Source organism: Parapedobacter sp. GCM10030251 (assembly GCF_042666505.1).
Taxonomy (GTDB): Bacteria; Bacteroidota; Bacteroidia; order Sphingobacteriales; family Sphingobacteriaceae; genus Parapedobacter.
Genome location: NZ_JBHTDN010000001.1, coordinates 745,766 through 803,436, shown reverse-complemented (window position 1 = coordinate 803,436; position 57,671 = coordinate 745,766). Strand labels below are relative to the sequence as shown.

At 47.7% G+C, this 57,671-nt stretch carries 56 protein-coding genes and 3 tRNA genes (2 of these 59 running past the window's edge); 26 read left to right on the top strand and 33 right to left on the bottom strand.

The window, feature by feature from the left end:
- Positions 1–1,258: the 5' portion of a proline--tRNA ligase gene (proS, locus tag ACFQRK_RS03445; RefSeq protein ID WP_379003646.1), read on the bottom strand. 215 nt of this gene lie to the left of the window's left edge; the window shows 1,258 of its 1,473 coding nt (coding positions 1–1,258); the start codon lies at positions 1,256–1,258; the stop codon falls past the left edge of the window.
- Positions 1,259–1,491: 233 nt separating this feature from the next.
- Here proS and ACFQRK_RS03440 point away from each other — a divergent pair, with 233 nt between their 5' ends.
- The gene (locus ACFQRK_RS03440; RefSeq protein ID WP_379003645.1) at positions 1,492–2,628 is read left to right on the top strand and encodes a hypothetical protein; all 1,137 of its coding nucleotides are present in this window, start codon (positions 1,492–1,494) and stop codon (positions 2,626–2,628) included.
- 79 nt (positions 2,629–2,707) lie between these two features.
- Entirely contained in the window at positions 2,708–4,252 is a 1,545-nt protein-coding gene (locus tag ACFQRK_RS03435) for an OmpP1/FadL family transporter (RefSeq protein WP_379003644.1), read from the top strand.
- A gap of 113 nt (positions 4,253–4,365) precedes the next feature.
- On the opposite strand, the gene ACFQRK_RS03430 is transcribed toward ACFQRK_RS03435, so the two are convergent.
- Together ACFQRK_RS03430 and ACFQRK_RS03425 are read right to left on the bottom strand one after the other, a co-directional pair.
- Positions 4,366–4,845, bottom strand: coding sequence for a Dps family protein (locus ACFQRK_RS03430; protein ID WP_379003642.1), 480 nt, complete (start codon positions 4,843–4,845; stop codon positions 4,366–4,368).
- A gap of 60 nt (positions 4,846–4,905) precedes the next feature.
- The gene (locus ACFQRK_RS03425) at positions 4,906–6,264 is read right to left on the bottom strand and encodes a nodulation protein NfeD (RefSeq protein WP_379003640.1); all 1,359 of its coding nucleotides are present in this window, start codon (positions 6,262–6,264) and stop codon (positions 4,906–4,908) included.
- A gap of 59 nt (positions 6,265–6,323) precedes the next feature.
- On the opposite strand from ACFQRK_RS03425, the gene ACFQRK_RS03420 reads away from it, so the two are divergent.
- From ACFQRK_RS03420 to ACFQRK_RS03410, 3 genes are read left to right on the top strand one after another with little or no spacing between them, the layout of a single operon-like run.
- The gene (locus tag ACFQRK_RS03420; protein WP_379003639.1) at positions 6,324–7,079 is read left to right on the top strand and encodes a DUF4905 domain-containing protein; all 756 of its coding nucleotides are present in this window, start codon (positions 6,324–6,326) and stop codon (positions 7,077–7,079) included.
- An 18-nt stretch (positions 7,080–7,097) separates the two neighbouring features.
- Complete coding sequence (locus ACFQRK_RS03415; protein WP_379003637.1) at positions 7,098–7,991, top strand: LysM peptidoglycan-binding domain-containing protein; 894 nt, start codon at positions 7,098–7,100, stop codon at positions 7,989–7,991.
- A complete protein-coding gene (locus ACFQRK_RS03410; protein ID WP_379003635.1) occupies positions 7,978–8,631 on the top strand; it encodes a uridine kinase in 654 nt (217 codons plus the stop codon). The genes ACFQRK_RS03415 and ACFQRK_RS03410 overlap by 14 nt, the downstream gene beginning before the upstream one ends.
- On the opposite strand, the gene ACFQRK_RS03405 is transcribed toward ACFQRK_RS03410, so the two are convergent.
- The 3 genes from ACFQRK_RS03405 to ACFQRK_RS03395 all read right to left on the bottom strand — a co-directional run bounded on the left by ACFQRK_RS03405 (position 8,626) and on the right by ACFQRK_RS03395 (position 11,527).
- The gene (locus ACFQRK_RS03405; protein WP_379004641.1) at positions 8,626–9,285 is read right to left on the bottom strand and encodes a 3-oxoacid CoA-transferase subunit B; all 660 of its coding nucleotides are present in this window, start codon (positions 9,283–9,285) and stop codon (positions 8,626–8,628) included. The two genes, ACFQRK_RS03410 and ACFQRK_RS03405, sit on opposite strands and share 6 nt — an antisense overlap.
- Positions 9,275–10,012, bottom strand: coding sequence for a CoA transferase subunit A (locus ACFQRK_RS03400; RefSeq protein ID WP_379003633.1), 738 nt, complete (start codon positions 10,010–10,012; stop codon positions 9,275–9,277). Before ACFQRK_RS03400 ends, ACFQRK_RS03405 begins: the two co-directional genes overlap by 11 nt.
- Before the next feature lie 285 nt (positions 10,013–10,297).
- Positions 10,298–11,527, bottom strand: coding sequence for an MFS transporter (locus ACFQRK_RS03395; protein ID WP_379003631.1), 1,230 nt, complete (start codon positions 11,525–11,527; stop codon positions 10,298–10,300).
- Between the two features lie 151 nt (positions 11,528–11,678).
- Between ACFQRK_RS03395 and ACFQRK_RS03390 the strand changes: the two genes are divergently transcribed.
- The 5 genes from ACFQRK_RS03390 (at position 11,679) to ACFQRK_RS03370 (ending at position 14,429) form a co-directional block, all read left to right on the top strand.
- Positions 11,679–12,173, top strand: coding sequence for a DUF4442 domain-containing protein (locus tag ACFQRK_RS03390; RefSeq protein WP_379003630.1), 495 nt, complete (start codon positions 11,679–11,681; stop codon positions 12,171–12,173).
- A 14-nt stretch (positions 12,174–12,187) separates the two neighbouring features.
- Complete coding sequence (locus ACFQRK_RS03385) at positions 12,188–12,826, top strand: helix-turn-helix domain-containing protein (RefSeq protein ID WP_379003628.1); 639 nt, start codon at positions 12,188–12,190, stop codon at positions 12,824–12,826.
- An 84-nt stretch (positions 12,827–12,910) separates the two neighbouring features.
- Positions 12,911–13,354 carry a transposase gene (locus ACFQRK_RS03380; protein WP_379003627.1) on the top strand — a complete coding sequence of 148 codons (444 nt, stop codon included), beginning with the start codon at positions 12,911–12,913 and terminating at the stop codon, positions 13,352–13,354.
- 5 nt (positions 13,355–13,359) lie between these two features.
- Positions 13,360–14,004, top strand: a complete 645-nt coding sequence (locus ACFQRK_RS03375; RefSeq protein WP_379003625.1) for an SCO family protein — start codon at positions 13,360–13,362, stop codon at positions 14,002–14,004.
- The gene (locus ACFQRK_RS03370) at positions 14,004–14,429 is read left to right on the top strand and encodes a c-type cytochrome (protein ID WP_379003623.1); all 426 of its coding nucleotides are present in this window, start codon (positions 14,004–14,006) and stop codon (positions 14,427–14,429) included. Before ACFQRK_RS03375 ends, ACFQRK_RS03370 begins: the two co-directional genes overlap by 1 nt.
- 12 nt (positions 14,430–14,441) lie before the next feature.
- On the opposite strand, the gene ACFQRK_RS03365 is transcribed toward ACFQRK_RS03370, so the two are convergent.
- Both ACFQRK_RS03365 and ACFQRK_RS03360 read right to left on the bottom strand, forming a co-directional pair.
- A complete protein-coding gene (locus tag ACFQRK_RS03365; protein ID WP_379003621.1) occupies positions 14,442–14,825 on the bottom strand; it encodes a DUF3037 domain-containing protein in 384 nt (127 codons plus the stop codon).
- Positions 14,803–15,579 carry a HipA family kinase gene (locus ACFQRK_RS03360; RefSeq protein ID WP_379003619.1) on the bottom strand — a complete coding sequence of 259 codons (777 nt, stop codon included), beginning with the start codon at positions 15,577–15,579 and terminating at the stop codon, positions 14,803–14,805. The genes ACFQRK_RS03365 and ACFQRK_RS03360 overlap by 23 nt, the downstream gene beginning before the upstream one ends.
- A 546-nt stretch (positions 15,580–16,125) precedes the next feature.
- Here ACFQRK_RS03360 and ACFQRK_RS03355 point away from each other — a divergent pair.
- The 8 genes from ACFQRK_RS03355 to gldG all read left to right on the top strand — a co-directional run bounded on the left by ACFQRK_RS03355 (position 16,126) and on the right by gldG (position 23,892).
- A complete protein-coding gene (locus tag ACFQRK_RS03355; protein WP_379003617.1) occupies positions 16,126–16,668 on the top strand; it encodes a DUF1599 domain-containing protein in 543 nt (180 codons plus the stop codon).
- A 22-nt stretch (positions 16,669–16,690) separates the two neighbouring features.
- Complete coding sequence (locus ACFQRK_RS03350) at positions 16,691–17,881, top strand: BT_3928 family protein (protein ID WP_379003615.1); 1,191 nt, start codon at positions 16,691–16,693, stop codon at positions 17,879–17,881.
- Positions 17,874–18,386, top strand: coding sequence for a shikimate kinase (locus tag ACFQRK_RS03345; RefSeq protein ID WP_379003613.1), 513 nt, complete (start codon positions 17,874–17,876; stop codon positions 18,384–18,386). Before ACFQRK_RS03350 ends, ACFQRK_RS03345 begins: the two co-directional genes overlap by 8 nt.
- Before the next feature lie 59 nt (positions 18,387–18,445).
- Positions 18,446–19,387 (top strand): glycerophosphodiester phosphodiesterase family protein, encoded by a 942-nt coding sequence (locus ACFQRK_RS03340; protein ID WP_379003611.1) that lies wholly within the window; start codon positions 18,446–18,448, stop codon positions 19,385–19,387.
- A gap of 4 nt (positions 19,388–19,391) precedes the next feature.
- A complete protein-coding gene (locus ACFQRK_RS03335; RefSeq protein ID WP_379003610.1) occupies positions 19,392–20,117 on the top strand; it encodes an ATP-binding cassette domain-containing protein in 726 nt (241 codons plus the stop codon).
- 81 nt (positions 20,118–20,198) lie between these two features.
- Entirely contained in the window at positions 20,199–20,774 is a 576-nt protein-coding gene (locus ACFQRK_RS03330; protein ID WP_379003608.1) for a hypothetical protein, read from the top strand.
- Positions 20,775–20,931: 157 nt separating this feature from the next.
- Positions 20,932–21,300, top strand: coding sequence for a YkvA family protein (locus ACFQRK_RS03325; RefSeq protein ID WP_379003606.1), 369 nt, complete (start codon positions 20,932–20,934; stop codon positions 21,298–21,300).
- Positions 21,301–21,483: 183 nt separating this feature from the next.
- Positions 21,484–23,892, top strand: coding sequence for a gliding motility-associated ABC transporter substrate-binding protein GldG (gene gldG / locus ACFQRK_RS03320; protein ID WP_379003604.1), 2,409 nt, complete (start codon positions 21,484–21,486; stop codon positions 23,890–23,892).
- A gap of 48 nt (positions 23,893–23,940) precedes the next feature.
- Here the strand turns inward: gldG and ACFQRK_RS03315 are convergent.
- From ACFQRK_RS03315 to ACFQRK_RS03305, 3 genes are all read right to left on the bottom strand, one after another.
- Positions 23,941–24,026: transfer RNA gene (locus tag ACFQRK_RS03315), tRNA-Leu, on the bottom strand.
- A 57-nt stretch (positions 24,027–24,083) separates the two neighbouring features.
- A tRNA-Gly gene (locus ACFQRK_RS03310) sits at positions 24,084–24,159 on the bottom strand.
- Between the two features lie 64 nt (positions 24,160–24,223).
- On the bottom strand, positions 24,224–24,679 hold the full coding sequence (locus ACFQRK_RS03305) for a regulatory protein RecX (RefSeq protein ID WP_379003602.1): 456 nt from the start codon (positions 24,677–24,679) through the stop codon (positions 24,224–24,226).
- A gap of 56 nt (positions 24,680–24,735) precedes the next feature.
- Between ACFQRK_RS03305 and ACFQRK_RS03300 the strand changes: the two genes are divergently transcribed.
- The gene (locus tag ACFQRK_RS03300; protein WP_379003600.1) at positions 24,736–27,201 is read left to right on the top strand and encodes a bifunctional UDP-N-acetylmuramoyl-tripeptide:D-alanyl-D-alanine ligase/alanine racemase; all 2,466 of its coding nucleotides are present in this window, start codon (positions 24,736–24,738) and stop codon (positions 27,199–27,201) included.
- 14 nt (positions 27,202–27,215) lie between these two features.
- Positions 27,216–27,812, top strand: a complete 597-nt coding sequence (locus ACFQRK_RS03295; RefSeq protein WP_379003599.1) for a DUF502 domain-containing protein — start codon at positions 27,216–27,218, stop codon at positions 27,810–27,812.
- A 5-nt stretch (positions 27,813–27,817) separates the two neighbouring features.
- On the opposite strand, the gene ACFQRK_RS03290 is transcribed toward ACFQRK_RS03295, so the two are convergent.
- The 4 genes from ACFQRK_RS03290 to ACFQRK_RS03275 are packed head-to-tail and all read right to left on the bottom strand — an operon-like array spanning position 27,818 to position 32,471.
- Positions 27,818–28,810 (bottom strand): LLM class flavin-dependent oxidoreductase, encoded by a 993-nt coding sequence (locus ACFQRK_RS03290; RefSeq protein ID WP_379003597.1) that lies wholly within the window; start codon positions 28,808–28,810, stop codon positions 27,818–27,820.
- Between the two features lie 43 nt (positions 28,811–28,853).
- Positions 28,854–30,035 carry a hypothetical protein gene (locus ACFQRK_RS03285; RefSeq protein WP_379003594.1) on the bottom strand — a complete coding sequence of 394 codons (1,182 nt, stop codon included), beginning with the start codon at positions 30,033–30,035 and terminating at the stop codon, positions 28,854–28,856.
- 9 nt (positions 30,036–30,044) lie between these two features.
- A complete protein-coding gene (locus ACFQRK_RS03280; protein ID WP_379003591.1) occupies positions 30,045–31,250 on the bottom strand; it encodes a polysaccharide pyruvyl transferase family protein in 1,206 nt (401 codons plus the stop codon).
- 33 nt (positions 31,251–31,283) lie between these two features.
- A complete protein-coding gene (locus ACFQRK_RS03275; protein WP_379003590.1) occupies positions 31,284–32,471 on the bottom strand; it encodes a cysteine desulfurase family protein in 1,188 nt (395 codons plus the stop codon).
- 99 nt (positions 32,472–32,570) lie between these two features.
- On the opposite strand from ACFQRK_RS03275, the gene ACFQRK_RS03270 reads away from it, so the two are divergent.
- Together ACFQRK_RS03270 and ACFQRK_RS03265 are read left to right on the top strand one after the other, a co-directional pair.
- Positions 32,571–32,987: an OsmC family protein gene (locus ACFQRK_RS03270; protein ID WP_379003588.1), complete on the top strand. Its 417-nt coding sequence runs from the start codon at positions 32,571–32,573 to the stop codon at positions 32,985–32,987.
- An 89-nt stretch (positions 32,988–33,076) separates the two neighbouring features.
- Positions 33,077–33,149: transfer RNA gene (locus ACFQRK_RS03265), tRNA-Thr, on the top strand.
- Between the two features lie 226 nt (positions 33,150–33,375).
- On the opposite strand, the gene ACFQRK_RS03260 is transcribed toward ACFQRK_RS03265, so the two are convergent.
- From ACFQRK_RS03260 to ACFQRK_RS03220, 9 genes are all read right to left on the bottom strand, one after another.
- Positions 33,376–34,131, bottom strand: a complete 756-nt coding sequence (locus ACFQRK_RS03260; protein ID WP_379003586.1) for a Ku protein — start codon at positions 34,129–34,131, stop codon at positions 33,376–33,378.
- Positions 34,132–34,198: 67 nt separating this feature from the next.
- Complete coding sequence (locus ACFQRK_RS03255; RefSeq protein WP_379003584.1) at positions 34,199–35,104, bottom strand: sugar phosphate isomerase/epimerase family protein; 906 nt, start codon at positions 35,102–35,104, stop codon at positions 34,199–34,201.
- Between the two features lie 49 nt (positions 35,105–35,153).
- On the bottom strand, positions 35,154–35,882 hold the full coding sequence (locus ACFQRK_RS03250; protein ID WP_379003582.1) for a (Fe-S)-binding protein: 729 nt from the start codon (positions 35,880–35,882) through the stop codon (positions 35,154–35,156).
- A 46-nt stretch (positions 35,883–35,928) separates the two neighbouring features.
- Complete coding sequence (locus ACFQRK_RS03245; protein ID WP_379003580.1) at positions 35,929–37,236, bottom strand: MFS transporter; 1,308 nt, start codon at positions 37,234–37,236, stop codon at positions 35,929–35,931.
- A gap of 125 nt (positions 37,237–37,361) precedes the next feature.
- Positions 37,362–38,363, bottom strand: coding sequence for a sugar phosphate isomerase/epimerase family protein (locus ACFQRK_RS03240; protein ID WP_379003578.1), 1,002 nt, complete (start codon positions 38,361–38,363; stop codon positions 37,362–37,364).
- A gap of 3 nt (positions 38,364–38,366) precedes the next feature.
- On the bottom strand, positions 38,367–40,088 hold the full coding sequence (locus ACFQRK_RS03235) for a RagB/SusD family nutrient uptake outer membrane protein (RefSeq protein WP_379003576.1): 1,722 nt from the start codon (positions 40,086–40,088) through the stop codon (positions 38,367–38,369).
- A 123-nt stretch (positions 40,089–40,211) separates the two neighbouring features.
- Entirely contained in the window at positions 40,212–43,715 is a 3,504-nt protein-coding gene (locus ACFQRK_RS03230; protein WP_379003574.1) for a SusC/RagA family TonB-linked outer membrane protein, read from the bottom strand.
- A gap of 400 nt (positions 43,716–44,115) precedes the next feature.
- The gene (locus tag ACFQRK_RS03225; RefSeq protein WP_379003572.1) at positions 44,116–45,150 is read right to left on the bottom strand and encodes a FecR family protein; all 1,035 of its coding nucleotides are present in this window, start codon (positions 45,148–45,150) and stop codon (positions 44,116–44,118) included.
- A 64-nt stretch (positions 45,151–45,214) separates the two neighbouring features.
- Positions 45,215–45,805: an RNA polymerase sigma-70 factor gene (locus ACFQRK_RS03220; RefSeq protein WP_379003570.1), complete on the bottom strand. Its 591-nt coding sequence runs from the start codon at positions 45,803–45,805 to the stop codon at positions 45,215–45,217.
- A gap of 105 nt (positions 45,806–45,910) precedes the next feature.
- Here ACFQRK_RS03220 and ACFQRK_RS03215 point away from each other — a divergent pair, with 105 nt between their 5' ends.
- From ACFQRK_RS03215 to ACFQRK_RS03200, 4 genes are all read left to right on the top strand, one after another.
- Positions 45,911–47,059 (top strand): PQQ-dependent sugar dehydrogenase, encoded by a 1,149-nt coding sequence (locus ACFQRK_RS03215; RefSeq protein WP_379003568.1) that lies wholly within the window; start codon positions 45,911–45,913, stop codon positions 47,057–47,059.
- Between the two features lie 42 nt (positions 47,060–47,101).
- Complete coding sequence (gene mqnC, locus ACFQRK_RS03210; protein ID WP_379003566.1) at positions 47,102–48,226, top strand: cyclic dehypoxanthinyl futalosine synthase; 1,125 nt, start codon at positions 47,102–47,104, stop codon at positions 48,224–48,226.
- 26 nt (positions 48,227–48,252) lie between these two features.
- A complete protein-coding gene (gene scpB / locus ACFQRK_RS03205; RefSeq protein ID WP_379003564.1) occupies positions 48,253–48,816 on the top strand; it encodes an SMC-Scp complex subunit ScpB in 564 nt (187 codons plus the stop codon).
- Positions 48,817–48,907: 91 nt separating this feature from the next.
- On the top strand, positions 48,908–49,099 hold the full coding sequence (locus ACFQRK_RS03200) for a hypothetical protein (protein WP_379003562.1): 192 nt from the start codon (positions 48,908–48,910) through the stop codon (positions 49,097–49,099).
- A gap of 148 nt (positions 49,100–49,247) precedes the next feature.
- Here the strand turns inward: ACFQRK_RS03200 and ACFQRK_RS03195 are convergent, their stop codons facing one another.
- The 9 genes from ACFQRK_RS03195 to pckA all read right to left on the bottom strand — a co-directional run.
- Positions 49,248–49,583, bottom strand: coding sequence for a helix-turn-helix domain-containing protein (locus ACFQRK_RS03195; RefSeq protein WP_379003560.1), 336 nt, complete (start codon positions 49,581–49,583; stop codon positions 49,248–49,250).
- Between the two features lie 80 nt (positions 49,584–49,663).
- The gene (murC, locus tag ACFQRK_RS03190) at positions 49,664–51,022 is read right to left on the bottom strand and encodes a UDP-N-acetylmuramate--L-alanine ligase (RefSeq protein WP_379003558.1); all 1,359 of its coding nucleotides are present in this window, start codon (positions 51,020–51,022) and stop codon (positions 49,664–49,666) included.
- Positions 51,023–51,024: 2 nt separating this feature from the next.
- Positions 51,025–51,867 carry a 50S ribosomal protein L11 methyltransferase gene (prmA, locus tag ACFQRK_RS03185; protein ID WP_379003556.1) on the bottom strand — a complete coding sequence of 281 codons (843 nt, stop codon included), beginning with the start codon at positions 51,865–51,867 and terminating at the stop codon, positions 51,025–51,027.
- 18 nt (positions 51,868–51,885) lie between these two features.
- The gene (gene tpiA / locus ACFQRK_RS03180; RefSeq protein WP_379003554.1) at positions 51,886–52,653 is read right to left on the bottom strand and encodes a triose-phosphate isomerase; all 768 of its coding nucleotides are present in this window, start codon (positions 52,651–52,653) and stop codon (positions 51,886–51,888) included.
- 30 nt (positions 52,654–52,683) lie between these two features.
- Entirely contained in the window at positions 52,684–53,889 is a 1,206-nt protein-coding gene (locus ACFQRK_RS03175; protein ID WP_379003553.1) for a putative sugar nucleotidyl transferase, read from the bottom strand.
- A 78-nt stretch (positions 53,890–53,967) separates the two neighbouring features.
- Positions 53,968–54,213, bottom strand: a complete 246-nt coding sequence (locus ACFQRK_RS03170) for a type B 50S ribosomal protein L31 (protein ID WP_379003551.1) — start codon at positions 54,211–54,213, stop codon at positions 53,968–53,970.
- A gap of 97 nt (positions 54,214–54,310) precedes the next feature.
- Entirely contained in the window at positions 54,311–54,964 is a 654-nt protein-coding gene (locus ACFQRK_RS03165) for a carbohydrate-binding family 9-like protein (protein ID WP_379003549.1), read from the bottom strand.
- 4 nt (positions 54,965–54,968) lie between these two features.
- Positions 54,969–56,105, bottom strand: a complete 1,137-nt coding sequence (locus tag ACFQRK_RS03160) for a phosphotransferase enzyme family protein (protein WP_379003547.1) — start codon at positions 56,103–56,105, stop codon at positions 54,969–54,971.
- Positions 56,106–56,255: 150 nt separating this feature from the next.
- A protein-coding gene (pckA, locus tag ACFQRK_RS03155; protein ID WP_379003545.1) for a phosphoenolpyruvate carboxykinase (ATP) crosses the window boundary here: on the bottom strand, positions 56,256–57,671 show its 3' portion. It continues 201 nt past the right edge of the window; the window shows 1,416 of its 1,617 coding nt (coding positions 202–1,617); the start codon falls outside the window, past its right edge; the stop codon is at positions 56,256–56,258.

Genomic DNA, 57,671 nt, shown 5'->3' with positions numbered 1-57,671 from the left:
CCGCTATTGTATTGGCCTCCCGGAATGTCATTGCCTTATTATATATCTGTTGTTGGATATCCATCAACAGCTGCTCAACCCGATCTGCCAATCCGGCTTGCGCGACCGTCTCTTTGGTTTGGGTATCACGACGGGCGATTTCCACCGTTCCGTTTTGCAGGTCACGGGTTCCTACAGCGATACGTACGGGTACGCCCTTCAGTTCCCATTCAGCAAATTTAAATCCGGGCCGATGGGTATCTCGATCATCATACTTGACCGATATGCCTTTCGATTTCAGTTCGACGATCAAGGTATCGGTCAATCCAACAATGGCGGTGCGCTCCTCTTCGGTCTTAAAAATCGGCACAATGACGACCTGAATCGGCGCCAATTTAGGTGGCAGCACCAATCCCTGATCATCGGAGTGCGCCATGATTAAAGCGCCCATCAAACGCGTGGATACGCCCCATGAGGTTGCCCATACGTAATCGAGCTTACCGTCTTTTGCGGTGAACTTCACATCGAAGGCTTTCGCAAAATTCTGCCCAAGGAAGTGCGACGTACCCGCCTGCAATGCCTTACCATCTTGCATAAGTGCCTCGATACACAAGGTATCTAACGCACCCGCAAACCGCTCATTCTCAGTCTTGCGACCACGTATCACCGGCAACGCTAACCAATTCTCAGCAAAGTCGGCGTATACTCCCAGCATTTGTTCGGCTTCTGCGATGGCCTCTTCTTTCGTGGCATGAGCCGTATGCCCCTCCTGCCATAAAAACTCCGCTGTACGGAGGAATAAACGCGTACGCATTTCCCATCGCACTACGTTGGCCCACTGATTTACCAAAATCGGCAAATCCCGATAGGATTCGATCCATCCTTTGTAGGTATTCCAGATAATCGTTTCCGACGTGGGTCTTACGATGAGTTCTTCTTCCAGTTTCGCCTCTTCGTCGACCACAATATTGCCTGTTCCGTCATTTTTTAGCCGGTAATGGGTAACTACCGCACATTCGGTGGCGAAACCTTCCACATGCGATGCTTCTTTTGAAAAGAAAGACTTCGGAATAAACAAAGGGAAATACGCGTTGCTGTGCCCCGTGTCCTTGAACATCTTATCCAAGGAAGCCTGCATTTTCTCCCAGATGGCATATCCGTATGGTTTGATGACCATGCACCCCCGGACAGCGGAATGCTCGGCAAGGTCCGCCTTTACCACCAATTCATTGTACCACTGGGAATAATCTGTTTCGCGGCTCGTAATTCCTTTACTCATAGTTGACTTTCACTAAAATTATTATAAGATTTGCGTATTGATTTCTGCCCAGCAAAGGTAGGGGGTTTTACGAAATTACCGAACAAAAAATTACGCCGCTGGCAAAGGAGCTTTGGTCTATCGAAATCACCGGGCAGGGTGCAAAAAAATTATCTATATTCATTAAACCAAACAAGCAAAAATACGTCTATACCATAAAACGTTGGTTTTAACCAAACGAAAGGACAGTTAAGATGAAAAGCAATAGATTAATAGTCAGTACAGTAGCTGGAGCAAGCATCTTATTATTGGGGTCGTGCGCCACCTCAAGGCAAGCTGCGTTCCGCGACGATGTCTATAATAACCAGGCTCGGGCGGTTGAAGAGAGCTACCAAAGCCCGGATTATTATTATGACGAGGAGACGGCACCTGACGAGCAGTACGCAGAGGACGGCTATTACGCCGATGCATATACAGACGAGGCCTATGCGAACGACTATTATGCGGATGAATATAGCGACAGCGAATATGCCAACCGGATAAACCGTTTCTACTACAACTCACCTGGCATGAGTTATTACGATCCTTGGTTTGACCCGTGGTATGGATTTAATTCATGGTATAGTCCCGGTTGGGGCTGGGGCAGCGCCTGGAGTCTTGGTTTCGGCTGGGGTTGGGGCGGCGGCTGGGGCCTCGGTTGGGGCAGCAGTTGGTATAATCCCTATTACGGTGGCTACTGGGGTTGGGGATCTCCCTATTATGGCCGTGGCTATTGGGGACCCTACGCATACAACCGTTGGGGTTGGGGCGGATGGGGCGGCTACTACCCAGGCACCATTATCGTAGATAACCGTACGAGGGGCATTCGATCTGCGTCTCGGTCTCGGATGGATGTAAGAACCGGCCGTTCAAGCCGATCGGCAGGAACTACTACACGTACCGCGTCTCGGACTGCCATAAGTCGGGATGCAAACGGACGCATTTCCACCCGGCCCGTGGCGACCCGCGGTAGCGCAGGCAGCACTCGTACTTCTGTAACTCGCGGCACAACCGGTACCCGGTCAAGGGAAGCGGTACGTCCGGGCAGTACTTCCCGGAGGCCGTCCGGCGAAGCCGTAAGACCGGGCAGCTCCAGGAGACCTTCGAGCGGTGTAAGGCCATCATCCACACAACGCCCGTCGGGTAGCAGCGCACGTCCGGCACGTCCGTCAAGCTCCCGTCCAAGTGCAGCGCCTTCACGCCCTTCTAGGCCGAGCAGCGTAGCTCCCCGTTCGTCGGGAGGCAGCTCCGGGGGTTCGGTATCCCCTCCATCGCGATCCTCTGGGGGATCTGCAGGAAGTAGCCGCGGAAGCAGCGGAGGAAGTAGCCGGAGCGGAGGCAGAGGCAGATAACAAGATTCAGATGACAGGTCAGCTTCAATCTGCATGGCAGATGGGCTGACCTTTTTCGTAAACTACACTTCAACTACATATGACAAAATCAACGTATATTCCCTTATCCTTGTTATTATTAAGCTGTTCGTTTACAAGGGTAAACGCCCAGTCACTTGACGAATTTCTGCGATTTTCCCAACCGGAACAAGGGGCATCTGCCCGCTTCAAAGCATTAGGCAATGCGCAGACCGCCTTAGGAGGTGATTTAAGTTCGGTTTCAGGGAATCCGGCCGGCCTTGGTTTTTTCGGCCAGTCAGACATTGGTCTCTCGTTTGATTTCAGCAATGATGTCAATAAAGCGTTGTACTTCGGTACAAATAGCAAAAATAACGTCGATAAATTTGGGATCAACCAAGCCGCCGCGGTCTTCCATATTCCGGTACGCAAGGCACGCGGCAGTAATCTTTCTTCCGGGTGGTTGAACTTTAACATCGGTATTGGTTACCATCGGACGGGCAACTTCAATTCTACCATGGGCTTCACGGGCGTAAATAACGAAAGCAGTTATAGCGATTTTATGGTACTTGAAGACGGCTTTCTGGCGGGAGACATCGGTTGGCAATTTGGCATGGTCGACGAAGACGCCTCTGGCAATCTTGTTCCGATGACGACGCTCAACAGTGTACAAACCGCATACTATCGTGAAGAAGGACACCAATCCGAGACGAACCTTTCCTTTGGTACCAATTACGCGAATAAATTCTACATCGGGGCCAGTGTCGGTTTCTCGCGAATCAACTACCGCATGAACCGATTGTTTATGGAAGATGGCTCAATTGAAAACTATGGGTATATCTACGCCATGAACCCGAACAGTCGATTTGTCAACCCCGCTGCCGAGGACTACGACATTTACAACCCGTTGCTGGAATCTGACTACGAGTTCGACGACGAATACTGGTCCAACACATCCGGAAATGGTGTTAACGCTAAACTTGGCGTCATCTTCAAACCGGTTCCTCAATTTCAGATCGGTGTGTCTGCCACCACACCAACGTGGTATAACCTGACAAATGACTATGAGGATTATTTCGGTATTACCAATTACCTGACTGACGGCACTGAAAATTCGGATGAGAGTCCAAGCGAACCCATCTATTACGACTACAGCCTGCGCACCCCGTATAAACTTAGTGCAGGATTGGCTTATGTCTTCGAAGCAGGCGGCTTGCTTAGTGCCGATATCGATTATGTGGATTACGCCAGCTTATCCATGTCGTCACCTAATTCCGAGGACGACCAGGATTTTAACAATGGAATTGCCGACACCTACGCAGGCGCGGTTAACTTCCGTGTCGGTGGTGAATATATGGTTGCCCCACAGCTTATGGTGAGAGCGGGATACGGCTATTCCGGAAGCCCCTACAAAGATGAGAGCATCGATTATAGCGGACAGACCGTCTCCGGAGGACTGGGATACCGAATTAACAATCTTTATGTAGATTTGACTTACCAGAACTTTCAGCGGAACTATAATATGATTCCGTATCTGCTGGACGATGCAGCAGGCCAATACAGTCCCATTGTGGAGGTTAAAAACCAGCGGCACAATGTACTGCTGTCTGTGGGACTTAAATTTTAATGTAGGAATTCGGTTGGTATAACTCCGGGTACACGGATGCACAGAACAGTGAACGACCGTCGTTCCGTGCATCCGTGTACCCGATTTTATTTAAATGCCGGGCATCAGGCTTATTAAGCTTTATTTACGAATGCTCTCAGCATCCAATTCTGTTTCTCATTAAATTGCATGAACGCGTTGACCATGTCATTGGTCCCTTCGTCTTCCGCTTCGGAAGTAATCTCCAATAAATCCCGTTGCATGGCAATCAACGCCTCCAAATCCTCGATAATGGCCTTTACCATGTCAATATCCTTCATGCCGATCGTATCCACCTCTTTGATCTCCGAGTGCGTCACGTAATCTTTGAACGTACTGTAAGGAGATTTGCCGAGTGTGAGAATACGTTCCGCAAGCTCATCGATGGTCGTTAAGGCATTGGTATAAAGTTCCTCAAATTTGGCGTGGAGGGTAAAGAAATGGTTTCCTCGAACATTCCAATGGCACCCTCTCAGCTTTTGGTAATGGATATGATAATTGGCTAACAGGTCATTCAGGTGATCAACAACAGGTCTTAACTTTTTTTCTTCTAAACTAATCGCTTTTGGATTCATGATATTCGATTTTAGATACAACCATAAAACAGTTAAAGCTATAAAAAGTTCATCATGGCATTAGGGTGTTCGCTTTTTTCTGACAAAAAGATTATAGTTTTCATGCTTCTCTACATAAATGGCTTCGCCAATATCGACAAAGCCATCCAGTGCGATCGCATCGAACCACTTCCCATCAATTTCAACCTTTCCAGACGGGCGTAAGACCGTCTTTGCCACCCCTTCCCTATTCAGCAGCTCGCTATTCGGACGAGACGATGTATATCCTTCTTCCGATCGTTGCTCATCCTGTAACACAAGACGTTTGAACGCCCTCGTTTTAAGCAAACTTTTCCCAAAAATAACGATAACCACTGTTGCCGTCACCATTGAAGCGATGACAAGCAGAAAGGAATTAAACAACATACCCGGCTCCGAAATGGAGAAATTGAAATAATCGTTGGCCACCATGCTAAACGCCAGCCCGCAAACCAGGCAGATAATGCCCAATATTCCCGCGACGCCAAATCCCGGAATCACAAATAATTCCAGCACAATCAAAACAATGCCCGCTACGAAGAGGGCTATTTCCCAATTGTCCGCTAATCCTTGGATATACAAGGGCGCAAAAAACAACGTAGCGGCGACGATTGCGACAACCAACGCAAACCCGATGCCCGGCGTTTGCATCTCAAAGTAAATACCGCCAATGATCAGCAAAATCAAAATGCCACTAACCGCCGGATTGATAAGGAAAGATATGATCCGGTCGATTGCGGTGATCCGGTGTGTGGTAATCGTCGGGTTGCTGATTCCCTCGGCTTTCAACAAATCGGCTGTTGAGGCAGACTCCGCCTCTGCCAATCCGATGTTTACCGCTTCCGACGAAGTTAGCGTGAGAATTTTGCCCGCAGGCTTAATCGCGGGTAGATCCACGTCAGGGTCCACAAATGCCTCGGCTACTTTCGGGTCACGCCCCTTTGCTTCAGCTGTCGCCCGCATTAATCCTCGCATGTACGACTGATGTTTTTCAGGTAATACCTGTCCCGACTGATCCACCACACTGGCAGCTCCGATACTGGACCCCTTGCTCATGTAGATGCGATCGCAAGCCAACGCGATCAGCGCACCCGCCGAGGCAGCATTGTGATTGATAAAAACGACTGTCTTCAGGGGCGAATCCAATATACGGCTCCGGATGGAATCCGCAAAATTGACCATGCCCCCGAATGTGTTCATCTCAATCAAAACCAAATCCGCACGCATACCCTCCGCATTTGAAAAGGCATTCTTTACGGTACGCCAGGCATTGGGGCCTATGTCGCCCTCTATGTCAAATTGGTAAATTTCCTGTGCCGGTACCGCAAACACGGACAATATCCAGCTAACTGCCAGTGCTAAAAAGAGCCTGATACGCTTTCCTCGCTTTTTTTTATGCATATCGTTCAAAACATTCTAATTTTGAAGCCGGGCAGGCGAACAACCTATCGACTTTATCAATGGATAAATATACATTAAAAACCGCATTCAGAAAAAGTTTTTTAGGGACGGTATGGCGCATCGAAGCCGATACAACCCGGGGCATTTTAGCTATCGAAACGCGGAATCCGGATACAGGTGTCCCCGCATTTTCTGCGATTGATTACCATACCGGCATGTCGTTCGTTGACGAAAAACCTTACGGAGATCGCAATTGGTCTTTGGCAGGAATCGTCAACGACAAATTGATCGTACGGGCGTGGGGTCAAAATTCTCCCGAGGGTGCAGGGATTGCATGTATCGATGCCCCGACCGGCCAAGTGATATGGGAACAGTTCAACTATATGCTGGTCGCGCTCGCGAATCAGCAGCTCGTAGTCAGACATCGCAATTTCGCTAGCGGCTACGAACAGTACCTGAATCCTGTTGACGGAAGTTTAACAAAAAAAAACGACATACCTAATAAACCTGCAAGCCCGGAAATCGTCTTACCTCAACGGTATGGCGGAGACATCCCTTCATTTTTGGAAGGCTATGCTATAACGGGTGACCTGGTGTGTTGTCCTATTGAAGACCGGATGTTTTGGGCTTTCCATGAAGCACTCGATGACGGATACCATATTCGGTTAGTAGCGTCCTGTGGAGCAAAAATGCTGACTGACGAGATTATCGTCTCCGATCTACCGAAAATGGCACCGGAGCTATTTTTTATGATCGGCAACCAGCTTTTCTTTATCGGTGACAATAAACAAGAAATTGTAGCGTATTTAGTATAATTGCAACGGAATTTTAACATGACTATACAATATCAAGCCTATTTATACCGCGTACCTTTTTTTATTGTCCTATTATTGGGCTGCGGATTAACAACCGCCATTGCCTCACCATTGGACTCTATTGGTGTAAAATATGAAAATGGCAGAAAAATCATTGTCCATCAACTGGAAGCCAAGGAAACGTACTATGGATTAAGTCGGCATTACGGGATTCCCGTAAAACAGATCATCGCCGCCAACGGAAATAAGTCACTGAAAGTAGGCGATACGGTACACATTCCGATGGGAGCCCACGCGTCCGCCGCTACAACTGCTCCGGCGGACGTTCAGCAACAATCACCGGCCCAGGTTCCCGTATTAGCACAGGGTGAGTACACCGCATATAAAGTAGGCAAAGGTGAGACCTTGTTTACCATCTCAAAACGATTCATCATTTCGGTTGAAAGTATCAAACGCGCGAATGGACTTAACGGAGATTCGCTGAAGGTAGGCCAGATCCTGAAAATCCCGAGCAAAGAACTTCCCCCACCTGCGCCGAAAGTGAGTGATCTCATCGTGACGGACACCGCTGCCACGGAAGCCGAAGGGGAAGACGTGGAAATACCCGCAAACCGATATGGCATCCGGGAAATGACTCAAAAAGGCATCGGCGTTTGGATCGATGACCTCAACCAGGAGGGCGGGAGTATGTTAGCCTTGCATAAAACGGCACCTATCGGTACCGTGATCAAAATCACCAACCCGATGACCAATCGCACCACCTTTGCCAAAGTGGTCGGTAAGTTTGCCGATACAGCAGAAACCCAGAATGCCATCGTTGTTATTTCCAAGTCAGCCGCATCCCTCATCGGCGTGTTGGACAGACGTTTTCAAGTCGAAATTGCCTATGGCGCCCCAAATGACGGCAACTAAACCGTACGTAGTTGGCATCGCAGGGAGCAGTGGATCGGGGAAAACGTTTTTCCTTAACTGCTTCGTCAACCATTTTGCCAGCCACGAAATAGCCTTGATATCGCAGGACGACTATTACATACCCGCCCACACCAAAACACAGGAGGAAAATAAACGCTATAACTTCGATGTACCGACCGCAATCGATCGGAATGCCTTCTATCGGGACATTCGCTTACTTTTCGAGGGGCATACCGTATGCCGTGAGGAATACACCTTTAATAACCCGGCCCTGAAGCCCAAAACCATCGTAATCCGGCCGGCCCCCCTTTTGATTGTCGAAGGTTTGTTTATTTTCTTTTATGAGGAGATCAATAACCTGCTCAATCATCGGATATTTCTACATGCGGAGCCGGACATTGCCCTGCAACGACGCTTGAAACGCGATCTGGTCGAGCGCGGATACCACGAAGAAGATGTACGGTATAAATGGGTAAATCACGTAGTGCCGGCCTACCGCCAATATCTTCTCCCGTTTAGGGAGCAGTGTGACCGCATCGTCATCAACAATACCGACGATCCCGCTCCCATCATCGCGATCACCGATGAAATATCCGCGGAACTGCGGAATATTGTACCGGGATTGAACCATCCGTCATAACTGCATTTCGGGCACGTTATCGGTTGCGAAGAACCGGCCAGCGGTCGCATTCCGTATTTCATCAACGCTCACACCCGGCGCGCGCTCAATCAGATGAAATCCCCCCTTTTCAATATCGATTTCAAAAACAGCCAACTCGGTCACCACCTTACGGATGCAGCGTATGCCGGTTAGCGGCAGGGTACAGCGTGGAAGCAATTTGCTCTCCCCCGCTTTATTGACCTGCTGCATCGCCACGATGATGTTTTTGGCTGAAGCTACTAAGTCCATAGCCCCACCCATTCCCTTTACCAATTTACCCGGAATCTTCCAGTTGGCAATGTCGCCGTATTCCGATACCTCCATGGCACCCAATATCGTAAGATCTACCTTCTGTGCCCTGATCATACCGAAACTCATTGCGGAGTCAAATACCGCAGAACCGGGTAACATGGTGATGGTCTGCTTACCCGCGTTGATCAGATCTGCATCTTCTGCCCCTTCGTAGGGAAACGGCCCCATTCCCAACAATCCATTTTCCGATTGGAGCACGACATGAATGTCTTCAGGGATATAATTAGCGACCAACGTGGGGATACCAATACCCAGATTAACGTAATAGCCGTCCCTGATTTCCCTCGCTATTCGCCTCGCGATTCCATCTTTATCCAGCATAATCTTCCGCTTTGTTGACATCCAATCCTTCGTATTTACGAACTGTCCGCTGTTCAATCCGCTTTTCATAGTCCACGCCCTGAAAAATCCTGTGAACGTAAATGCCTGGTGTATGGATCTGATCGGGATCAAGTGTGCCCGCAGGAACCAATTCCTCCACCTCGGCCACCGTTACCTTACCCGCCATCGCCATTACCGGATTGAAATTGCGGGCCGTTTTTCGGTATATGAGATTACCCGCGGTATCACCCCGCCAAGCCTTTACCAGTGCAAAGTCCGCGTCAAAAGCCATTTCCAGCAGATAGTCCTTACCACCGAAATTACGTACTTCTTTACCAAGGGCTACTTCAGTACCCACCCCCGCGGGTGTGAAAATAGCCGGCATTCCGTACCCTGCAGCTAAACATCTCGTGGCTAATGTACCCTGAGGGATCAACTCCACCTCCAGTTCCCCGCTCAATAACTGGCGTTCAAACTCGACATTTTCGCCAACGTATGAAGCAATCATTTTTTTAACCTGATGCCTCCGCAGCAGCAACCCGATACCGAAATCATCGACCCCGGCATTATTTGAAATGCAGGTGAGTCCTGAAATTCCCCTTTTTGCCAGTTCGTCGATGCAGTTTTCAGGGATACCACATAGACCGAATCCGCCCAACATCAGCGTCATCCCATCCGTAACGTCTGCGATCGCTTCCGCTGCGTTCTTTACTACTTTATTGATCATACCATTCACAAGTTACGAAACTTATTCTTATTGCAACCAAACTGCGTCAAAACATTTTTTTCATCTTAACTAGACTTTTTCTAAATTAAACGCTAAATTTGCCGTGTGATGTTTGAGGAGGTTTCTTTTCTTTCGGTAGAGCAGCCAGCGGGTCCTTCCCGCCCCGTAGACCCCGAGGTATTTAAGGGATTCAACCCTTACCGGGAGGGTTGCGGTTGTGATTTCAAAAAATGCTGCAAAAAGTATAAGCGTGGAAAACAATGTAAAAAATGCCCCAAACGGTGATTACCGTTCCACGAAATCTAAATCCTTATTAAAACTTTCTTTTAATTGGCTAAGCGCAAATATCGCAACTCCCGTTAGCAGGAAGATCATGATGTAAGCGGCCGTAATGATATTCGAGTGTTTAACAAAGTACTCAAACAATAAGGTAGACGGGATTAATGCGCCGCGCACAAAATTCGGAGCGGTAGTCGTTACCGTCGCGCGGAGATTCGTACCAAATTGTTCGGAAGCAATGGTTACAAACGTTGCCCAATAACCAATTGAAATCCCCATAAAGAAGGCAATCCAATGGAACTGGTCCTCGGTAAGTCCATCGCTGCTCAGATACCACACCGACGTGGCTATAATGAGTACCTGAAAAAGAAATACGGCCAGTCTTCTCGACTTGGTCAGCTGTGCAAACAGCCCCGCTGCAACGTCACCAATTGAAAGGCCTAAGTAGGTGAACAGTATCCCTTTACCCGCACTCAATGTAATAGGGGCTCCGAGCGCCTTGCCGAATTCGGGTGCCTGCGTAACCAATATCCCCACGACAAACCAAATCGGCAACCCGATCAAAAGACAGTAGATATACTTTTTAAACCGTTCTTTATTAGCGAATAACATACTGAGCCTGCCTTTTTCCACTTCTTTGTTTGCAACTCCTTTAAACATATTCGATTCAAAGGTTCCCACACGTAAAATAAGCAGCAATAACCCCATCGCCCCGCCAGCAAAATAAGCATTACGCCAATCGAAGAGCTCCGATACATAATACGCCGCAACAGCGCCGAGTACCCCCACGGAAGCCACGACCATCGTACCGTAGCCGCGCTTGTCTTTCTGCATGCTTTCACTAACCAACGTAATTCCCGCTCCCAGTTCACCGGCGAGCCCGACGCCTGCGATGAGGCGGATCACCGCATATGAATGGATATCCTGTACAAAACCATTGGCTATATTGGCCAAAGAATACATCAGGATGGAGCCGAATAGCACCTTAATCCGTCCAAAACGATCCCCTAATATCCCCCACAATATGCCTCCCACTAACAATCCGCCCATCTGCATATTGAGCACATACTCACCATCTACTCGCATATCGGCTTCGGGTATACCGATGTCCTGAAAACTTTGTACGCGGACAATGGAAAAAACCACGAGATCGTAGATGTCAACGAAATAGCCCAATGCAGCCACAATTACCAACAACCACACATTTTTGGTTTCCGACAGGTTCTTTTTGGTCATGGAACTTAAATTTTTACGGCGCTAAATTAAACTTTTCATCTGCATTTTCATCGCCCTTCGCTTCGGTCGTCGACATGCGCGTTTCATTCATCTGTAGACGGGGTGCTTTCCACGCGGAGTTTTCAAAATTTGTAATTAACTTAGTGGTCTCATGGGGCTGTCGGAAAATACACTGAAATGGATCATGCGGTTATACCCCCCCTTTTTTTTCCAGCGGATTTGGGTGCAACGCTTCGGCAAAGGCTTTACCTCAGTAGAAGTAAAAATCCATAAAAGCTTACTGAACCATAACTACAACGGCTCTATTTTCGGAGGCACTATCTATGCTGCCGCCGATCCGTTCTATGCCTTATTATTTGATCAACTATTTCGACGGAAGGGGTTTAAAACCGTCGTATGGTTAAAAAGTGCATCGATCCAATACCTTAAACCAGCCCGCACAGCGCTGTTTTTCCGGATCGATCTGAACGCAAAAGATATCCATAACGCGGAACAAGCACTTAACAAACAAGGTAAATTTGTTAAAACCTATCCTATCGTCCTCAGGGATAGATACGGTGAAGCATGCGCCATCATGCAAAACGAAGTATACATCAAAGACATCGGTCGCAAAAAAACAGAGGATAAACAGAAAGCAAACACGTAAACAAAAAGATAGACGTGAATATTAAAACGTTGATATTGCAGGGCGAAGGCGAGCAGCTTGATTTTAAAAATAAAATCAGCAGCTACGAGAAAATTGCCAAAACGCTGGTTGCTTTTGCCAACAACAAAGGCGGAAAACTACTGGTTGGCGTAGCTGACAACGGGCAGATCAAAGGTGTAAAAAATGAAGATGAAGAGCGGTATATGCTACAACAGGCGGGCAATTTGTATTGCCGCCCGGCAATTGATATCCATTTCGAGGAAATTTACGTAGATGATAAATTAATATTACTGGCCGAAATTGCAGAAAGCGATACCAAACCCCACTATGCGCTTGGTGAAGATCAAAAGTGGTGGGTATATGTCCGCGTACGAGATAAGAGCATGTTAGCCGGCAAAGTGGTTGTGGACGTGCTGCATCAGAGCAGCCGGCCAAACGGAGTTTTCATTAACTACACGGACAAAGAGAAAGAATTATTGGCGTACATGCTGAGTCATCCCAAATCGCGTCTACGGGAGCTTTGCGAGCACCTTCAGTTATCCCGGCGTAAAACGCAACGAATTCTTGTCAACCTCATTGTTGCCGGCGTTATTGACGTACACAGCGGCGAGCGGGAAGAATATTTTTCCCTATCTTTGTCTGGCACCCCCTAGTAGGAATAACGTGAAACCCGCCCATGTCCGTCCGCAGGAAGCATGAATGCGGGTTCCATGAAGCATAGGATTAATTTTTTACGAATGAAACATACCATCTCATTGATCAGTACCGGTTTACTCTTAGTGGCAGCTTGCAGCAATGGCAGCAACGAAACCGGCGAAATTGACCGGTTGCGGGAGGAAGCAATCGCTGTGCATGACGAAATTATGCCGCAGATTAGCGTATTCGATCGAAATACCATAAAAATCGACTCGATATTGGCCAATTTACCGCAATTACAGGAATCTCAACCCGATTTAGACACCGCTCAAACCCGATCGGATTTGACCGGGCTAAAAAATCGGCTTGAGTTGGCAACCGATTCCATGATGAATTGGATGACGGCTTTCAATGTAGACCCCCAGGACAAATCGCCCGAGGAAATCAAAAACTATTATCAGGACGAAGTTGAAAAAGTGAAAGAGATGAAGCAGTTGTTTGACGAAGTATCGAAAGAGGCTACCGATAAACTGGCTAAATTCTAATGGCGATGCGTAACCTACTTTTCTCGTTGATAGGCAGTTGTGCGCTGGCTGTCAGTGCCGGATGCAACAACCAAACTTCGAAAACGCTTCCTATATTGGGTTCTCGGGATCCGGTGACCAAGGTTGTCGACGGAAAAACCGTTACAGACACCTTATATCATAGCATCCCCGATTTTCGGCTATTAAACCAAGACAGTGTGTTCATCGACAACCAACAATTTGAGAACGGCGTTTATATCGCAAATTTTTTCTTTACGCACTGTCCCAGCATTTGCCCCACCATGCAGCGTAATCTGCTGAAAGTATACGAAAAGTATAAAGGCGATGAGCGTGTAAAATTTCTTTCTCACAGCATTGACTTCCGGCACGATTCGCCATCTGTACTTAAATCGTACGCCGAAAAACTCGGTGTTACTAATGACCAGTGGCAATTTGTTACCGGTGCCAAAGCGGCTGTCTATAATTTGGCCGATAGCTATATGGTTTACACCAAGGAAGACAGTAACGTTCCCGGCGGATACGATCATTCCGGATACTTGCTGCTAGTCGACAGTAACCGGCATATCCGTGGTGCCTACGATGGCACAAACGACGAGCAAGTACAGTTGTTGCTTGACGAGCTGGCAATTCTCTTGAAAGAATATGAATAATGCGTAACGCGTCTTTATATTGGGGCACAGCCTTGTTATCTATATATATCCTGTTCCATGCGTGCCAAAGTGAGGAAACGATCCGTACGGCACAATACGCGGTTAACGGACAAAAATTATATAAGACGTATTGTATGAATTGCCACGGAGCTAAGGGCGAAGGACTGGGCGACCTGTATCCCCCACTAACGGACAGCACGTTTCTGATCGGGCAACGGGAACAGCTTCCCTGCATTGTAAAAAACGGGATTTCCTCCCCGATCGAAATCCAGGGAAAAACGTTCGATACAGAGATGCCACCCAACCCGCAGCTTACTCCGGTTGAAATAGCATACGTCCTTACTTACATCGGCAACTCGTTTGGTAACGAAATGGGTCTCTTTACGTTGGAAGAAGTGCAAGAGGCATTGGCTGCATGTAATTAACAAAAAATCGGCTTACAATACCAACGCATCAAACAGGTCGTCGAGCTTGTTTCTGGCATCCACACAAAGTCCGGGATGCACAGCTGAAAGCTGGATGACCGTGCTGCGTTTTGCCGTAAGCCATCGGAAACGTTCCGCCGGAGGTAACGCCGCAATCGGGCCGCCCGCGCGATCGCCCATGCAGATCAGATGAAACGCGGCGAGACACGCCGCTAATTCACTGGCATCATACGACGGATAAAACGCACCCAACTTTTCGGCAGGCAGGATATACTTCATATCGAGAAAACGTTGGCTGCGCGAATAAAGCACCACGCCAATATTAACGAACTCCTCACGCTCAACCCTCGGCACCCAACGGATTACCGCGTACTCAAACAATTCCTTTCCTGGCATCTTGTGCTTCTTTAACAAAAACCCCTGATGCAGTGATCCGCATCTCCAAAAAACGCGCGTAAACCTCCCTGGCTTCCGAGGGCGGTATCCCCTCCTGAGTGCCCAGCCATGCATCCGGAATCAGCTCGACGATGGTCCGGATTACCGGATCTGTAAGTTTAGATTTTAGTTCATCATCCGCCTTATCCAACTGCGTTGCCCACGGCAATAACACGTGATCTTTTACTTGAATGAACGGCTTAACAGCCTGCTCCTGCCAATTATCCCACGAGTGGTGAAAATACAGCGATGCACCATGATCTATCAGCCATAGCTCTTTATGCCACATCAGCATATTGGTGTTGCGGACGGTCCGATCTACGTTGGTAAGCAGACAGTCCAGCCAAACAATGCGGGATGCCAGGCCCTCATCCAATTTATTAATCACCGGGTCAAAAGTGATCGCTCCTGAGAGATAGTGTAAGGCTAGATTCAACCCTGTACTCGCCCTTAGCAAATCCTGTATCTCTTCGTCGGGTTCCGTACGTCCAAAGGCTTCGTCCAATTCTGCAAATACAATTTCGGGCACGCGAAGTCCCAGTATACGCGCAATCTCTCCCCCCAGCAATTCAGCGATCAGGGCTTTACTGCCCTGCCCCGCTCCCCGGAATTTGAGTGCATACAGAAATCCATCGTCTGCCTCAGCAATCGCCGGAAGCGATCCCCCTTCCCGCAGTGGGGTGACGTAGCGGGTCACCTGCACCGTTCGTATCATTGATTTATCCACGCCCAAACTTAGATAACTTGTATCTCAATTCCAAGCCGCCATACAATGCGAGAATTATGGTTGCTTGATCGCGGTTACTTAATTAGGAATTGTCAGTTAATCTGACTATTTTTGATCTGTCAATCTGATCCGGCCGGCAATCGCCATTCTGCCTTATAAAGAATAAGCAAAGACGCACGATTTTAAACAAGATGATTACACACCATGCACGGAATGGTCCGTACCATCTAGGTACCTACACCGTGCTTTCTTCTCAATGAGTCCAATATGAGTCCAGTATAAGTCCAATATGAATCCAATTTTTACTGGGAAAAACTGGACTTATCGCCGACTTACTTTAGTTGGAATACTGTGTCATAGGAAAGAAGGTCTGAACTTGGTGTCTACCAAAGGTTAACCAGGGAATATCTACTGTCTCAGGATGAAGATTCTCGGACAGGCTGCTTTGCAAAGGTAAAAAAATTGATTGATCAAAGCTTTGGAGCTTCAGGATCACGTTCATCAACCAAATCTTCTTATCTTTGCTACTATCATATGGACACTTCAGCACAATACGACCGCATCATCGGGCATTGCCAGCAACTATTTGAGAAGAAAACAACCGATTATGGTACCGCCTGGCGGATCATGCGGCTCCCGTCTATCACCGATCAGCTATATATCAAAGCCCAGCGCGTTCGCACGCTGGAGGAAAAAGGCGTATCCAAAGTCGGTGATGGCGTGCAGGAAGAGTATATCGGTATCGTAAACTATTGCGTCATTGCTATTATACAATTAGCATTGGCAGACAACCGGAATGAAAACCTTCCCCTACCCGAGGTAGTCGAAAAATACAATCAGGTGATAGCGGAAACCAAGGAACTGATGTTTGCGAAAAATCATGATTATGGCGAAGCTTGGCGGGATATGCGGCTTACCTCACTTACCGACCTGATTCTGATGAAGATCTATCGGGTAAAGCAAATTGAAAACAATGAGGGATTAACTGTTGCCTCCGAAGGCGTCAAAGCGAACTATCAGGATATGCTCAACTATGCGGTCTTTGCGCTTATTAAACTGGGGCTTGCCGCTGGTTAACCATTTTTAAAGCCGATCACAAATGCAAACATCTCATACCTATACACGCACCAATTATCTGTTAGTATTTTCCCGGATCGTCACCGGATTGCTCTTCGTTTTCTCCGGTTTTATCAAAGCCAATGACCCCACCGGGTTCGGCTATAAGCTGGAAGAGTATTTCCACGTTTTCGGCACGCATTTCCTCAATGAATATGCAGTTGCGATCGCCGTGATCATCTGCGGCCTCGAAATTGTATTGGGTGTGCTCCTGCTCCTAGGCTTGTGGGGCCGGACCGTCGCTTGGGGATTATTGCTGCTGATTCTGTTTTTCACCTTTCTCACATTCTACTCTGCATTCTTTGAAGTGGTAACCTCCTGCGGCTGCTTTGGTGATGCCATCCCGCTTACCCCGTGGCAATCGTTCGGTAAAGACCTCGTGTTGCTGCTCTTGATTCTCGTTATCTTCGTCAACCGAAAGCAAATCACGCCGCTCATTTCAGACCGGTATACACAGTCGATTGTTACTGTGGTCGTTGTGGTGATTTCACTGGGAATTGGTATTTATACGCTTAATTTTCTACCATTTATTGATTTTTTACCTTATAAAAAAGGCAATAACCTACCCAAGCTGATGACGCTGCCGGAAGGGGAAGTGGGTGATCAATATGAGATTATTTACACGTTGAAAAATAAGATCTCAGGAGAAGAGAAAAAAGTGTCTGACAAGGTTTACCTCACCGAAGAATTGTGGAAAGACGAAAATTGGGAAATTATCGGCGATCCGGAAAGCAAACTTATCAAAAAAGGTTATCAGGTTCTTATACCTGATTTGCTGATTAACGATGCCAACGGAGACGACGTCACGCAGGAACTGATCGAGAATCCGTATTATAATCTTATCATCGTGGCCTGGAATTTGGAAAAAACCAACCTGGAGGCCTTGCGTAAAATCAACGCGCTGGTCATGAATGCGGCAGAGGCCTATAACATACGCGCTATTTTATTGACCGCAAGCAGCACCCAAAAAGCCGAACAAATCAGCGATGAACTGAACCTCCTCGCCGAAATATTTTATGCCGATGCAGTACCTCTAAAGAGCATGGTCCGAGCTAACCCGGGCGTATTATTGATGCAGCACGGAACCGTGATCGATAAATGGCACTACCATACACTGCCAGATTATGACACACTGGATAGTCTGTACTTCCGTAAAGCCTATGAAGATGAATGAGATTAAACCGGTCTTTTTAGTTGGCTTTATGGGAAGCGGCAAAACCACTTGGGGGCGAAAACTTGCGACGAAAACCGGCCGGGCATTCATCGACCTGGACGACGTGATCGTTACTAAAATAGGAATGCCGATTGCCGATTATTTTACGCAATACGGGGAACCGGCATTCCGCCAGATTGAAAGTCAAACGTTAAAAAACCTTCCATTGGATGAACCGGCAGTGGTTTCCACTGGAGGCGGTACTCCTTGCTATTTCGACAACATGGATTGGATGAACGGCATCGGGACAACCGTCTATTTCTATCTACCTCCAAAAGCTTTATGGGACAGACTGATGCAAACCGATATTGCTTCGCGACCCGCCTTAAGAGGATTATCTGGACAAGAATTGTTGGCAGATATTGAATCAAAACTTAGGGATCGTACTCCTTTTTATGAGCGGGCGACGCACATCGTTAATCATCTGTCGCTTCAACTGGAAGAATTGGAAAACCTGATTCGCTGATTTTCGCTCGGAAATCGCTATCTTTATTGCCGTTTACCATTTTAGCTCGATCCTTTATTATGGTGTGGTATGCTACCCGGCTCTTGATCCTTTCGTTCTTGGCTTCGTTCTTCGTGGCCTGCCTGCCATCGAACATAGGCGGCGATTTCCGATATCATAACCATCGCATAGACCTTGCCACGGTCGATGAATTGTATCGCTTCCTTACCTATCACGAAAAACGTTATCCACTAATCAGTGCACATCGGGGAGGCCCATCTGAAGGCTTTCCGGAAAATGCCTTGGAAACTTTCGAAAACAATTTCCGGCGGCAACCCTTAATTATCGAGTGTGACATACGGTCGACCAAAGATGACGTGCTGGTTCTTATGCACGATGAAACTCTTGATCGGACAACCACCGGATCGGGTCGACTGCGGGATATCAAGTTTTCCGCACTCAAAAAACTTAAGTTGAAAGATCCAGCGGGCAACGTCACCTCTTACCGGATACCGACGCTCGACGAAACCCTTCAATGGGGTGCAGGAAAAGTCATTTTTACTTTAGATGTAAAACGCGATGTCCCGTACGCGGCGGTAATAGACGCGATAAGGCGCAACAAAGCCGAAGCCTACTGTGTGATCATTACCTATAGCGCAGACCAAGCGGCAACGGTTCACCAGCTCGCCCCCGATGTGATGATCTCCGCTTCGATCCGGTCGGCCAGCGACCTGCTAAGGTTAAATGATCGAAACATTCCTGATAATCGCCTTGTCGCTTTTGTCGGTACACGCGAGGCAGACCAGGCACTTTACGATCTTCTCCATGGACACGGCATTTTGTGTATCCTAGGCACCACCGGCAACCTAGACAAACAGGCGGCGGCGCGTGGAGATACGGTGTACACGGCATTCGTGGAGCGAGGTGCAGACATTCTATCGACCGACCGACCTCTCGAAGCAGGTAGAGCGTTACAGAGTTACCGAATTAAAAATAAGTTAACTTCTTCTTTTATCAAGTAACCACATGTCTATTCAAGTTGCTGACCTTCACAAGTTCTATGGCACGTATCCTGCAGTAAAAGGGATTTCCTTTGCGGCCAAGCCGGGACGGATTCTGGGCTTTCTGGGACCTAACGGTGCAGGAAAATCGACAACCATGAAAATGTTGTCGGGCAGCATTCCCCCTACATCCGGCCGGGTATCTATTTGTGGCTTTGATATTCAGCGGGCGGGCCTAGCGGCGCGCCGGCATATAGGCTATTTGCCGGAGAATAACCCGCTCTATCTGGATATGTATGTGCAGGAAGCGCTGACCTTTGCAGCTGGGCTATATGGGATCGTCAATCCGAGGGAACGAATTGCCGAAGTGATTTCTTTAACTGGATTGGACACCGAACAGCACAAGAAAATCAACCAACTGTCTAAGGGTTATCGCCAACGCGTCGGCCTATCTCAAGCCATTTTGCACGACCCCGATGTCTTGATTCTGGATGAGCCCACATCTGGATTGGACCCCAACCAACTAAAGGATATCCGTTCGTTGATTAAGCGGCTGAGTCGGAAAAAAACCGTTTTGCTATCTACTCACATCATGCAGGAAGTAGAAGCCATTTGCGACGACGTTGTCGTCATCCACCAAGGGCAAATCGTTGCCGATTTCCCCTTGGATACATTGGCAGAAACGTACCCCGATGCGAATTTGGAATCGCTCTTCATCCGGCTTACGGCCTCTTCTTCTACCTTAACTTAAACAATATGGCACGTTTTGTGTTACTATCGTATGTAGTTAAAACTATTCATGTTAAGATTTAACACTAAAAACGAAAAAACCATGAAACGTGTACTTTTATTTTCAGCATTATTTTTAGCGGGTGTAATTACAGCAAACGCGCAGGAGATCAATAAACCTCAGACGTCAGCCAATGTGGGAATGACCCCTGTTCAAAAGGGTAATTGGATTGTCGGCGGAAGCTTAGGAAGTTTGGGATACAGTTTTGAAGGGGAAAATTTCAATATCAGTTTGAATCCTCGTGCAGGATATTTTGTTTCAGATGGTGTGGCAATCGGATTGGGACTAATCGGCTCGTTGGCGACGGTACCCGATGACGATGACGTTTGGGGATATGGAGTTGCTCCGTTTGTACGCTACTATTTCCCTCAAGGATCCAGCGCAACGGGTCGATTCTTTGCGCAAGGTGATGTAGGTATTTCTGGCAGCTCGCCGGGATCTGGTGCTTCCTTGGCACTTGGTGCTAATGTAGGGTATGCGCATTTTATCACCAATAGCGTTGCGCTTGAAGTCTCGGCTGGCTATAACTATAGCAAAGCTACTGTGTCAGGCTCAACCGGTCAAAGCGGCTTAGGAGTAGCACTTGGCTTCCAAATCTATCTCCCGGGGCAGCGATAAAAAATTTCTAATTAAAACGAACCAAAAAAGCGCGGGCAGTCTCTTGCCCGCGTTTTTCGTTTTTTATTTGCGGTGCGCGGATCCGTCAAACCCCACATCTATTCGTTCACTTCCATCTTTAAATTGGTTAAATTTGCAGGGTTATTATTAGACAGGCATGAAAAAAGCACATTTAGATAAAGCAATCCGCTTATTCGAACTATTCCGTAGACATCGGATCTCCGATGAAGACCTAGTTAAGGCAGAAAGCAAATCAGCATACTTGGATGAAAAAGTTGAAGAATTTCGGCTTTTGATCTCAATGAGCAAAGATGTAATCGCAGGACGGTATCACATGAACAAATGGAACTTGTCGATCATCATCGCGACGATTGCTTATGTTATCTCTCCCCTTGATGCGGTGCCTGATGTGCTCCCTTTAATGGGATGGATGGACGATGTAACCATCGTTACGTACGCTGTCTCGAAACTCACAGAAGAAATCAAGAAGTACAAGGCATTTACCCAGGCAAGACTAGCAGGTTAGTCGGTTTTCGTTTTTTGCGCAAAGACGGGAGATGTATGTAATGTATACCGTTTACGGTAGCTGCGGAGGCATGAACATGTGGAAGCCAAAGAAGCGAAATGCCCTCCACCGAAGCGTTGTGGGCTTCAGCTTGCTTTATACATGTGATTTCCCTATTTTCGGGGCATTGAAATCGCCAACAAATTGCTGAGTATCTACAAAAAGGAAATAGCGACCTACTTCAATTCGCTTATGGGGTATTTGGTGATTGGTTTTTTTTTGCTGATCACCGGTCTGTTGTTGTGGTTTTTTCCAGACACAAGCATTCCCGATTACGGATATGCGACACTTGAAAGCTTTTTTCAGCTCAGTCCGTATCTTTTTATGTTCCTTATTCCGGCGATTACCATGCGAAGTATTGCCGGAGAAAAAGCGGAGGGCACTTGGGAGTTATTGCTTACCCGACCGATAGGTATGTGGCATTTAATAATCGGCAAATATCTCGGCAGTCTAACCGTCGTTCTGTTAGCGCTTTTGCCCACACTTATCTATGCGTATACGATCTATCGGTTGGCGCTACCTGAAGGAAATATAGACACCGGCGCACTTTTGGGCTCTTACCTTGGTTTGGTGCTTTTGGGGGCGGTCTTTGCCGCCATCGGTTTATTCACCTCGGCGCTAAGCCGCAACGCTGTCATTTCTTTTCTGATTGCCGTGCTTCTATCGTTCCTGCTGTTCTATGCGTTTGACGCCCTTAGCAAAACGCCCTTTTTTAGTTCCCAAGCTTATTCGGTCTCCCGTTTGGGCGCCCAATCCCACTACGAAGCCATCAGCCGCGGCGTATTGGACAGCCGCGATGCGCTCTATTTCATCAGTGTGATCGCGGTGTTTCTGGGGTGTACCCATGCGGTTTTGAACAGAAGCCGGAATATGCAAAAAAAAAGAACAACCGCTGGGCTCGTGTTGATCGGAGGAGTCATTGTGATCAACGTGATTGGATCATTTTATTTTTCCCGTATCGATTTCACAGCAGAGAAACGGTTTACGCTATCTTCATTGTCGAAGCATACGGTAAGCCATCTTCAGCAAAAAGTTCACCTGACCCTGTTGCTTGATGGTCAGCTTCCTTCTGGTTTCGAACGGCTAAAAAGATCTGCCCTCGATTTAATGAACGACTTAGCGTCTTATTCGGCCGGTAAGATCACCTTTGAAGTTGTCAATCCGCTGGATGGAAATGCCCAGCAACAGCAAGCGAATACCGAGGCACTTGCAGACCGAGGCATTACGCCGACCAACCTGAATGTACGTACCGAGACCGGGTTTTCTCAGCAATTGATCTTTCCTGCGGCCTTGATTACTTATGGAGACCAAGAAATCCCTGTAAACTTACTGCTAAGCCGAGCCGGTGCATCTCACGAGACCGTGCTGAATAACTCCATACAAAATCTGGAATATGCGATACTATCCGCGCTACGTAAAATTGTTTCAGGTGGGCGCCCACTAATCGGCTTTACCGAAGGACATGGCGAACTGAACAACCTACAGCTTTTTGATGCTATTCAGGCGTTAACAACCGGATTTCAAGTGGGATTTGTAAACCTGGACAGCATTACTTTCGAAGGGCTCAGCCAACTGACCGCATTGGTCGTGGCCAAGCCAACCCAGCCGTTTAGCGAAGCCGAAAAATTCAAAATCGATCATTTTGTTATGAACGGCGGTAATGTTCTATGGGCAATTGACCAAACAGATGCTGAACTGGATAGCATGCGCACGACCGGGGAACAAACGATTATCGCCAGACAGCTGAACCTGGATGACCTGTTGTTTACTTACGGAATACGCTTTAACTATCAGCTTCTTGCAGACATGAATTGCGCCCAAATACCACTTGCAATGGGAAACGTAGGTAACCAAGCGCAGATTGAACTTGCCCCGTGGCTATTTCATCCCGTATTCATACCGACGGCACCTCATCTCATAGTTAAAAACCTAGAAGGTATTCGCAGCGAATTCGCCGGCACGTTGGATACGATCGCGGTACCGGGTATTTACAAGTCGGTCATTCTCCATTCCTCCCCCTTCTCACGATTATTGAATCTACCGGCAACGGTCTCACTGCAACTGGTGGAGGAAACACCCGATCCAACACAGTTCAGGAACAAGCCCTTTGCCGTGGCGGCATTGCTGGAAGGACCGTTTCCGTCCGCTTTTTTAAACCGGGCAGTTCCTCCTGAAATCAATGCCCCCATTCAAATACCTGTGCAGGGCAAACCCGCGAAAATGATCGCCATTGCCGACGGGGATGTATTCAGGGGACAGGTCAACCCTACCGATGGATCACCCTATCCCCTCGGCTGGGACCGCTATACCGAACAACAGTATGGCAACAAGTCCTTTCTTCTCAACGCCATCGACTATCTAACCGACGATGCGGATATCATCGCATTGCGCGGAAAGGAAATTAAGCTGCGGTTATTGGATCAGGTAAAAATCAGTGACGAGCGCCTGTACTGGCAGCTCGTGAATGTCGCTTTACCGCCTGCTCTGCTGGTATTGTTTGGATTCGTGCGAAGGTACCTCCGAAGACGGCGTTATGCGCAACCCATGATATAGGGCAGGCGAATAAGGAATAAAAAAGCCGCTCATTTCGAGCGGCCTGAGTACCTGGAGCGGGAATCGAACCCGCACTCGCTTTAGGGCGAACAGGATTTTAAGTCCTGCGTGTCTACCAGTTCCACCATCCAGGCAACAAACTTGATACTAACAATAAATCCCTTCTCTCTTTGCAAGAAGAAGGGATCTCTTGGAGCGAAAGACGAGGTTCGAACTCGCGACCTCAACCTTGGCAAGGTTGCGCTCTACCAACTGAGCTACTTTCGCTTGCTGTTTGTGGATGCAAATATAGTGCAGTTTTCCACTTCTGTCAACATTTTTTTAAAAAAAATCACAATTCGTTGTCACTCAAGAGTTCAACAATCAATTCGCTCTCGTACCCCCTACTCAACGCATATTGGTACAATTTATTTTTTCGTTTTTGGGGTTGCTTTTCTTTCTCCAATCGGCCCTTTGCCTGTAGAATACCAAGCAATTTATCCCGGTATTCTCGTTCATCCAAACTGGACAGAGCCATTTTTATGAGCGGCTGCGAAACCGACTTCTGAATCAATCCCTGTTTAATTCTGTAACGTCCCCACCCTTTCATACGAAACCGGCCCGATGCATAAGCTAATGCAAACCGCTCTTCGTTGAGAAAATTAGCACCAATCAACTCGGCGATAACTTCTTCCACGTCGGTGCGATGCAATCCCCAGCTATAAAGTTTGTCGCGCACCTCCTGCTGTGATCGCTCCTGATAGGCACAATACGCCTGTGCCTTTAATTTTGCCGCCAGGATCTCCATCTTGCCAAAATGGCAAAAAATTAGATCAGTACCTAAAAAATGTTGAAATTCGTGCCATGGATATCGACGAACGGTTTTACAGCATCCAGCAAATTTCGGCCATGATACCGACGGTCAGCAGTTTTATTGCAGACGAAGCCGCTACCGTGACTACCCTGCTCTATGATAGCAGGAAACTTTCAGACACCGTTCATGGGTTATTTTTTGCCTTGGAAGGGCGGCGCGACGGCCACGTATATATCAGCGATGCCTATAATCAAGGTATTCGTAATTTTGTGGTGGCTGAAGACAAGATCGAACCATATGCCTTTCCGAAAGCAAATTTCCTGATTGTACAGAACACCCTGGAGGCGCTCCAAACGCTTGCAGCGCGCCACCGTGACCGCTTCACGTTTCCGGTAATTGGCGTTACTGGAAGCAATGGAAAAACGGTTGTCAAAGAATGGCTGGTCCAGTTATTATCGCCCGACTACCAAATTGCCCGCAGTCCAAAAAGCTACAATTCACAAATCGGGGTCGCTCTGTCGCTGTGGCAACTCGATCGTACTGCCGATCTTGCCATTATCGAAGCAGGGATTAGTCGCCCGGGAGAAATGGCTGCATTGCAGCGCATGATCCGCCCGGATATTGCCATATTAACAAACATTGGTCCCGCCCACGAGGAAGGATTTACCTCGATCGACGAGAAAATTAGCGAAAAACTCAAACTTTTTGAAGGTGCTAAAACCGCAATTTTTTCGCCGGAATACCTGCGGGGTATGCTCGTTCCCACAACGGCGCGGCAATTGACCTGGGGAATGAATGACGAATCGTTACGCATCACCGGTTATCGACTGCTGGATGAAACCCGCTGCCAGATACATGCCCAGTATCTGGGCGAAGAAATCACCGTGATCATCCCCTTCACCGATGCAGCAGCACGCGAAAATGCGATATGCTGTTGGGCAGTCATGCTTGCAATGGGATACAGTCAGAAAGCAGTCACCGAGCGGATGGCATTGTTGCAACCCGTTGAAATGCGGCTGGAAATGAAAAAGGGAATAAATCAATGCACCGTTGTGGACGATAGCTACAGCAACGATCTTGCATCGCTTGCAATTGCACTCGACTTTTTGCAGCAACAACAGCAGCACGCTCAACTGACACTGGTTTTATCGGATATCCCTGGCGCGACGGCTCATGAAGAAGACATGTATGAAAGGGTGTCCAATTTACTCAAAAACAGCAAAATAAGCAGACTCATAACCATCGGCCCTTCGCTATCGAAATACGCAGCCAAATTTGCTTTTCTGAAACATGAAGCCTTTCCGGACACCGAATCATTCCTAGCCGCATTTCCTTCACTGACATTTCAAGATGAGGCCATCTTACTGAAAGGTGCCAGGAAATATACGTTTGAACGGATCAGCCGTCTACTGACAGCAAAGTCGCACGATACAGTGCTCGAAATTAACTTGAGTGCAGTGGAACACAACCTCAATCAATACAAAACTCTCCTGCCTCCATCCGTTAAGATGATGGCCATGGTGAAAGCCTTTTCTTACGGGAGTGGAAGCTTTGAGGTAGCCAATCTGCTACAGTTTAATAACGTGGATTATTTGGCTGTGGCTTATGTAGACGAAGGTGTGGAGTTACGGAAAGGTGGCATCCAATTGCCCATTATGGTGATGAGTCCAAGGCCCGCATCTTTTGATGCGCTTTTGGCATACCGATTGGAACCGGAGATCTATAGCTTTGCTATTTTAGAGGAATTCGTCGGGGTATTGAACGAAAAAAATTTTTTTGCTTATCCCATTCATCTTAAACTGGACACGGGAATGCATCGATTGGGATTCTCACCGAAAGATATCAACTTATTAGCTAGGTATTTATTGCAAACAACTACCGTAAAAGTACAATCGGTTTTCTCCCATTTGGCAGCAGCGGGAAATTCCGAACACGATGCATTTACCGAAACCCAAATTGCTACTTTTAAACAATTTGCTGAGCAATTAACTGCCACTTTGGGATATCCCGTTATTCGGCACATTGCCAACACCGCGGGCATACAGCGTTGGCCCCAATCGCATTTAGACATGGTACGGCTGGGTATCGGATTATATGGCATTGGTGAGAATCAAGGCAGGCAGGATCTCCCCCTGCAGTCAGCAAGTTCCCTGAAAGCGACCGTAATCCAAATACGACAAGTGCCTGCCGGGGAAAGTGTGGGATATGGCAGGCGGGGTATATTAACAAGAGACAGCGCGATTGCCACCGTCAGCATTGGCTACGCGGACGGCTATGACCGACGTTTCGGAAATGGTGTGGGACAGATGGTTATAGCCGGTACAACGGTGCCTACCGTGGGAGATGTTTGCATGGATATGACGATGGTGGATGTCAGCGGACTACAGGTCAGGGAAGGCGATGAAGTAACGGTCTTCGGAGATGTCGAAAAATTAGCCAAAACCATCAACACCATTCCGTATGAGTTATTGACGGGGATATCGCAGCGAGTCAAAAGGGTGTATTACTACGGATAGCGAATATTAACGATATGAAAAATAAAACGATACGACTATTTTTTAACTATTTGATCAAAGGAACCTTGGTGACATTGCCCTTGGCCGGGGCGCTGTTTATGATTGTGTGGATTGTAGCGAGTGTTGACTCGGCGCTCAACTTAAGTGGTTGGTTCTGGGAGGACGATACCGGAAGACCGCTTTATGTACCTGGGTTAGGTATATTGACCGTGATCATTGTACTTGTTGTTGTAGGGATGATATTCACAAACGTCGTCACCGAACCCATATACGCCTGGTTCAATAACCTGATTAATCGGATTCCCTTGTTCAACACTTTGTATTCATCGATCAAGGATTTCACCGAGGCATTTGTGGGGGATGCCAAGAAATTTAACGAACCCGTGCTGGTAGAAGTGAATGAAACTGGATTGAAAAAAATTGGTTTCCTAACCCAGCGCGATCTTCGGAAAATCGGTCTAGCAGGCGAAGTGATTGTGTATTTCCCCTATTCATATTCGTTTGCCGGCCAAGTAGTAATTGTTAAGACGGAACGGGTAAAGCCCTTGAATATGAGCGCGACCGACGCCATGAAACTCGTTGTATCGGGCGGTGTAAGCGGGTTGGAGTAACCGGGTTAAGACAGCACCTCTTTCAGAATCCGAAACGATTTCAATCTTGCGCCCTGATCGTAGATATTGCCGGTGGTCATGAGTTCATCGATGCCGGTTTCCGTCACGAATCTGGAGAGCTGCTGTGCCAATGTCTCCCGGCTTCCGATGAACGTGCAGGCGGTCATTTGTTTGACGGCGTTTTCCACATCAGGCGACCAGTATGGGTCCATGGAAGGGACCGGTGGCTGCAAGGGTCTGCGCGTATTGGTCACAATTCCTAAAAACATGCGATACATGCTGGTGGCCAGCACTTGTGCTTCCTCATCCGTTTCGGCCGCGATCACGTTCACGCAAGCGAGAACATAAGGCTGGTCCAATTGGGCGGACGGCTTGAAGTGTTGGCGGTAAATGGATATGGCGGCACGGAACTGCGCCGGTGCAAAATGTGCAGCGAACGCATAAGGCAGGCCCATTTCCGCGGCCAGGTAAGCGCTGTCAGTACTGGAACCCAGTATCCAGATTGGAATATCCAATCCTTCACCCGGAAATGCACGCACACGCCCATCGCTGTTGTCGTTGCTGAAATACAACTGCAATTCCCTGATGTCGGATGGAAAGTGGTAGGCTGTGTTCAGATTGTTACGACGTAAGGCCATGGCGGTTAACTGATCCGTCCCTGGTGCCCTACCCAATCCGAGATCGATACGCCCCGGATATAAGGTCTCCAGCGTACCGAATTGCTCGGCAATGGCTAACGGTGCATGATTCGGTAACATAATCCCGCCCGATCCGACGCGTATCGTTGAGGTTTTGTCGGCCACGTGGCCTATCAGAACCGATGTCGCCGAACTGGCAATATATTCCATGTTATGGTGCTCAGCGAGCCAGATTCGCACAAAGCCCAGCTGCTCCGCCTGACGGGCCACTTCTACCGTACGAGCGATCGCCGTTGCAGCGTCACCACCTTCAATAACTACAGAAAGATCCAATGCGGATAGCTTGAGTTGTTTAGCCATGCAGACAAATTACCGCATTGTCGCTATGAGAAGCAAGATGTCGTCAGCATTTTGATGTAAAGATGACCAAAAGCCGCCCGCCCATTCCTGCGCAAAAGAATAAATGGCCATCGCCACCATCACGGATTCGGTGGCGACGGCGCAAAGCTTCCACTTTCAACGGAAAATTACGGGCGGTGACAGAGGCCTGAACAGGCAACTTACTTTTCTTAAAATCAGCATATTGAACAACCTTATCTATACAAAACATCTTTCCCATGAAATTGGCTATTCGCTGTGAAGAGGTGTAGAGATGCGTGTGTGTACCTAACTTGCGGATTCCATAGTGCTGCGAGATCCACTTAAAAGCCCCGGATTTCAGGAGCGATGCATCAGGCTCATACAGATATCGCTCAGGATCACCGAGTTCAGCAACTGCAGTTTTCTCTGCTGTAATATCAAAGGTCAATGTCTCTGTACGGCCGCCCTGCAATGCAGCCACGACAACCCGGGGAATGCCGTCAAACGTACGGCTGCGAACCAATAGCAATTCCTTACATTCATTGTCGACACTGACTATGTGAACTTCGCTGACTTTGCGAAGCCGTTCCACGGCGGCCGAAATGTCTAGCAATGGAGCGCATTTAATGAGATTTTTCTCTGCCTTTTGCAATAACTCATCCTGCACCCCTACCACATCCGGTTCGCAATCTTCCAGCCTGAACACCTTGCGCTGTCCTAACCGTCTTGATGGATCCACATATAGGTAGTCAAACGCATCGTCGGCTTGACTCGTAAGATAGGTCAGGCCATCTGTCGCAATAAATTGCATTTGAGTTGCTTCCAGCTGAGCCGCATTATGCTGGGCGATCCGTGAGAGGGCCTGATTGGTTTCGCAGTGGACGACCATCTTTGCCGTGCGTGCAAAGAAGAATGCATCGACGCCCATGCCTCCGGTAAGGTCAATCACGCGCTGCGCCGGGGGAATGAGAGCGGCTTTATAATCGGCTGTTGCCTCGGACGACGCCTGCTCTATTGAAACTTTTTCGGGATAATAGATGTAAGGAGTTTTGTACCAGAGGGGCAGCTTTTTCCGACAGCGTTTACGGGCGTCGAGTTGCTGGGCGAGTTCCAACGACGACACATCCGCAAAGGGGCTCCTCTGCATTGCAATATCACTGGGCGGGACCGCTTCGTGTTCATGCAAATAACGTTGTACCTCCGGCGTCAGGATATGCGGGTTCATACGCGTTAGCTATTTAGACAATACCAAACGCTCAATACGCGAAAACGAATCCTCCGCAGCAAGTATTTGCTGTATTCGCGACTGATCCAGCGATGCCGCATCTACGCCCATTGCGTTCCGGAATCCGCCGAGCAAGTCATTCACCGGTAAGGTACGATTTATCCCATCTACGCCCCATGTTTGCAGGTAGCTGTTGAGTTTAGGCACAGTAATTCCGACATAAGGCACAGCATAACTCATCGCTGTGATTGCGCCGTGTAGACTGGTCCCTATATATACTTTGGCATTTGCAATCAGGCACATGATGTCCCAAATAGTCACTTCGTCGAAAACGGTGCATGGATGTTTCAACAACGGTGCGATGCGTTGCAATGCCAAGTGATCATCGTGGTTGAGTGCCTTCCCGATCGGACAGAAGCAAAGGTGAACACCGGGATGCCCATCTACGATTGCATCCAATTGCTGAGCAATGCGTTGCTCATTGTTTTTCGCGTGATTATCCTTGATCTGAAAAAACAGGTAGGTGCCTCGCTTTTCAGCTATGTATCGTCCAACCGACGCAGAGACCCGCTCATCCAGGAAAGATGTTGGATAAAACTTCGACATCAGAATTGCCGAGTCCGGATATAAGGAGGTCTGTACTCCTTGGGCGGTCAGGTTGCGCTGCGTGGCCCGATCCCGTACGGCAAAATAATCCACCTGTCGCAACTTATCGCGCAGATGGGGATACCGATCGAAGATTGCGGGGTCCAACTCCGAACCACCAAGCGAATTAAAAATCACATGATCTACACTCTGAAAGTCCGAACGGGTAAATACAAAAGGCAGATCGGTCTGGCCGTGCAACATGCGCTTAGCGAAGGCATTCAGATCGAACACCTTATTGATACGGCCATGAAAACGATGCGTACGCTTAAATGTCTTGTTCAATGCCAAGAGCAACGAGCTCCAGGTAACCGCGACAGCTTCGCCTCCGGCTACGATGACACTTGTATGGTTCCCTCCCTCGTTGCACCGGCGATAAAACGCCCGAATATCTTCCGTTAACTTGCCTCCCAATGCGCGTAAATCACTGTTTACGATGCCGAAAAAAGACGCGTCAAATGGCTTTCCATACGTATGGAGTTGAGCCTCGATAATCAATGGGAACAACAGATCGCCATAATTGAAGCGATCAAATGCACCGACGACCAGAATATTGTTTTTTTCTGTCAATTTACGAATGTTTAACGTGAATAATGAATCATTTCAATCGACGAGCCCTGATGCATGCAATTGCCAGATAAACGAAGAACTACGCAGCTCGTTCACGCTTGCCGTAACCTGAGCGACGCAGGTACGGATATCATCAGGGGTCGTAAACCTTCCTAGACTGAACCGGATGGAAGCATGTGCATCTGCATCCGAAAGTCCCATGGCTTTCAGCACATGAGACGGATCCCGTGTGCCACTTACGCAGGCCGACCCCGACGCTACGGCAATGTCAGGTAAGCTGACCATTACCTGATCGGCCCTGAGATGTCTGAACGCGACGTTGCTGACATTCGGCAACCTAGCTGTTTCCACCCCGTTTACGAAAGTCGCAGGCAACGCCGTTAATCCCTTTTCCAGCTGATCTCTCAGTTTCGCTAACCGAACGGAATCTGTTTCCAGTTCCTCTCGGGCAAGGATTGCTGCTTTCCCGAATCCGACGATACCTGGCACATTCAATGTTCCCGCTCGAAGCTTATTTTCTTGTCCCCCGCCATGCAATAGAATGCCAGTCTGTATGCGTCTGCTCTTGCGTTTGATATATAGCGCACCGGCGCCTTTAGGACCGTAAAATTTATGGCCGCTCAAACAAAGCAAGTCTATTCCTGTCTTTGCTACGTTTATGGGCACTTTCCCTGCTGCCTGCGTGGCATCACAAAAAAACAACACATCGCGCTGCGCAGTGATTTCCGCGATGTCCCGTACCGGATGAAGAACACCGGTTTCGTTATTCGCCTGCATCAGCGCAACCAACACCGTATCGGCCCGAATGGTTGCGTCAAGCTCAGCCAAGTCAAGAGTACCGTCCGCGGATACAGGCAAATACGAAACCTCCGCCCCCTGCTTTTCGAGGTAAGCAAAGGTATCCAATACAGCCTTGTGCTCGGTTTGGCAAGTGATAAAGTGCCTCCCTTTCGTTTGATAACGCTCATATACCCCTTTCAGCACCATATTGATGGCTTCCGTAGCTCCCGACGTGAAGGTAAGTTCACTAGAAGAAGCGCCAATGAGCGAAGCCACGCATTCTCTTGCATGTTCCACGGCCGCGGCCGCCTCCCGGCCTGCCCGATGGGTTACACTGGATGCGTTCGCAAAATGTGTGGTCAAATAGGGCATCATTGCATCCAGCACCCGCGGGTCAAGTGGCGTGGTCGCGTTGTTGTCAAGGTATATAAGCCTGTCCATGTTGCGAATTTATAAACAATTTTAGCGTATCATTTGTTCTCTCTTTATAACTTTACGGAAAAATAGCGAATCCATTGAAAACTAACTTAAACATTTCAAATGAAATTTACTAGAAAAGCAAGTGCCAATTGGCAAGGTACTGGAAAGGACGGAAAAGGAAGTGTTACCACGCAAAGCACCGTTTTGGATCAAACCCCGTATTCATACAAAACCCGATTTGAAGACGGCGTAGGAACTAATCCCGAGGAATTGATCGGTGCAGCGCACGCTGGATGCTTTACGATGCAGCTAAGCTTTTTGCTTAGTGAGAAAGGATACGAACCAACCAGTTTGGATACAGAAGCCAAGGTAACGTTTGAAGATGGCAGCATTACGGCGGTCCAGCTGGATCTTACCGGTAATGTGCCCGGCATTTCCGAATCCGATTTTAAGGAAATTGCAGAAAAGGCGAAGGAAATTTGCCCGATATCGAAATTACTGAATACTGCCATCGGATTGAATGCTGTTTTAAGTTAAGAGCGAACCGTTAGCGCCAAAAAAAATACAGCAATATTTTGGAATTGCGGCGTATCGCCATATATTTGCGCTCGTAACAACCTCCAGTAGCCGACGTAGCTCAGCTGGTAGAGCAACGCATTCGTAATGCGTAGGTCGTAGGTTCGAATCCCATCGTCGGCTCATTTCCTTCAAAAATTCCTAACCCCTTCCACGAGTGCATCATACACACGGCCATCCAAGGCCACGCTTTGCTTATGGGCCGGTAAAAAAGAAGCCGCTCGTCTTGCGACGAGCGGCCGCCCCCAATGGGGTTAGGGGGCTATCAACCTAAACCTATCCCCTTTTTAGCAAATCCAGTGCCAAACTTTTCCTAAATTTCTTGAAACAAATTATTAAGCAAACAATATTAGGCAAGGCTTGCTTTCAATTGTTCCAACAGGTCTTCAGAAGGTGCTTTGCGCGGTTTGATCTTTCGTACCGTAGGACGCTTACCCTTGGCCTTTGCACGGATAATTTTCATCAATTCTTTGCTATACTCATCGCGGTATGCCGTCACGTCGAAATCACTGGAGTGCCTTTTAATTAATTGCACGGCCATATCCATCTCCTGCTTGGCGATTTTGATGCGCTGACTGGGCTTAATTTCATCAACGGATCGAATTTCTTCTTCAAATCGCAGCTTATTAAGCAATAAAATACCTTGATGCGGTCTGATAACCGCAAGATTCTCGGTATTGCGCATTACAAAAGTTGAAAGGCCAGCCATCTTGGTCTTTTCCAACGCGTTAAGCAAAAGCACATAGGCTTTTTCCCCGCCTTTCTGTGCTTGCAGATAATAGGGGCTATCAAAATAAATACTGTCAATATCCGCCTCTTTGACAAAGGATTGAAGATTGATCATTTTCGTCTTTTCCGGACTGGCCTCTTCAAAATCTGCTTCGTCAAGAACAATGTAATTGTCATCCAGCATATATCCTCGCACAATCTGGTCCCAATCGACTTCTTTTCCCGTTCGTTCATTCACGCGTTTATATCGGATGCGCGAATGATCTTTGCGATCGAGCATATCCAAGTCGGGTCTACTGTCTGTTGTTGCACTGAATATTCTTACGGGAATATTGACCAATCCGAAGCCGATGGCTCCCGTCCATATTGCTCTCATTGTCGTACTTTTTGAAAGTACAACAATGAAAGCGGTGAAAATGTTGTTGCGTGGTTTAAAAAGCTGTTTAGCTTAGTTCGGCGCCGACGCGTTCCAGCAGGCGTTTCGTGGCCAGGATACCTTCCTCTTCACTAAGCTGGTCGCCTTCGTATTCAATGCCAACATATCCGGTATATCCAGCATTTTTTACAAGCTGAAGCATCCGGCGAAAGTCAATATTCACTTCGTTCCCTTGGTTGTCAAATACGTTGGCCTTGGCGCTTACGCCTTTTGCGAAGGGCATCAAGTCCTTCACACCCTGATACCGGTCATATTCGTAAAAGTTTCCAAAATCGGGCAGACTGCCACAATTTGCCTTCCCGACTCCCTGAAGTACCGCGCTTAACCAGTCGCCGTGAGAGGATATGCCTCCGTGATTTTCGACAATAACGCTGATGTCATAGGCGCTAGCAAACTCGCTCAACTTACCCAGGCCATCGATAGCTGCGGCTTTCACCTCGTCGGGCGTTCCTTTTCCGGCCGCGTTGACACGGATGGCATGGCAACCCAAAAATTTAGCCGCTTCCACCCATTTGTAATGATTTTCCACGGCCTGTTCCCGTTCCCCCTTATCTGTTGAACCTAACGGGCCTTCTCCGTCGATCATGATCAGAACATTCTTTACACCATTGTCCTTTGCTCGCTGATTCAAATCCGCCAGATATTTTTTATCCTGGGCTTTGTCTTTAAAAAACTGATTCACATACTCCACAGCGTAAATGCCGAATTTCTTTGCTGCCGTCTCCGGAAAATCAAGGTTGTTCAGCTTGCCGTCGAAAAGTGTCCGATGCAGTGACCATTCGGCTAATGAAATATCGAAAAATAGCTTTTTGCCCGTTGTTGTAGAAAACATTGAGGTTGCCACTGCCGGAAGTACTGTGGCGCTCAAAGCTCCTACTCCCAGGTGCTTCAAAAATGATCTTCTATCTGTCATTATATATACATTTAGTTAATGTTCTGTTTTCACTTTTAGGACGCCCGTTTCAAATATTTGCCCAACCATGCGCTAACACGTCTGCCAGGTGCATCGTTTTGATCGGTAACCGATGATGGTCTATATAACCTTGAAGGTGCAGTAAACAGGACGAATCGGTGGAGATAATGAAATCAGCTTCCATTTCCAAGGCCTGATGCACTTTTTGTTCGGCCATGGCGCTTGATATGGCTTCGAACTTTACCGCAAACGTACCCCCGAAACCGCAACACATATCGGTGTGCTTCATTTCCAGCAACTCAAGACCATCTACCTTGTTTAGTAACTGCCTTGGTTCATCCCGAATATGACACTCGCGCAATGCCGAACATGAATCATGATACACAGCGCGTCCTTCCAACTCAGCACCAAAATAGTCCTTTCTGAGTACATTCACAAGAAAATCAGAGAGCTCGTGGATATTCCCTTGAATAGCCCGGCAACGGTTATGAACCATCGTGTTGGTAAACAAGTTATTATAGGAGTTCTTGATCATACCGGTGCATGAAGCAGATGGAGACACAATGACTTGGTCATCTTCAAAATCATGCAAAAACTTATGGCCAACCTGCTTCGCTTCATCCCAAAAGCCAGCATTGTATGCCGGTTGTCCGCAACAGGTCTGTTGGGGATTATAAACCACAGTACACCCCGCTTTTTCCAAAATCCGAACGGTGTTGAAAGCCGTCTCGGGAAACAACTGATCAATAAAACATGGGATAAAGAGTTGAACCGTCATGCACAAACCTAATATCGACAAATTTAATGCAATCGATCGGGACGCGCTACGGTTTTTTTGTTAAAACTTGCATCCTTCCCAAAAGCATCAATCCTATTACAAAAAATATACCTAAGCACAGTGCCGAATAACGAATATTATTTGTTATCTGTTCTATGATGGCAAACGAAAAAAGTCCGATCACAATGGCCACCTTCTCTGTAACATCATAAAAACTGAAAAATGAAGCGGTATCTGCCTCATCAGGAGGTAATAATTTGGAATAGGTAGAACGAGAAAGCGATTGTATACCTCCCATCACCAGACCGACCAAAGCAGCCAAAATATAAAATTGAATTTCGTGATTGATGTAATACGCAGAGACACAGATTCCGATCCAGATACATACCACAAGCATCAGCACACGGACATTCCCTATGTAACGGGCAAGCAGCGACATCAGGTAAGCACCCCCAATAGCCACCAGCTGAATGATCAAAATGGTGGCAATCAGCTTGGGTGCGCCTAAATGCAATATTTTCTCGCCAAACGCGGCCGCCACGATCATCACAGTCTGAACTCCCATCGCATAAAAGAAAAAAGCAGGCAAAAATCGTTTGATTTCGGGTATTTCCCTGAGCCTACTCCATACCTCTCGAAGTTCTGCAAACCCCTTTCGTAACACGTGCTTCGTAATCCGTTGCCCATTTCGTTGATCACGAGGCAGCTTAACAAAAGGAATCTGTGCAAAGCCTATCCACCAAAGACCAACCAGTAAAAAAGACAACCGCGGAGCGAAACTTGGATCGGTGATGCCAAACCATTCTGGCTTCAGGATAAATACAAAACAGATAATCTGAATTGTTACGCATCCGACGTACCCGTAGGCAAATCCCTGTGCACTTACCCGGTCTTGCTGATCGACCGTTGCTATTTGGGGGAGGTACGAGTTATTGAACAGCACCCCACCTACGTAGCCCATGGCCGCCAGCGTGAAACAGATGATTCCCCATTCCAATGTTTCGAGTTTGAAGAAAAACAATCCCATACAGGCCATCCCCCCCAAATAAGTAAACCACCTCATAAACGCCTTTTTATTTCCTTTGAAATCGGCCACCGACGACAAGATCGGCAAAGCCAACGCCATCAGAAGATAAGCGGCTGATAACGCAAAATTGGACAGCGCCGTATTGACTACTTCGAATCCAAAGAACGTAACCCGATCGCCATGCGTTTCCGTAAAGGTTATGGCGGTGTAATAAGCAGGGAAAATAGTGGACGTTATCACCAGGTTATACGCCGAATTTGCCCAGTCGAACATCGCCCATGCGCGAATCGTGGGAGGATGATTTTTAAGCAGTGCTGAGGGTTTCATTAGGGTGGCTAAGATAGGCAAATCATCGATTCGTGAAACGTTAGGTCGAAAAAAAGAAAAAAAGGGAATCCGACGAACAGATTCATCGAGATTCCCTGATATGGTTTTTTGGTTTAACTAAGTAGCTACGTCAATTCCCTACCGATTCGTTCCAACAACGCCTTGGTTTTCAAGATTCCCTCGTCGGCCGGCAAGCGATGTCCCTCATACTCGATACCGATATAGCCACTGAATTTTGCATCGCGGACTTCATTTAGCACGCGCCGGTAATCAATGGTGGTCTCGTTATCCTGCTCGTCAAAATCGTAAGTCTTTGCACTTACGCCTTTGGCAAACGGCATCAGCTCCTTAAGTCCCTTATAGCGGTCATATTCATCCAGACATTCCGTGGTCAAATAGGCTTCCACGGTAGATTCGGTCGGTAGATTCCGTTTGATGCAAAAATTCCCTACGTCGGGCAAAGTCCCGCAATTCGGTAAGGCAATCTGCTTCATTATGCCGCTTAACCACGCGCCATCGGAGGAGTATCCGCCGTGATTTTCTACGATGACTGAAATGCCAAAATCGCTTGCAAACGCGGCTAACCTGGTCAAGCTCTCCACTACGTACCTGCCGGTTTCTTTCGGACCGCCCTCCCCTGCTGCATTTACCCGGATAGCGTGACAGCCCAGAAATTTGGCAGCTTCCACCCATTTATAATGATTTTCAACGGCTGCCTGTCGATTATTCTTGTCGGCGTCACCAAGGTCCCCCTCCAGATCGCACATGATCAACACACTCGTAATCCCATGGTCGTCGCACCGCTTTTTCAGTTCACCGAGGTACACACGGTCTTTCGCCTTATCCATAAAAAACTGGTTAACGTACTCCACTGCGTCGATACCGAACTTTTGCTTCGTGTATAACGGAAAATCCAGGTGGTCTAGTTGCCTACTGAAAAGTGCCCGGTACAATGACCATTCTGCCAATGAAATTTTAAAGAATAATTCAGGTGAACTTTCCTTGGTTTCGGCAGTCTTTTCTGATTTCCCTGCAGAATTGCACGAATATACAGATAGCATTGGCGCTGCCATAATGGCTGCCATTCCGGTTCCCAGCTGATGAATAAACTTTCTTCTTGAACGCATAACCTAGTATCCTGTGTTCTGAACCAATGCCCCGCCACTCCGGTCCAGCTGGTCCTGAGGGATCGGAAAATAGGTATTCTTGTCTGTAAACGTAAGTCCGCCGTAAGCGCTGATGATACCGCCCTCGAAAGCGGAATAGCTCTCCAACGTCTCCTTCGCAATCCCCCACCTTACCAAGTCGAAGAAGCGATGTCCTTCCAATGCTAATTCCAACCGACGCTCAAAGCGGATGGCGTTCAGGGCGTACTGCTCATCGGGAAATGCCGAATACGGTTTCACATTATAAGCCGCCACCTGTGTACCCCCCACCGTTTTTACAGGAATTTTAGCCGCTCTTGCCCTAACATTGTTCACACGTGCCAATGCGTAAGCCAAATCACCTGTTTTCGCTGCACATTCCGCGGCCATCAGGTAAACGTCGGCCAAGCGAATGATATTTACGTTCAATGAGGTCACATAGTTAACCCCGCCCGACTGCGTATTCCCCGCAAAATCAGCCTGGTCAATCATATGTTTGTATCCTACAAAAGGTCCGCCGAATGCAGGGTCACGCAACCAACCATCGCCAGGCATAATACCCCAATCGTGGTAGGGTACTCCCCGTCGGCCCACGGTATAATCCAGCCGAGGGTCTACCGCGAGCGTTTTATCCACCTCGTAGTTTGTTTTAGCGTTTCCCGTGAGCCCATAGTCCGATTTATACGGATCGTCCCGATAGGAACCGTCCAGCATAGGTAAACCCGCCGCCGTCACCCGGAAGGAATTAACCAGATCGAAGCTGGGATTGAAAAAACCGCAGCAGTTTGCCGGAGCCGAGCCATACAATCCGCCGAGCATATCGCCGACGTTCGCATTGTCGCCTCCACCGTCCGGATTGATCGCGTGCTGTGCCGCAAAAATTGATTCAGGCCCATTCTCCGTGTTTACGTCAAAATTATTCAGGAACGGCAGGTCTTCAAGATTGGGGCGCGAAGCGATCACCTCCTTAAACAACGCAAGCGCTTCCGGATATTTTTCCTGATAAAGGTAAACTTTCGCCAGATAGGATTTGGCGGCAATTCCATCGACACGTCCTGCGTCGCCCAGCGGTTTTTCATCTGAAAGGTTTTGCACGGCAAACTGAAAATCCGCCTCGATCATAGGCAACACGTCCACGTTGTTGGGCACCTGAGCGGCATCGGCGGTTGACACCGTCTCATCGATATAAGGAATGTTTCGGAACACCCGCCAAAGGAAGAAGTAGTAATGCCCCCTCAGCATTTTGGCTTCGGCTTCGATTTCTGCGGCCCGTTCAGCGGAAAACGTCTCGCCGTCCGTTGATTCCTGCACCACCTTAAGCTGACGCAACGTGGCGTTGCAGCGGGTGATCCCTTCATAATAATTGTTCCACATGGTGGACAAGTGCTCATTGACGCTGATGGCATTGTGCATTTCGATATCGAACATCACCGCTTGATCTGCCAACTCGCTTCCCTTATGGGCGTTGTCGGCCGCTACTTCCCCGAAAAGCCATTGACTCGGTGCCGAAGCATAATTACCCCAAGTTCCGTCACGGTTGCCATTCATCAAACCGTATGCACCCGTAAGCATCCATTCTACTGCTTTGGTATTACTCACCTGGTCATCGGTGAGCTGCCCTTGCGGACTCCGGTCCAAAAAGGATTCACTACAGCCTCCCACGCTCAACAACGTAATCGCAACCACTATTTTATAACATCTTTTCATTCCCGTATAGTTTACTTTTAAAAGCCTTATGAAACCTGCGCCGTCATTACCTTTTCCACCCGGTGCCGGCACGATAGGTTTCATGTTTAAATTTCGATCGATTGATAGGTTCATAGTGAGCCACTAAAAAGTCACACTTACGCCCAACAGATATTGGCGCGGAACGGGATAAACTCCCATATCCACTCCCGGCGCAGTAAAGTCGGACGAATACTGGCTCACCTCCGGATCCATTCCACTATATCCCGTAATCGTAAACAGATTGGTAGCACTCGCATATATTCTTAGGTTGGACACACGGCCCTGGAACATATGATTAACCGGAAGATTATAGCCCACCTGCAAGTTTCTCATGCGGAAAAAGCTACCATCCTGCACGTAGTAACTGGACGACTGGTATTCAATCGTAGGTGCCTTGGCATGCGGAGACGGCATCAAGCTGTTTGGATTACTCGGGCTCCATGCATCTAGTGTCCGGGTGCTCACGGCGCCAGGAAATGCATAAAAGTCCGTGTACTGACGGGTGAGGTCAAATAGCTCGTTACCCTGCGAACCGTTAAAGAACATGCTCACATCAAAGCGTTTGTAGGAAGCACCCAAACTTAAAGAGTAGATGAAATCGGGATGCGGATCACCGATAACGGTACGATCATTTCCGTCAATCACACCATCGGGAACGCCATCAGGCCCCGAAATATCAGCGAATTTAAATCCGCCCACCCGGGCATCCTCATACGATGCGCTATTAGCGATATCCTCTTCATTCTGATAGATACCAGCCACCTGATATCCGTAAAAGGCACCCAGTGGCGCTCCTGCTTTCAACACCGACGTGGTTACGCCGCGCAGCGTCAAATAGGGTTGCTCTTTGACGGACGGTGCCAACTCGATAATATCGTTCGTATACCGGGAGAAAAACACGCCCACATCGAATTGGAACGGGTTTTCACCCTCGCTTCCCATATAGTGATAGTTTAACGACACTTCAACCCCTTTATTCTGGATGTTACCGGAGTTAACAAAAGGTGAATTGCCCCTTCCTACAGCTGCCGCCGGTTGCGGAACGGGATATAATACCCCTGTCGTGCGTCGGTCAAACCACTCAACGGCTCCATCGATCGTATTATTGAAAAGCGTAAAGTCAAGTCCCACGTTGATCGATTTCAATTCCTCCCATTTCACCGCTTGGTTATCATAATTGCTTGTCCATAGGCCGCTGACGAGTTCGCTTCCGCCTGATATCGGGTAAAACGACTGGTTTACGCCAGATGCATACCGCCTCAAAAACTGAAATGTCGGTATCCGTTGATTGCCGGTTACTCCGTAGCCTGCCCGGAGTTTCAGGTCATCCACCCAAACCACCGTGTTCATAAAACTTTCACTCGATAAGCGCCAAGCAGCACTTGCAGCAGGAAATAGTCCATATCGATTGTCCGGACCGAAATTGGACGACCCGTCTCGCCGCAGGGTCGCCGACAACAGGTATCGGTCTTTAAAGGCGTAGTCGGCGCGGCCGAAAATTGAAAACAATGCGCTTTCGGAGCCTTCGCTCTCTCCACGGGTAGTCGCCGCCGTGTTCAGGTAATAGTAATTTAGGTCGCCCGCTATAAAAAAGTCATTTCCATTTCCCTGAAGCTGATGCCAATTCGATTCCACCGCTTCGGTGCCGACAAGTAACGTAAGATCATGTGCCTCATTAAATACATTTTTATACGTTGCTGTGTTGGTCCAGGTCCATTCCGAATTGTATCCTTGTGTCTCTTCCAGGGTGTTATTCGTAAAATTGCCTTCGGAACGTTCGGGATTTGGATAACCAATGGATTTGCTATTATAATTTTCATAGCGCAGCCCAAAAGTGGTCCGGAAACTCAGGCCTTTTGCCAATTTGAGATCTGCAAAGGCACTGCCAAAAAACTGTCCGCTGTTATTAACGTTATCTTTTGACCGGTACAGTACTGACAACGGATTGTCTGCATTTCCCATTTTATCCCCTCGGGTACCAGCGAAGTTACCCCTAATGTCGTAGACGGGAATGATGGTTTGGATTCGGTAAGCCCAGCCGATAGGCGACGCCTCTCCCTGGTATTCACCGGCCCTGTTGACATTTACTCCAAAGCCGTTTCCACGAGTATGCGAATATTGCATATTCTCACCAATGGTGAGCCGTTCATCCAGAAAGCTGAACGTAGTATTGCTGCGGATGGTATAGCGTTCAAAGCCTGTATACTGGTACGTGCCTTCCTGCTTGAAGGCGCCCCCGCTTAAGGCATACGTTGCATTTTCACCACCTCCCAATATACTTAGCTGGTAATTTTGCATGGGCGCATTCTGCGTAATAGCATCGAACCAGTTGGTCCCTGCTTTATTCGCACGCGTAATCTGATAAAATTGAGCCGGGTCCATCACATAATTGTATTTGGCAGGATCGGCATCCGCTTCGGTGATATCGTGACCGGTTTTAGTTCCTGCTAGCAGGTAATCAGGCAACGTCGGATTATTGGGATCCGATCCATAGTTAGTACCGCTTGTTTCACTGGTACCAGGCGTTTCGCCGGCATTCTTAAAACGTTGGTAAACATATTCCGCAAATTGTTGCGGGTTCAAGAATTCCGGGAACCGGTTCCGGTTAGGGCTCTGGGTACCGTAATACGCATCAAAAGTTATCTTTGGCGCACCTTTTTGGCCTTTCCGGGTTGTGATAATCACGACGCCGTTGTTCGCCCGTGCTCCGTATATGGAAGCCGCGGAAGCGTCCTTTAGCACCTGCATGGACTCAATGTCATTTGCGTTCAGCCATCCCAGCTTACCCTCGTAGGGCATTCCGTCAATCACATATAGGGGATCGTTGTTATTGATTGTGCTAAAACCCCGGATCCGTATTTGCGGTGTCGCACCCGGCGCGCCGTCATTAATAATCTGCACACCCGCAGCCTTGCCCTGAAGGGCCTCGATAGGGCTGGCAGCCGGTTGCTGTTTCAACCCCTTTACGTCGACCACCGCAACCGACCCCGTTAGATCTTTCACCCGTTGGGCGGAATAGCCCGTTACGACGACTTCATCCAATGCGCTTAGCGAGGCTTGCAGGGCAATATCATAAATCCGTTGTGTGCTATCCACTACGAATTCCTGGGTAACAAACCCGATATAACTCACTTCTACAACGTCTTTTGGCTGTACCTCTAACGAAAATTGCCCGTTGTCGTTTGCACTGGTGCCCCTGGTGGTACCCTTTACCTTAACCGCTGCACCGTAAATCGGCAGCTTATCGTCCGCACTCGAAACCTTACCTGTAATCGTAAACCCTTGAAATAAATTGAAAAGCAATATTTTGTCATTTGATATTTGGTAGGTGATCCCCAAGGGCTTAAATACCTCCTCCAGAATACTGTATAATTCCCCCTGTTTTGCGTACACTTTAAGTTTCCGGTCGGCTTTAATTGCGGACGAACTGTAAATGAATTTCACACCGGCCTGTTCTTCCAATTCTGTAATCAGGTCCTTAATCGAGGTACGTTTTGCCGAAAAAGCTACCCTTCTATCGAGCACACCCTGTGCATCAGCATCCGCCGCGTAAGTTGAACAAATTACAAAAGAGGTGATGAGGGCGTATAAAAAGGTTAATCTCATCGCTATGTTGATTAAAGCAATAATTCGATCTTTTTTCATATTTTTGATCAATTTATGGTTCGTAATTAGAACATGGAACTGTAAACTTCCCAGCACGATGAGGCTGGGAATTTGAGCCGGCAATACCCCCATATTGCCGGTTTCTTTTTGGGTTACGTTGGTTTGTTATTCATTATCATCCATTTGTCGTTAGGTTAGCAATTGGTTTTAACTAAGCGCCTTAAGCAATACTGTTCCAGGTGCCCCAGAAATACGAATGGGCTCCAAGTATTGTTTCAAGAATACGAATCTAGGGTCCGGACGGGTACGTCCGAGCCAGAAATCTATGTTTTCTCTTTCTTCATGTGCATATGACTTAGTGTGTTTGTGAATAAATTTGTGTGTTCGTTATGGTTTGCTATTACTTCTTTCGTATAGAAATGGTGGTTCCCGTTACTTCGTAGCGTGTGTTTGTGACCGTACAAATGATATCCAGTTGTTTAAACAATCCGATACCGCTGATATCACCGGTAAAAGTTATTCCATCCAGACCATGATCAGCCTTCACGTTTAACGCGTATAAGTTACTCAGCGTGTGTGCGAGATCCGGCATAGAAATGTCGCTGAATGTTTCCTGACGAATGGCGTCGAGATGCTCACTGACCGGCAAGGGATTCTCGGTAATCGCTGCTTCCAATGTTGTCGGCTGCAGTACCGCCTTCTGATTAGTGGTTAATGAAGCTTTCTCCGGCGCAGCCAGCAGCCGCTTTACAAAGTGGTTACGATCTACGTTGTAAAAAACATCCACTTTTCCGGAATATACAATCACTTCACCCTTTGCGTTCCCTCTTGGAGCCTTGATTTTGAATTTTGTACCTAAAACCTTCGTGATCATTCCTTCGTGGAAAACCCAAAAGGGGTTATCCTTGTTTGCAGCTACGGCAAAAAAAGCGTCACCTGTCAAGCGTACCTCCCGATCGGTGCCTTTAAAGTGCTTCGGGTATTCCAATTGTGCGCCTGGATACAATTCGACTAGCGATTCGTCTGAAAGAATCACCTTCATAGCGGATTCCGTGGTGTTTTTCACAGTGATGATCGCCGCTGAATCCGTTTGTGAGGACGCAAATGATGGTTGAACCGGATAACAGACAATCCTAAGGTAGATCCAGGCACCTAATACAACCAGGAACAGGGCAACTGATGCGGCAATCCATCCGCCCAGCCGTCTTCTCAAATACCAAACAGTTGGGGTGATATTCTCGCCTTCCTCACCGATTTGCCGGCAAATCTTACTCCAGATCGCATTTTCAATGGCATCTACGTTGGCTTCGCTAATTCCGTCGCGGTCGTGCTCATCGAGCATATAATACCAATGATGGATTAACTGCTTTTCTTCGGGGGTACATCGCCCTTCCAAATATCGTTCCAGCAACCGGTGAAAATTTTCCCTACTCATGGATCGCCAACATTGGTTAGTTATTAATATAGTCTATCGAATGACAGCTACCCCTAAAAAAAAATTAAAAAATTTCCCGTATGAACAAAAGAACGGGAAGAAAATCCTTCAAGGCAAAACGCATCGTCTTGAGTGATTGGGTAATATGGTACTCCACGGCTTTTTCGGAAAGGTTAAGCTTATGAGCTATTTCTTTCACGGAATATTGACCGTTCCGGCTCATTGTGTAGACGGTTTTGGTCTTGGGCGGCATCATGGCTACACCTTTATCAATGGCGGCGTTCAGTTCCTTGAGCCGATAGGCGGTCTCTACCGGGTTGCCTAGATCATTTCGCGTATGCAGCAGAAGCTGTTCCTTATAGGTGTCTTCCTGCATCTGGGATTTGAGGTACGTAATAAAGCGAAAACGTACGGCGACAAACAAGTAAGAAGCAACGTTCCGTATCGTTGTATCCTTCCGCTTTTCCCATAGGGAAACAAATACCCCCTGCGTAAGGTCTTCAGCCAGCACAGAATCCCCCGATCGCCGCAGGACAAGGAGGTAACAACGCTTCCAATATCGCCTATATAATTCTTTAAAGGCCGCTTGGTCGTCGTTGTGTATCCGATCCAGCAGTGCATGGTCTGATAACGATATGTAAGCAGATTCTGCCAACAAAGGTTTGCTTTAGTTTTAATACTGGTTATGCAAACCTACCAACTTTGCTACATATATGCAAGGATAATCTCTATCTTTGGCCGCTACACAATATTGGAAACGGTGGAACACATTTTTTCTTTAGCCGGGCTAGGGATTGCCCTTTTTTTATTCGCGGGATGTGGCCATGTCCAGCGTCAGGGCGATACATCCACGGGCACCGGCATCGTTATACACTCGGAAAAGGCTTCGTTTTATATCGACACACTGCACACCGGGTTGGAGAACCCCTGGGGGATGACCTGGTTGCCCGAAGGCCGCTTCCTGGTAACCGAACGCAAAGGAGAAATATGGATCTTCGATAACGACCAATACACCGGTAAAAAACTAAGTGGATTCCCAGATGTTTATCAACGTGGGCAGGGAGGGCTTATGGACATCCAACTTCACCCTAATTATGCTGAAACTGGATGGATATACGTGACCTATGCAAAGCCCGGAAAAGACGGTGGGAGCACCGCTTTAATGCGATTTCAACTAATAGACAATCAAATAGATCATATAGAAACGATCTACCAGACGCTACCTTTATCGGCTGCCGGTATACATTTCGGCAGCCGGATTACATTTGACAAACGGGGATACCTTTATTTTAGCACAGGGGAGCGAGGTATAAAGGAAAATGCTCAGGATCTCGCTAATGATATGGGAAAAATTCATCGCTTACACGATGATGGGCGCATACCCACCGATAATCCGTTTGCCAACCAACCGGGGGCCAAACCGAGCATTTGGTCTTATGGACACCGAAACGTACAGGGATTGACGTACGATGCCGCGAATGATGTGCTTTATGCAACTGAGCACGGCCCGCGGGGAGGCGACGAACTCAATATCATCGATCGAGGCAAAAATTATGGCTGGCCTTCCATCACTTACGGAATCGACTACAGTGGAGCCATTATTTCCGAGCTGACTGAGCGAGAAGGCATGGAACAACCCATTCATTACTGGACGCCGTCCATTGCTACATGCGGACTTCTGTATTACACCGGCGATCGTTACCCGGGCTGGAAAAGCAATTTATTTACCGGTGCATTGGCCGGTAGGCACATGACCCGGATTGAGGTGATAAACGAACGATATATAGATGAGGAAAAACTTTTACAAAATATTGGGCGTGTACGTAACATTGCTCAAAGTCCCGATGGTTTGATTTACGTACTGACGGAAGATCCCGGGATGGTATTAAAACTCATCCCGGTGGATTGAAATGACGGGTACATTTGCCGAAAACTACGTATCTTTGCCATTATGAATGTTGATAGTTTGCTTGGACGTGCCCTGAATTTCGAGTTTCTCTCGATTGACGAAGGAATTTATTTATATAAGCATGCGCCGGTCGCGGACTTATCTTACGTAGCTAACGAATTGCGCAAACAACAGGTACCCCATGGCAAGGTTACCTGGCAGATAGACCGTAACGTCAATACCACCAATGTGTGCATTGCCAACTGTAAGTTCTGTAATTTTTTTCGCCGACCGGGACATGAGGAAAGTTACATCACGGATATTGAAACCTATAAGCGAAAGATAGCCGAAACGTTTCGATACGGAGGAGACCAATTATTATTGCAAGGTGGACACCACCCGGATTTGGGTCTGGCGTTTTATACCGATCTTTTTAGGCAATTAAAACAGCTGTATCCGACGCTTAAATTACATTCACTTGGCCCCCCTGAAGTGGCTCACATCGCCAAACTTGAGGGAATGTCCCATATCGATGTGCTCCGTGCATTAAAAGACGCGGGATTGGATTCCCTTCCGGGCGCGGGGGCAGAAATACTGAACGACCGTGTGAGACGGCTTATCTCGAAAGGCAAATGCGGGGGGAAAGAGTGGTTGGATGTGATGCGAGCGGCGCACCAGGTCGACTTACCCACGTCGGCGACGATGATGTTTGGCCACATCGAAACGATCGAAGAGCGGTTTGAACACCTCGTATGGATCAGACAGGTTCAGGAGGAACGTCCAGCAGGTACTCACGGCTTTATCGCTTTTATTCCGTGGCCTTTCCAAGACGATGGCACACTCCTCAAACGCCTGCGCGGAATTACCAACAATGTGACCGGCGAAGAATACATCCGCATGATCGCGTTAAGCCGCATTATGCTGCCTAACATCAAAAACATCCAAGCCTCTTGGCTTACGGTGGGAAAACAAGTGGCACAGCTTTGCCTACACGCCGGTGCCAACGATTTTGGATCCATTATGATCGAAGAAAATGTGGTATCCGCGGCAGGAGCTCCCCACCGTTTCACGTCAACATCCATCCAAGAAGCCATCCGCGAAGCCGGATTTCAACCTCAGCTCCGGACACAGAAATACGAATTCCGGGAAATACCTGACACAATGGTTGAGCAGGTTATTGACTATTAATTTTATTAGCGATTAATACGGACAACTTGGAAAATGTAATTCAACAGGTAGAAGCTTTGGTATACGCGTCTGAGTATGGAATTGGCGTAGCCGAAATTCAGCAGGTGTTAGAAGCTGCTACGGGCGATCGTGTCGAAGAACAGACCATCCTTGGCGCACTCGAAAACATTCAAACGCGTTACCTAAGCGACGAGCATGTGTTGGAATTGAAGTTCATCAACAACGGCTACCAATTTCTGACAAAATCACGGCATTATGACATAGTCAACCAATTACAGGCTCACCGGGCGAAGAAAAAACTCAGTCAAGCCGCGTTGGAGACTTTGGCCATCATTGCCTATCGGCAGCCGATCACCAAACTGGAAATCGAGCAGATCCGGGGCGTCAATTGCGATTACTCCGTGCAGCGCCTGCTCGAGAAAGAGCTGATAAAAATCATCGGTAAAGCGGACACATTGGGCAAACCTCTTCTGTATGGAACCAGTGACTTATTCATGGATCATTTTGGAATTGCCAGTACGGCAGACCTGCCGAAACTCAAAGAAATCGTACAGGAAGAAGACAATACAATCGGCGAGATCAGTGAGTAAATACTCAATATATTTTTTTTAAAAAAAGTGCTTTGATATCAAAAACTTGTTATTTTTATCCTATCAAAAAACAATACGCTTTTACATGATTATGAAAACGCCAATGATGCATGACAATGAGTTAGCGATTATGGAGGATGACGTTTTGGTCGCTTTGGACGGTGGACCCGATGATGAGGACGACAATTCGGATGACCTTTTCGAAGATGAGGAAAATTTCGACTTAGATGAATTCGACTCGCTGGATGAATTTGATGATTTCGATGACGAGGATGATTTTTAATAAAAAGCTTCGCATTTGAACAAAAACCATTACCTGCCAAGAACATAGGATTCTTACGTATCCCTATTGTACCGCGCAATGATTCCCACACACACCTACTACGGTTATCAACAACAACCTAGTAGATGTGTGTGTGTATTTTAAGAGCCTACTCCCTCATTTTATGCAGCTGTTCGTACAGTTCGATGACCTTCTTTTGAAGTTTAATCACTTCAGCGTCGCGTTCCTGAAGTTTTTTATTCGCGATAGTCAGCTCCGAAATATACTTTTTTTCTTCTTCGGAGTCGTTCGTAGCCAACAGTTGGACAACCGTCAGGCCAAATAAACGGGATATTTGATCCAATCGGGATAAATTGACGTCGGTTATACCCGTTTCAATTTTGGAAAAAGCCGGTATGGAGATGTCCAGCTGTTTAGCTACATCTTCCTGGCTCCACCCTTTTTGATGTCGCAAGAGTCTGATTTTTTTTCCTAATGCATTCATTGGTAAGATGATATAAAGTTCTAAGCAATTATGATGGCATGATATTCTTAACTAACAAACAAACTAATATAATTAAACTTTTATTTATATAAGAACTTATCGGCAAAATTAACAAGATTGATGCCGCCATAATTTCCTGAACTCATGAGCAATAGGTTTCTGCCGGTCGGATCCATGGCTGAGAGATATTGCTTCATGCTTTGCACGTTGCTGAAATAAACTAAATTGGGCTGATTGAACGAACTTTTAAGCACATCCTCAGAAATGGATCCAGCATTGCGTTGTTTAAGCGCTTCTTGATTGATAAATACCGCGGGATATTCGGCGTCATGCATCGTGTCTCTATACTCTTTGAGATATGCCTCATTGAGGCTGCTGTATGTATGTAATTCCACAATGGCTACCAGCGCTTTATCGGGAAATTGTTCTTTCAGCGCGTGGATACTGGCCTTCAGTTTAGCTGGTGTATGGGCGAAATCGTGATAAACCACACTGTCGTTGTCGCTGGCTACATATTCCAACCGGCGGGAGGCGCTTTTGAACTGCCTGATTGCGGTATAAAAGGCATCCCGTTCAACCCCCAACCATTCGCAGACGGTAAAGGCAGCGGCGATGTTGGATAAATTATGTCTACCGAAGACCTGTAGAGGAATATCGCCATTATGCGTATGCATATAGGTGATTCCCTTATTGATGGTATATTCAGGGGTACGGTATCCGTGTTTGTTGATTTTGGATCGATCTTCAAGCACTAGCCCCCGAAGTATCTGATCTTCTTTGTTGTAAACCAAGGTACCTTTTGGCTCAATGGTTTTAATGAACAGGCGAAACTGATTCACATAATTTTCAAACGTAGGAAATACGTTGACATGATCCCATCCAATGCCGCTGATAAGCGCGATATGCGGCTTATATAAGTGAAATTTCGGGCGTTGGTCAATTGCCGATGCAAGGTATTCGTCACCTTCAATGATCATTAGCGGTGCATCCTTCGTAAGCCTCACCATGTGATCAAATTCATCGAGCTTGGCCCCGACCAAATAGTCAAAGTCACGTCCAATGGATTTAAGTACGTGCATAATCATACTGGTGATCGTGGTTTTGCCGTGACTTCCACCGATAACAACCCGTGTTTTCTCACGGGTTTGTTCATAAATAAACTCCGGATACGAGCAGATACGGATTCCTAACTCCTGCGCCTTGATCAACTCAGGATTATCTGCCTTCGCATGCATACCCAGCACGACGGCATCGATATCTGCTGTGATACGCTCAGGGTCCCATCCGGATTTAGGGAGGAGATTTTCGTTGGCTAGGTTGGTCCGGGACGGCTCATAGATATGATCATCTGATCCGCTCACTATATACCCTTTCTTAGCCAATGCAATGGCAAGATTATGCATGATGCTTCCACCAATGGCGATGAAGTGTACCCGCATATTTATCCTTTTTTTCTAAAACACGCCGCCGCCCAACCACCTAACGTCCGATGGCTATCATACGTCAATGCAACATCAGCTCCGGCAACCTTCAGCGCTTCCAAGTCGTCCCCCTCGTAAAAGCCGCTCATGTACAATACCCCGCCTTCCGGCAGGGCTTGTGCGTAACGACCTAATTGATCCAATAATATATTGCGGTTTATGTTTGCCAGTATTACGTCAAACCGTTCGTTCGAAATCAGATCGGCGGTTCCGCATTTTGCCACAATTTGTGGTGTATGGTTCAGCGTTCTATTTTCCAGAACGCTATCGATGCATACCGGATCATTGTCAATAGCCCATATACGCGAAGCGCCCATCTTTGCCGCCAGTATTGCCAATATGCCGGTGCCGCACCCCATATCCAAAACTTCCTTTCCATCGAACGACTCTTCAAGCATGTAACACATAACCAGCGAAGTGGTTTGGTGATGCCCTGTACCAAATGCCATTTTGGGATCGATGATAATCTCGTATGGATAGGCGGGCTTAGAAGGATGAAACGTTGCCCGCACGTAGCATTGATCGGCCACGACTACCGGTTCGAAATTACTTTCCCAAACCGCATTCCAGTTTTGGGGAAGAATTTCCCGCACCGTAAACGTTACTTCAAAACCCACGGGTTGATGGATAAGCAACGATTCCAACGCCGGTAAGTCTAGTTGCTCCGAAGCGATATATGCGGCAAACCCTTTATCATTTGATTCAAACGTGTCGAATCCGATATCCGCCAGGTCGTGCATCAGCACATCCCGATGCCAAGCTTCACCTCCCTTGCAGATAAAGTTCACTTCACTGTATTTCATGGACACGGTAATCCGTACTTAGCGATTGAAAACTTTCACAATATCGACAAAATCGCGCGATTTCAACGATGCCCCGCCAATAAGTCCGCCGTCAATATCTGGTTGAGAAAAGAGATCCGGGGCATTTTTGGGATTGCAACTGCCGCCATAAAGTATCGTCGTACGATCGGCAAGTTCCTGGTGATACTGTTCCGCTAACTCGTTGCGGATGAACGCATGCACTTCTTGCGCTTGCTCTGGAGAAGCCGTAAGCCCAGTCCCAATCGCCCAAACGGGTTCGTAAGCCAATACTACCTTTTCGAAAGCTTCATTGGAAAGGTGAAAAAGACCTTTGGTTAATTGCTCGCTAATCACATCGAAATACCTCCCCGATTCCCGTTCCTCCCGCGTTTCGCCGATACAGAAAATGGGGATTAAATCGTGTTTCAATGCTGCATCTACCTTTTTGCTGAGTACATAATCGTCTTCGCCAAAATAGGCGCGGCGCTCCGAATGCCCCAGGATGACGTAGGTAGCCCCGGTAGACTTCACCTGTACCGCGGAAATCTCCCCTGTATAGGCTCCCGCTTCTTCGAAGTAGATATTTTGTGCCCCGATAGCAACCTGAGGCGTGCCTTTGGCCAACTGCGCAACAGCGTGCAGGTGAATGAAAGGGCTGCAAACGACCACTTGCTGGCCACCGATCGCCTCGTCCCTGACCATGTTTACAATTTCAGAAAAAAGACTCACACCCTGTTGGTGATCGAGATTCATTTTCCAATTTCCGGCTACGATTTTTTTTCGCATGACGTTTGATATTCTATTCTATGTAAATGATTAACTAATATTATACGCTTGTTCCCGGTGTCTTCTTGTCAATTCGAAAACGGCGGTCAACAACCTCTTTTCGACTTCGTTAAATTCTAAATCGCGCCGTTCGTATACCAACGACGCGGTTTCAAAAAATTTATCCAGTCGATAGGTCGAGAGACCATCCTTGTCTCCCCATGAAAAATCGGGGACAAACGTTGGCGGCATCCCTGTACCGAACACATTGGCGCCCACTCCCACCACAGTTCCCGTGTTAAAAGCGGTATTGATGGCACATCGCACATGATCGGCCATGATTGCGCCGCAGAATTGCAAACCGGAATCCCGATATGCCTGATTGCGGTAGTCGAATATACGTACAGACTTATAGGTATTTTTAAGATTGGAATTATTGGTATCTGCGCCCCAATTGCACCACTCCCCCATAACGGAACTTCCGAGATATCCATCGTGTCCTTTGGCCGATCTTCCCCATATGACGCAGGTGTTCAACTCGCCCCCTACACGTGAATAAGGTCCCACGGTTACGTTACTATATATCCGAGTTCCCATCTTTACCTGTGAATAATCTCCCAGCGCAAATGCGCCACGTATATGACTCCCTTCCCACACTTCGCTATTACGGCCGAGGTAGATGGGGCCTTTCAGGCTGTTAAACGTGGCAAATTCAGCTTGCGCCCCTTCCTCCGCAAAAATCTGGTCGCCCAAAAAACGATTACTTGCCGAAAGTGACGCTGAAGACCGGCCTTTGGTAAGCAGGTCAAAGTCCAAGTTGATTTGTTCACCGTTGTTAAGAAACAGGTCCTCGGGGTGATTAATCATTACCACATCGTGTGCATAAGCCACAGGCCGAAATTGTGCAATGACCTCCGGATGCCAGGGAAACAGCGATCCCGCCTCCCCCCGGAAAGCAACAAATTCGCTACCGGACATCAACACCTGCCCCACCTCCAGTGCCATCACGGCATCGAACAGTCGGTCGCTCGGGCAACAGTTGCCCCGGATAACCCATACTTCTCCGGCTACATCCCCCAACGGATATTTCTCGGCCAGGTGGTCCTCCGTCAGAAACGAATACGTAGCACCCAGCCATTTCCCCCATTTTTCGGCTATCGTCAATATTCCAACACGCAGATCGGACACCGGACGTGTCAATGCCAATGGATAAAGTCCCATTCGCCAATCCGCTTTATCAAACAGAACGATATGCATAGGTTTCCATTTAGAACGGCTAAAATAAAAAAGTCCCGATAAAATATCGGGACTAATATTTTTTTACCAGCGTATACCTTATTTATTGTAACGGTTGCGGAATTTATCGATACGGCCTGCGGTATCGACCAATTTCATCTTACCGGTATAATAAGGATGGGAGGTATGTGAAATTTCAAGCTTTACCAAAGGGTATTCGTTTCCATCTTCCCATTTGATGGTTTCTTTGCTGTCAATGCACGATTGCGTTAAAAATGCATAATCATTTGACATATCCTTGAAAACCACTAACCTGTAATTCGATGGATGCAAATCTTTCTTCATTTTATCTATGTATTACTATATTCTGATTAAGGCTGCAAAGATAGACTATTCTAAATTAATTTCCAACATTATTTTCAATCCCACATCTCTGCTGCCGTTACTGGAAAACAAGATCGCCAAAAAACTGCGGCAGGTGGAAGTTCGGGGTCGGATGGTCGATCCGATTCCAAGACAAAAAGTGCGGAATTGGCAATTCGTCTCCACATTTGTAAAAATTGCCGGTACAACGCATGCCACCAAACCCGGTAATCGCATGCGTATCAAAAACCGAAAATGGGATAACCAGCAACAATCCCCACCTCATTTCCGCGGTCAACGCTTCCTTTACAGGGACACTGGGAATAGCCTTCACGGTCTCGATCAGTTCCTTCGGCAATCTTCGGCGTTTTTCCAGGTCGGAATCTCCATAACCGATCAGCCCGGTGCCTGCGCAGTTAAACTCGAGGTTATAATAATGACGTGTGTCAAACGACAGAAAGAACTCGACACAACTGTCTTTGTAGACCGGATCATTGGTATTCGTATAGAAAGCCCTGACATGCTTTTCACGGACCAGGTAGCTTAGTAACAGGCAATCGCTGGCGTGTGCCAACTTAAAACGCACATGAGGCCGGTAAGGGAATGCAGGCCATGACACCTCCTCCACGTTGTGATCTGGCACGTCATCCATTGCCGAAAGTAACTTCTCGTGTGATGACTGGCGACTTATTCCATCCAGATAGGGAACCACTAAACTTTTTACAGATTTCATCCTATCAGGTTGCTGATCGATATTGACCTACTACATGATCTATAATCTCCCTCAATTCGGCCTCATGGTTTTCAAGTTGCGCCACAAGAGCAAGTTGCGCACGGGTACGCTGTAGATTATGATCTGCATGATGGACTTTGTAATAGTGATCCCCTTCCAAGAAATCGGTGAGAAACCGCACGGCCTGCATGTAGGGCAGCAACATCACTCCCTCAATGAGCGAATCCACCTCATCCTGCGTCAGAAAGTGGTGTGCTTCCTCAAAATATCCGGAAGCGTAAGCCCTGAACAGCGGAATATTGAGGGTGACCCTATCAAGATCAGCCTCATCTTCAGCGGCCTTGTTAATGATCGTGCGGATCGCATCACCGAAATCATAAGCAACGTATCCGGGCATCACGGTATCTAAGTCAATCACGCATTGGGCCTTGTCTTGTCTATCCAGCAATACGTTATTGAATTTGGTGTCGTTATGTGTGATGCGGACCGGTAGCCGGCCGCTCGTAGCCAAATCCAAAATCGTATGCATGCGCCTTTCCCGGTGTTTGATCGCGTCCAGTTCAGCCGATACCCGTCCCACGCGATTTGCCGAATCTGACGCTATTGCCTCATTTAACTTACCCAGACGCTTTCCAATATGGTGAAAGTCGGGCAGCACCTCATGAATAAGTCCGACATTCAGGTCGGACAACAATCGTTGAAATTGCCCAAATGCCTGTCCGCCTTCCCGGGCCTGTTGAGGGGTTTCCACAATATCATAGCTTCGCGTATCGGCGAGCAGCACCAGCATCCGCCAGAAATTGCCGGCCACGTCCACAAGATAAGGTGCCCCCTCCCGCGTCGGTATCAAGGTAAGCACCTTTTTTTCAACGTATTCATCTCCACCGCCCACTTGCTTATATTTTTCTTTCAAATGGCGAATTACCAGCTGCATATTATCCATCACGGCCGGAACATCTTTGAAGACGTGGTGGTTTATCCTTTGGAGAAGATACCCATCCGTCCGCCCTCCGTCAGTCAGCACGCGGTACGTATCATTGATGTGTCCGGATCCAAACGGTGAAATATCCGTAACGGTACCCTCGATATCAAATCGGTTTGCCAACGCCGATACCTGTTCTAAATTTAAATTGCGCATCATGTTAAATGAACATATCGTCTTTTGCTTGAAAAACAGCTCGCAATATGCACATTCGAAAGGTAATAACCATACCTTTTTACCACACAATCGTTTGCGTTATTTTTTAGAATGAAGGACCGTCGAGGTTACCCGAAAACGGCCTTTTGGCCATTAAATCGGGAAAGCAGATTCCATTGCGACAGGCGCCGCCGCCAATACCTCGTCACTTACTTCCTTGGCGAACTTTTTAAAATTTGCGTGGAAGAGTTTTGCCAATTGGCTTGCCTGTGCGTAATACGCTTGTTCGTCCGGCCAGAGTTGTATAGGGTCAAGCACGGCATCGGGTACGTCCGGACAGCTCGTCGGATACCGGAGCCGAAAAATCGGATGGATCCGGAACGTGGACTCCTTGAGTGTCCCGCTCAGCGCTGCTTGAATAATAGAGCGGGTATAACGCAGTTTTATGCGACGGCCAATCCCATAAGGCCCGGCAATCCAACCCGTATTAATCAACCAAACGTCGATTTTCCCCGCGACAAGTCTATCCTTTAAAAGTTCCGCATAGCGGGAAGGATGCAACGGCAGAAAGGCCTCGCCAAAACAAGCGGAAAAGACAGCCCTTGGTTCCGAAATCCCCTGTTCCGTACCCGCTATTTTAGCAGTATATCCAGACATGAAATGGTACATCGCCTGAGCGGTAGAAAGAAGCGAAACCGGCGGAATCACACCAAAAGCATCCGCGGTTAGGAAAAATATATTCTTCGGCGCGGAAGCCCTTCCCGAAGCGACGCCCCCCGGCACATGATGGATGGGATAGGCAACGCGTGTATTTTCCGTTTTCGAAACGTCGTCATAGTTTGGCACGCGCGTCCCCGGAAAAAAATTGATATTCTCGATCAGTGCCCCAAAGCGAACGGCGCGGAATATCTCCGGCTCTTTGTTTTCGTCCAGTCCAATACACTTGGCATAACATCCGCCTTCAAAATTGAAAACACCGTTGTTATCCCAGCCATGCTCATCATCACCGATAAGCATTCGACCCTTATCGGCGGAAAGCGTAGTTTTTCCGGTACCCGACAACCCGAAGAAAAGTGCAGTATGGCCATGGTCATCTGTATTCGCGGCACAATGCATTGACAATACACGTTTATTCAATGGCAGCGTATAGTTCAAAACGGAAAAAATGCTCTTCTTTATCTCGCCTGTATAGCCGGTTCCTGCAATAAGAACAACTTTTCGCTTAAAACTGATGACCACGAAATTGCCATGATGCAAACCTAACGCCTCCGGCTGCGTACAAGTGTACCCAGGAGCAGCCAACACTGACCACTCCGGACGTGCCGTTGGGTCGAAGGCGGCGGGTCGTATAAATAAGTTGTGTGCAAAAATATTCTGATAGGCGGTTTCTGTGATTGTCCGGATACCGATGCTATGGTTAGTGTCCGCCCCGGCTATGCCATCACGCACAAAAATATTTCGATCATTAAAATACACGCCTACTTGCTCAAACAGGAATTCGAAAGACGTCTCCGAAAGCGGCTGGTTCACGTTCCCCCACCACACCGTGTCTTCGGTAACTTCATCCCG

What these genes read in the sequence shown, in the direction of transcription:
- ACFQRK_RS03260 (WP_379003586.1), bottom strand. Translation starts at nt 34,131, where the DNA reads ATGAGAGCAATATGGACGGGAGCCATCGGCTTCGGATTGGTCAATATT.
- ACFQRK_RS03255 (WP_379003584.1), bottom strand. Translation starts at nt 35,104, where the DNA reads ATGACAGATAGAAGATCATTTTTGAAGCACCTGGGAGTAGGAGCTTTG.
- ACFQRK_RS03345 (WP_379003613.1), top strand. Translation starts at nt 17,874, where the DNA reads ATGAATGAGATTAAACCGGTCTTTTTAGTTGGCTTTATGGGAAGCGGC.
- ACFQRK_RS03175 (WP_379003553.1), bottom strand. Translation starts at nt 53,889, where the DNA reads ATGCATATCGTTCTGTTTGATAAAGCGGATTGGCGAATGGGACTTTAT.
- ACFQRK_RS03285 (WP_379003594.1), bottom strand. Translation starts at nt 30,035, where the DNA reads ATGAACCCGCATATCCTGACGCCGGAGGTACAACGTTATTTGCATGAA.
- ACFQRK_RS03405 (WP_379004641.1), bottom strand. Translation starts at nt 9,285, where the DNA reads ATGCTGGATAAAGATGGAATCGCGAGGCGAATAGCGAGGGAAATCAGG.
- murC (WP_379003558.1), bottom strand. Translation starts at nt 51,022, where the DNA reads ATGCGGGTACACTTCATCGCCATTGGTGGAAGCATCATGCATAATCTT.
- ACFQRK_RS03425 (WP_379003640.1), bottom strand. Translation starts at nt 6,264, where the DNA reads ATGCATAAAAAAAAGCGAGGAAAGCGTATCAGGCTCTTTTTAGCACTG.
- ACFQRK_RS03230 (WP_379003574.1), bottom strand. Translation starts at nt 43,715, where the DNA reads ATGAGATTAACCTTTTTATACGCCCTCATCACCTCTTTTGTAATTTGT.
- prmA (WP_379003556.1), bottom strand. Translation starts at nt 51,867, where the DNA reads ATGAAATACAGTGAAGTGAACTTTATCTGCAAGGGAGGTGAAGCTTGG.
- ACFQRK_RS03340 (WP_379003611.1), top strand. Translation starts at nt 18,446, where the DNA reads ATGGTGTGGTATGCTACCCGGCTCTTGATCCTTTCGTTCTTGGCTTCG.
- mqnC (WP_379003566.1), top strand. Translation starts at nt 47,102, where the DNA reads ATGAATGTTGATAGTTTGCTTGGACGTGCCCTGAATTTCGAGTTTCTC.
- ACFQRK_RS03325 (WP_379003606.1), top strand. Translation starts at nt 20,932, where the DNA reads ATGAAAAAAGCACATTTAGATAAAGCAATCCGCTTATTCGAACTATTC.
- ACFQRK_RS03225 (WP_379003572.1), bottom strand. Translation starts at nt 45,150, where the DNA reads ATGAGTAGGGAAAATTTTCACCGGTTGCTGGAACGATATTTGGAAGGG.
- ACFQRK_RS03240 (WP_379003578.1), bottom strand. Translation starts at nt 38,363, where the DNA reads ATGCGTTCAAGAAGAAAGTTTATTCATCAGCTGGGAACCGGAATGGCA.
- ACFQRK_RS03165 (WP_379003549.1), bottom strand. Translation starts at nt 54,964, where the DNA reads ATGAAATCTGTAAAAAGTTTAGTGGTTCCCTATCTGGATGGAATAAGT.
- ACFQRK_RS03395 (WP_379003631.1), bottom strand. Translation starts at nt 11,527, where the DNA reads ATGACCAAAAAGAACCTGTCGGAAACCAAAAATGTGTGGTTGTTGGTA.
- ACFQRK_RS03250 (WP_379003582.1), bottom strand. Translation starts at nt 35,882, where the DNA reads ATGACGGTTCAACTCTTTATCCCATGTTTTATTGATCAGTTGTTTCCC.
- ACFQRK_RS03355 (WP_379003617.1), top strand. Translation starts at nt 16,126, where the DNA reads ATGGACACTTCAGCACAATACGACCGCATCATCGGGCATTGCCAGCAA.
- ACFQRK_RS03300 (WP_379003600.1), top strand. Translation starts at nt 24,736, where the DNA reads ATGGATATCGACGAACGGTTTTACAGCATCCAGCAAATTTCGGCCATG.
- ACFQRK_RS03360 (WP_379003619.1), bottom strand. Translation starts at nt 15,579, where the DNA reads ATGATACGAACGGTGCAGGTGACCCGCTACGTCACCCCACTGCGGGAA.
- ACFQRK_RS03245 (WP_379003580.1), bottom strand. Translation starts at nt 37,236, where the DNA reads ATGAAACCCTCAGCACTGCTTAAAAATCATCCTCCCACGATTCGCGCA.
- ACFQRK_RS03435 (WP_379003644.1), top strand. Translation starts at nt 2,708, where the DNA reads ATGACAAAATCAACGTATATTCCCTTATCCTTGTTATTATTAAGCTGT.
- ACFQRK_RS03365 (WP_379003621.1), bottom strand. Translation starts at nt 14,825, where the DNA reads ATGCCAGGAAAGGAATTGTTTGAGTACGCGGTAATCCGTTGGGTGCCG.
- ACFQRK_RS03440 (WP_379003645.1), top strand. Translation starts at nt 1,492, where the DNA reads ATGAAAAGCAATAGATTAATAGTCAGTACAGTAGCTGGAGCAAGCATC.
- ACFQRK_RS03375 (WP_379003625.1), top strand. Translation starts at nt 13,360, where the DNA reads ATGCGTAACCTACTTTTCTCGTTGATAGGCAGTTGTGCGCTGGCTGTC.
- ACFQRK_RS03370 (WP_379003623.1), top strand. Translation starts at nt 14,004, where the DNA reads ATGCGTAACGCGTCTTTATATTGGGGCACAGCCTTGTTATCTATATAT.
- ACFQRK_RS03430 (WP_379003642.1), bottom strand. Translation starts at nt 4,845, where the DNA reads ATGAATCCAAAAGCGATTAGTTTAGAAGAAAAAAAGTTAAGACCTGTT.
- ACFQRK_RS03290 (WP_379003597.1), bottom strand. Translation starts at nt 28,810, where the DNA reads ATGGCTAAACAACTCAAGCTATCCGCATTGGATCTTTCTGTAGTTATT.
- ACFQRK_RS03235 (WP_379003576.1), bottom strand. Translation starts at nt 40,088, where the DNA reads ATGAAAAGATGTTATAAAATAGTGGTTGCGATTACGTTGTTGAGCGTG.
- ACFQRK_RS03410 (WP_379003635.1), top strand. Translation starts at nt 7,978, where the DNA reads ATGACGGCAACTAAACCGTACGTAGTTGGCATCGCAGGGAGCAGTGGA.
- ACFQRK_RS03270 (WP_379003588.1), top strand. Translation starts at nt 32,571, where the DNA reads ATGAAATTTACTAGAAAAGCAAGTGCCAATTGGCAAGGTACTGGAAAG.
- ACFQRK_RS03275 (WP_379003590.1), bottom strand. Translation starts at nt 32,471, where the DNA reads ATGGACAGGCTTATATACCTTGACAACAACGCGACCACGCCACTTGAC.
- tpiA (WP_379003554.1), bottom strand. Translation starts at nt 52,653, where the DNA reads ATGCGAAAAAAAATCGTAGCCGGAAATTGGAAAATGAATCTCGATCAC.
- ACFQRK_RS03380 (WP_379003627.1), top strand. Translation starts at nt 12,911, where the DNA reads ATGAAACATACCATCTCATTGATCAGTACCGGTTTACTCTTAGTGGCA.
- ACFQRK_RS03305 (WP_379003602.1), bottom strand. Translation starts at nt 24,679, where the DNA reads ATGGAGATCCTGGCGGCAAAATTAAAGGCACAGGCGTATTGTGCCTAT.
- ACFQRK_RS03295 (WP_379003599.1), top strand. Translation starts at nt 27,216, where the DNA reads ATGAAAAATAAAACGATACGACTATTTTTTAACTATTTGATCAAAGGA.
- ACFQRK_RS03390 (WP_379003630.1), top strand. Translation starts at nt 11,679, where the DNA reads ATGGGGCTGTCGGAAAATACACTGAAATGGATCATGCGGTTATACCCC.
- ACFQRK_RS03400 (WP_379003633.1), bottom strand. Translation starts at nt 10,012, where the DNA reads ATGATCAATAAAGTAGTAAAGAACGCAGCGGAAGCGATCGCAGACGTT.
- ACFQRK_RS03200 (WP_379003562.1), top strand. Translation starts at nt 48,908, where the DNA reads ATGAAAACGCCAATGATGCATGACAATGAGTTAGCGATTATGGAGGAT.
- ACFQRK_RS03195 (WP_379003560.1), bottom strand. Translation starts at nt 49,583, where the DNA reads ATGAATGCATTAGGAAAAAAAATCAGACTCTTGCGACATCAAAAAGGG.
- ACFQRK_RS03170 (WP_379003551.1), bottom strand. Translation starts at nt 54,213, where the DNA reads ATGAAGAAAGATTTGCATCCATCGAATTACAGGTTAGTGGTTTTCAAG.
- ACFQRK_RS03160 (WP_379003547.1), bottom strand. Translation starts at nt 56,105, where the DNA reads ATGATGCGCAATTTAAATTTAGAACAGGTATCGGCGTTGGCAAACCGA.
- ACFQRK_RS03415 (WP_379003637.1), top strand. Translation starts at nt 7,098, where the DNA reads ATGACTATACAATATCAAGCCTATTTATACCGCGTACCTTTTTTTATT.
- ACFQRK_RS03350 (WP_379003615.1), top strand. Translation starts at nt 16,691, where the DNA reads ATGCAAACATCTCATACCTATACACGCACCAATTATCTGTTAGTATTT.
- ACFQRK_RS03420 (WP_379003639.1), top strand. Translation starts at nt 6,324, where the DNA reads ATGGATAAATATACATTAAAAACCGCATTCAGAAAAAGTTTTTTAGGG.
- ACFQRK_RS03330 (WP_379003608.1), top strand. Translation starts at nt 20,199, where the DNA reads ATGAAACGTGTACTTTTATTTTCAGCATTATTTTTAGCGGGTGTAATT.
- ACFQRK_RS03335 (WP_379003610.1), top strand. Translation starts at nt 19,392, where the DNA reads ATGTCTATTCAAGTTGCTGACCTTCACAAGTTCTATGGCACGTATCCT.